We start from the raw sequence: 55,369 nt of genomic DNA on the forward strand, positions 1-55,369 counted from the left end.
ATTGCCACCATTTTAGCGAAACCTTGCAAATCTCAGCAGTGATTTTTGAGCGTTTCGCCTTTAGAATCGGGCGGTATGGGATTATTCAAGGCCGACTATCTACATTGCCCACGATGGCATCCTCGCCTGGTGAGCTGACCGTGTCAGGGTCCTTTCGTTTGGAGGTTTCATCGTTTTGGAAGTAGAAATGATTCGTCAGACCATTGAGCAAATACGGAGGGTTAGTACAGAAAAGGACTCGCGCCTGTATAGGAGCATCCGTAATTTCGCGCCTAAGGAAGCGTGACCTGGCGTTTCAAGTAATTGAAGCTCTAGTTTCGACTGAAAAGCGTCCAGATATACATGGCAAACGAAATCTACGATAGGGCGAAATAAGCTACGGTTGGTCTTGGCCGGACGCGAGCCTGTCAGAATTTTAGTGTGAATCTGGGGTCATGAAATAATACCGAAAGGGATTGTCCATGACCGATGCAATGACCACGAAGAAGCCAAAAACCAAGAAGCAGTACCCGTTTCCCGTTGAACTGATCGACCAGCTGTTAGCCCAGGTCGAGAACAAGGACGCCGAGTCTATTCTCGGGGAGTCAGGGCTGGCTGGCCAGCTCAAAAAGATGCTGGCCGAGCGCATGCTGACAGCCGAGCTGTCCCACCATCTCGTCACCGAAGGCGACTCCAAGAACCACCGTAACGGCAAGAGCCGCAAGACCGTGCTCGCGCCAGGTGGCGAGCTCGAATTGGAGATCCCGCGTGACCGTCTTTCCAGCTTTGAGCCGAAGCTGGTCGCGAAGCACCAGCGCCGTATGCCTGGCTTCGATGACCATGTGATCGGCATGTATGCGCGTGGTATGACCGTGCGCGAGATCCAGGCCCATTTGCTGGAGCTGTACGGCACCGAAGTGTCGCCCGACCTGATCTCGACCATCACCGACGAGGTCATGGATGAAGTGACGCAATGGCAGCAGCGGCCACTGGAGACGATGTACCCGATCGTCTATTTTGATGCGCTGCGCCTGAAAATCCGCGACGAAGGCACCGTCAAGAACAAGGCGGTGTACCTGGCGCTGGGCATCCGCGCTGATGGCCGCAAAGAAGTGCTGGGACTATGGATCGAACAAACTGAAGGCGCCAAGTTCTGGCTGAAGGTTTTCAACGAGCTGCGCAACCGTGGGCTGGAAGACATTCTGATCGCAGTCGTCGATGGCCTGCGCGGCTTCCCTGAAGCGATTGAAGCAGTGTTTCCGCAAGCGCAAATCCAGACCTGCATCGTGCATCTGATCCGCAACTCGATGACGCTGGCATCCTGGAAGGACCGCAAGGAGCTCGCCGCTGCGCTTAAGCCGATCTATCAAGCCGCGAATGCCGATGCAGCAGCGGCGGCGTTAGACGCCTTTGCAGACGGCCCGTGGGGACAGCGCTTCCCGACCGTGCCGGCGATGTGGCGACGTCAATGGGAACAGGTGATTCCGTTCTTCTCGTACCCGCCTGAAGTGCGTTCGATCATCTACACTACGAACGCTATCGAGAGCCTGCATATGCGTTTGCGGAAGATCGTCAAGAACCGTGGTCACTTCCCGAGTGACGAGGCAGCAACCAAATTGCTGTATCTGGCCTTGCGCAATATCGAAAAAGATTGGAAGATGCCGCAGCGGACCTGGAAGATGGCCGCCAACCAGTTTGCCATTCTGTTTGGGGAACGCTTCACCAACGCGATCAATTAACTACGAACCGCGACCCCGGCACACAAAATTCCTGACAGGTCCCCGGACGCTTCCGCGACTGTGTATTGCTTTCATTCTAACTTACAGAAGACGGCAGAAATTCCAATACGCAGACACTCGGCTTCGGCTTGAGCAACCTCGAAATCCAAAAAATATCCAAGATCCCATGTAAGCCTACCCGCATTGTGCTGCACTTCCAACCTAGCAGGCTCAAAGCGCTCGGCGAACGCAAGTACCTTCTTCAGCTTCAGTAGGGATTTGAGGGCATCAATTCCTGGCTGAATCGTAGCAGTGCCGATGAACAGGTGATGCGTCCGCAGCCCTGGTACATCGATGAGATAGTGACAGTGAACTGCAAGCTCATTTCCACACGCTTTGCAGCACCATATCTCCAGCGCGGACTTTTCCACCGGCAAAGCAAAGTCAGAATTACCGCATCTATTGCATTTCATGTGACGCCAATATCGAGTTGATCACCGATCTTTTGCACTGGTATCCGCTAGCAATCTGACTGAATTTTTAACAGTAGCCGCCCAGTTTGGCCCATGCATTTCCGGCAAGTGTAGCAGCCTGAGTTGCTCATGACCTCAAGCTGCGTTGGGCTCAAGTACGAAAAAGGGGCGCCGTTATATCAGCGCCCCAGTCTAGTTGCCCAGCAAATTGTCAAACTTTATTATTTTTTGTCAGACTTTATTATTTTTTGTCAGACTTTATTATTTTCTACAGCTCGCAGCTATATCATCCAGATGAATTACTCAACAGTGACCGACTTCGCCAGATTGCGCGGCTTGTCGACGTCCGTGCCGCGGGCCAGGGCGGTGTGGTAGGCCAGGAGCTGCAGGGCGACCACGTGCAGGATCGGGGACAAGTGGCCGTAGTTTTCCGGCAGGCGGATCACGTGCAGGCCGTCGCCCGATGTGATGCGCGAGTCGACGTCGGCGAAGACGTAAAGTTGACCGCCGCGGGCACGCACTTCCTGCATGTTCGACTTCAGTTTCTCCAACAGCGCGTCGTTCGGGGCGATGGTCACAACGGGCATTTCGTCGGTCACCAGCGCCAGCGGGCCGTGCTTCAGTTCACCGGCTGGATAGGCTTCGGCGTGGATGTAGGAGATCTCTTTCAGCTTCAGCGCGCCTTCCAGGGCGATCGGGTAGTGCATGCCGCGGCCCAGGAACAGGGCGTTTTCCTTGCGTGCGAATTCTTCGGCCCAGGCGATGATCTGCGGTTCCAGCGCCAGCACGGCGGCGATGGCGGAAGGCAGGTGGCGCATGGCTTTCAGGTGCGCGGATTCCTGCTCTTCGGTCAGCAAGCCGTTCACTTGCGCCAGGCTAAGGGTCAGCAGGAACAACGCAGCGAGCTGGGTGGTGAAGGCTTTGGTCGATGCCACGCCCACTTCCACGCCCGCGCGGGTGATGTAGGCCAGTTTGCACTCTCGTACCATGGCGCTGGTCGACACGTTGCAGATGGTCAGGGTGTGCTCCATGCCCAGGCCGCGCGCGTGCTTCAGGGCGGCGATGGTGTCGGCGGTTTCGCCGGACTGGGAGATGGTCACCACCAGGGTCTTTGGATTCGGCACGCTGTCGCGGTAGCGATATTCGGAAGCGATTTCCACGCTGACCGGCACCTTGGCGATCGATTCGATCCAGTACTTGGCGGTCAGGCCGGCGTAATAGCTGGTGCCGCAAGCCAGGATCAGCACGCGGTCGATTTCCTTGAACACTTTGTAGGCCCCGTCGCCGAACAGCTCCGGCATCACGCCGGTTACGCCTTCCAGCGTGTCACCGACCACGCGCGGCTGCTCGAAGATCTCTTTCTGCATGAAGTGGCGGTATGGACCCAGCTCCGCGGCGCCGGTGTGGGCGTGCACGGTCTTCACTTCGCGATTCACTTGCTTGCCGTTGACGTCGACAATCCAGACGCGGCCCAGTTGCAGGTCGACCACGTCGCCTTCTTCCAGGTAGATGATCTGGTCGGTGGTACCGGCCAGCGCCATGGCGTCGGAGGCGACGAAGTTTTCACCCTGGCCGATGCCGACGATCAGCGGGGAACCTTGGCGCGCGGCGACCACGCGGTGCGGCTCTTCGCGGCAGAACACGGCAATGGCGTAGGCGCCATGCAGGCGCTTGACGGCGTGCTGCACGGTGTCGAACAGGTCGCCGTTGTACATATGGTCGACCAGGTGGGCGATCACTTCGGTGTCGGTCTGACTGGTGAAGACATAACCCAGGGCGGTCAGTTCGGCGCGCAGTTCGTCGTGGTTTTCGATGATGCCGTTGTGGACCAGGGCGATGCGGGCGGCCGATTCGCTTGGGGAGAAGTGTGGGTGGGCGTTGTGGGAGGCTGGGGCGCCGTGGGTGGCCCAGCGCGTGTGGGCGATGCCGGTGAAGCCGTTCAGGCCACCTTCATTAATCTGCTTTTCGAGGTCGGCCACGCGGGAGGTGCTGCGGGAACGCTGCAATTTTCCATCCAGGTGCAGGGCGACGCCGCAGGAGTCGTAGCCGCGGTATTCCAGGCGCTTCAGGCCTTCAACCAGGATAGGGGTGATATTGCGCTGGGCTACAGCGCCGACAATACCGCACATACGCGACCTCGTTCTTTAAAAGTTAATGAGTGCATGCTAGAGCAGGTATGAAGAAATTTGCTTTCTCATTTCGATATAGTGTGAAAGAATATTTCTCAGTACATATCATACGAAATATTATTTCAAATTATGGGTTTTGATGAAATTGATCGTCGCATTCTGAACGCTTTGCAGAAGGATGCTTCCCAAACCAACGCCGAACTGGCCGCTGCGGTACACGTTTCGGCGCCTACCTGTTTGCGCCGGGTCAAGCACTTGCGCGATTCCGGCGTGATTGAGCGTGAGGTCGCCTTGGTCGCCCCGGATAAGGTGGGTTCGCACCTGACGGCGGTTGTGGAAATCTCCCTGGATATCCAAGCCTCTGAACGCATGGGGGAATTCGAGGCACTGGTGGCGCCGGAGCCGGCCGTGCTGCAATGCTACCGCGTCTCGCCGGGGCCGGATTTTGTCTTGATCGTGCAAGTGGCGGATATGCCGGCCTATCATGCACTGGCCCACCGCTTGTTCGCTGGCCAAGCCAATGTACGCAATGTCAAAGCTTACTTTTCCACTTTCCGCAGCAAGTTTGAAACCAGCATTCCGGTCTGAGCCAGTTATCCCGGCTTATACCCGGCTAAGCACAGGCTTATACACATCTTTCTCCACAGCGCGGCGCAGGATAAATCCAGTTATCCTGCAATCTGCACCGTATATCCTCATGTTTTCCGCAGGATTTTCCACATCCTTATCCACAGATTTGAGTTATCCCGGGTTGTTAGCTTGTATTCCCCAGGCTTTTCCACAGAACCAGTGGATTGGCGGGCTGTGTGGATAATCCAGGCATTCCGGTTGCCGCTTATCCAATGCTTTTCCTATGGTTTTCAGGCGGAATTGCACTGGCTTTTACACATCTTTATCCACAGCGCTAGAATGGGGCATGAACTACCTCGCACATATCTACCTGGCGCGCCATAGCGAAGCCGCAATGGTCGGCGCGATGCTGGGCGATTTCGTCAAAGCGAACGGCGGCGACCACTACGCGCCGGAGATTGCGAACGAGATTGCGCTGCACCGGTTTATCGATTCGTTCACGGATAGCCACCCGGTCGTGACCGAGGCCAAAAGCTTGTTCACCGAGGGCCGGCGGCGTTATGCGGGCATCGTGCTGGATGTGTTCTACGACCATATCCTGAGCCAGCGCTGGGATGACTATTGCGAGGAGCCGCGCAAGGAGCTGATCGAGCGCTTTTACGGCGCCCTGGCGGCGCATGAGGGGCAGTTGCCGGAGCGGCTGCGCGAAATCCTGCCCAAGCTGATCAAGCAGGACTGGCTGGGTGCATACGGGGAGTTCAGCGGGGTCGAGCTGGCGCTGACCCGCATGTCGGACAGGTTAAGCCGCAACGGCCACCTGCTGCGCGAGGGCATCGGGGAAGTGCAGCAGCACTACGAAGCGATCGCGGATGGATTCGATCGCTTCTTCCCCGAGCTGGTGAAATTTACTTACCAGCGCCGCCGCCAGTTTTCGGTTGCTTGACTGGGCGCTTCCAGCCTTCGACCGTCAACTGCTTGGGGCGCGAGATGGTCAGCTTGCCTGCTGGCGCATCCTTGGTCAGCGTCGTGCCTGCGCCGATCGTGGCGCCCGCGCCCACTGTCACCGGGGCCACCAGCTGGCTGTCGCTGCCGATAAAGGCATCGTCTTCAATCACGGTGCGGAATTTGTTCGCGCCATCGTAGTTGCAGGTTATCGTGCCGGCGCCAATGTTCACGCGCGAACCAACGGTAGCATCCCCAACATAGGCCAGGTGGTTAGCCTTCGAATGCGCGGCAACCTGGCTGTTCTTGATCTCGACGAAGTTACCCACATGGACATCCTCGCCCAGTTCGGTGCCAGGGCGCAGGCGCGCGTATGGACCGATCTGGCTCTTGTTGCCCACCACCGCTTCTTCGATATGGGTGAAGGCCTTGATATTGGCGCCAGCGCCGATGCGCGCATTAATCAGCACGCAGTTCGGGCCGATGGTCGCGCCTTCGCCGATTTCAACCTTGCCTTCGAAGACGCAGCCCACGTCGATGGTCACGTCGCGGCCGCAAGTGAGTTCGCCGCGCACGTCAATGCGGGCCGGGTCGGCCAGTGTCACCCCTTTGTCCAGCAGGCAGTTGGCGACGTTGCGCTGGTAGATGCGTTCCAGTTCGGCCAGTTGCGCCTTGCTGTTCACGCCCAGCACTTCCCATGGTGCGGCAGGGTGGGCGGAGACGACTTGCACGCCTTCTTCCACAGCCATGGCGACGATATCGGTCAGGTAGTACTCGCCTTGCGCGTTTTCGTTTTTCAGCTTGCCCAGCCACTGTTTCAACTTGGCAGTAGGGATCACCATGATGCCGGAATTGATTTCCTTGATCATGCGCTCGGCTTCTGTGGCATCCTTCTCTTCAACGATGCGCTGGATGGCGCCGCCCACGCGGACAATGCGGCCCAGGCCGAACGGGTTGTCCTGCACCACGGTCAGGATGCCCAGTTTGTCCTTGCCAGCAGCTTCGGCCAGGCGTTTCAACGATGCGGCGGAAGTCAGCGGCACATCGCCGTACAGCACCAGGGTCGGCTGGTCATCGTCGAGGTGCTCCAGGCCTTGCTGGACTGCGTGGCCAGTGCCGAGCTGCGGCTCCTGCAGCGCAGCCGAGATCTCGGTGCCGGGAATTGCCTTGTGCTTGTCCAGCGAAGCCAGCACCGCTGCGCCGCCGTGGCCGTAAATGACGCACAATTTAGCCGGAGACAGGCTGCGCGCGGTGTCGATGACGTGAGACAACAGGGACTTGCCAGCTACGGGATGCAACACTTTTGGCAGCGCCGACTGCATGCGCTTACCCATGCCGGCGGCGAGAATGACGACGTTCATAGACCGTAGTTTTCTTGTGTGAGTTAAAAGATGAAAAAGTTTAACACGTGCATCGTGCTGGCTTTTGCCATTCTGCTCGCAGCGTGCAGCTCCCTGCGCCTGGCATATAACAACGGCGACACCCTGCTGTACTGGTGGCTCGACGCCTATGTCGATTTCGACAGTGAGCAAAAGGCGGAGGTCAAGCAGGATATCGGAGAGTTCTTCCGCTGGCACCGCAAGACCCAGCTACAGGACTACGTGCAATTCCTGCAAAAGGCCCAGCACCAGTTGCGCGGCAATCCGACGCAGGCCGACCTGATGGCCGACTATGTGGATATCCGCGACCGCACCGAGGCGCTGCTGCTGCGCTCCGCGCCCGATATCGCAGAACTGGCGCTATCGCTCAAGCCCGATCAACTGGAAAGCATCGAGAAGAAGTTCGCCAAGAACAACGCCAAATTCCGCAAAGAGAATATGAAGGGCGACACGCAGGACCAGAACAAATTCCGCTTCAAGAAATCGATGGAGCAGTTCGAGCTGTGGTTCGGCGGTTTCAGCGACGAGCAGGAAGCCATTATCCGCAAGGCCTCGGACGCGCGGCCACTGAATAATGAGTTGTGGCTTGACGAACGCATGCGGCGCCAGCTCAAGATCATGAACCTGGCGCACAAGATCATGACCGAAAAACCGAGCAAGCAAGTGGCCACGCAATGGATAGAGGAGTTGATCCGCTCGGGCTTTGACCGCTTCGGCTTCCCGGATCGCAAAGCCTTCTTCGACAACTACACGCAATCGACGGTGGAACTTGTCCACACCGTGGTGCGCATCTCCACGCCGGAACAGAAAGCCCACGCGCAAAAGCGCATGGATGGCTGGATCAAGGACTTGAATACCCTTGCGGCGCAAGTGCATTGAGCCTTGCCGCTTGGGCGGCATGAGATAATGCCGGCCATGCAAAAAAAGAAAGTCCCCAACCAGGTCCGCATCATTGGCGGCGACTGGAAGCGCACGCCATTGCCCGTATTGGAAGCACTGGGCCTGCGCCCAACGCCTGACCGCGTGCGCGAAACCGTCTTCAACTGGATCAACCACCTGCACGATGCCGCCTGGAGCGACACCCAGGTACTGGACCTGTTTGCCGGCAGCGGCGCCCTCGGTTTCGAAGCCGCCAGCCGCGGCGCGGCCAAGGTCATCATGGTCGACGCCAACAGCGCGGTAGTGCGCCAGCTTGAAGCCAACCGCGAAAAACTGAAGGCCGCCAACATCGCCATCCAGCGCGGCGATGCCATGGCCACCGCGCAGTCGCTGGCCGGCCGCGGCGCAAAGTTCGACCTGATCTTCCTCGACCCGCCTTATCAGCAAGGCTTGCTGGAGCGCGCGCTGCCATTGTGCCGCGCGCTGCTCAAGGATGGCGGCCTGGTTTATGCCGAGGCGGAAGCGCCGCTGGCTTTTGATGGCTGGGAAGTGGTGCGCGCCGATAAAGCAGGCATGGTGTACTTCCACCTGCTTCAGGCATTGCCTGAAAATGAGGCATAATTCTTCTTTGTTCTAAGCCAAACGCATGGAGTTGCAATGGTTGTAGCAGTTTATCCGGGTACTTTCGACCCGCTGACCCGGGGTCACGAAGACCTGGTGCGCCGCGCATCGGGCCTGTTTGACACGTTGATCGTCGGCGTGGCCGACAGCCAGAACAAGCATCCCTTCTTCACCCTCGAAGAACGGCTGGAAATTGCCAACGAAGTGCTGGGCCATTATCCAAACGTCAAAGTTGAGAGTTTTTCAGGCCTGCTGAAAGACTTCGTGCGCGAACACGATGCGCGCGTGATTGTGCGCGGCCTGCGCGCCGTGTCGGACTTCGAGTTTGAGTTCCAGATGGCGGGCATGAACCGCTACATGCTGCCGGACGTGGAAACGCTGTTCCTGACCCCATCCGACCAGTACCAATTCATCTCGGGCACCATCGTGCGCGAGATTGCCGAGCTTGGCGGTGACGTATCCAAGTTTGTTTTCCCGTCCGTCGACCGCTGGCTTCGCAAGAAGATTGCAGCGCGCAAGGGCGAATAAGAGAGTATTGCCATGGCTTTAATGATTACCGACGACTGCATCAATTGCGATGTGTGCGAGCCCGAGTGTCCGAACGACGCCATCTACATGGGTCCGGAGATCTACGAAATTGATCCCAACAAGTGCACCGAATGCGTCGGACACTTCGACGAACCGCAGTGCCAGCAAGTTTGCCCAGTCTCCTGCATCCCTTTCAACCCCGATTGGAGGGAGAGCAAGGACCAACTGTTGGCAAAATTCGCGAAATTGCAGGCAGATAAGAACTGATGCCTCCCAAAAACGGTAGCCCTGCGTTATATTGCACGAAGATACTGATAATTGGAGACAAAATGAGTGTTACTCGTCGTAAACTTTTACAAACTGCTACAGCTTTCGCCTTTTTAGCCGCCAGCAGCCTGCCTGCATTCGCCGCCGAAGTGGCTGGCGTGAAGTTCCCGGAAGTGGTTTCCGTCGCCGGGCACGACCTCAGGCTGAACGGCGCCGGCGTGCGCACCAAGCTGGTGTTCAAGGTCTACGCCGTGGGCTTCTACCTGCAAGAAAAGAAGACCACCGTGCAGGACGTGCTGGCTGTAGGCGGCCCGCGCCGCATCCGCATCGTCGCCATGCGTGACTTGAGCTCGGACGACTTCGGCATGGCCTTCATGAAGGGCCTGAACGACAACGTCAGCGCGGAAGAACGTACCAAGCTGCTGCCGCAGACCAAGGCTTTCGGTGAGATTTTTGCCCAGTTCCCTGGACTGAAGAAGGGTGACGAGCTGCTCGTCGACTGGACTCCAGGCGCCGGTTCCCAGGCTTACCTGAATGGTAAGAAGGTCGGCGAATCGCTGCCGGACCAGGCGTTCTTCAACGCCATCATGCGTATCTGGATCGGCAACAAGCCGGTGGATACTTCGTTGAAACCGAAACTGCTGTCGGGCGCGGACAAACCGGCTCCGGCCCCGGAAACGAACTGATTGCTGCGCTGCGGAAGGCTTACGCGCGGCAGGCCATCGCTCGCAGTTCTGCGACGTGGCTAGGCGAGCCTTCCATCGAATTCAGCATACGCTTGAACATCATGGTGTCGCGCATCAGGCGGCGCTGCAAGCGTTCCTCTTTGCTCAACTTTGGCTTAACGACAAGCACGGCTGCGCGGGCGATACCACGCAGCAGCGGCTTGAACACGACAGCCAGCGCCAGCGCCAGGATCACCAGCGGCAGGTACTGCGCGAATTCGATGATGTTAATGTAAGTAGACATGGCGGTTTCACTACCTTTAGAATCTATTGGTACTATAGTGCGCCGCAACATATAACGCCAATTCCGTTTCTCCATAACAATCATTATTGGTGTGAATGACCGATGAGCTTTCTGACCCTGGACCTGAATCTGCTGCGCGTTTTCGACGCGGTAATGACTGAGCAGAACCTGACGCGCGCTGCCGGCCACCTGGCCATGACGCAGCCGGCGGTGTCGAACGCCATCAAACGCCTGCGCGAAAGCCTGGGCGACGACTTGCTGATCCGCACGGCCTACGGCGTAAAGCCGACCCCGCGGGCGGAAGCGCTATGGCCGCAGGTGCGCAGCGCGCTGGCCTCGCTGGAGGCTGCGGTAACGCCTGGTACTTTCGACGTCTCCAAGACCCATGCCACCTTCCGCATGGCGATGGCTGACGCGACGGCGGCTTTCTGGCTGCCTTCCCTGATGCGCTCGATCGAACGCGAAGCGCCAGGCGTGAATATTCGTATGGTTCCTTTGACAACGCGCGAACCGCGGCCAATGCTGCTGCGCGGCGATATCGACCTGGCGGTCGGCTTCTTTCCTGGCGTCGCGGCGCAGTTGATGAGTGAACCGAGCTCGCCGATTCGCCATGAACGCCTGTATTCGGGGATTTACGTCGCCGTGATGCGGCGAGGGCACCCGCTGGCCAAGCAAGACCTCACGCTGGACAATTATTGCGGCGCCAACCACCTGCTGGTCAGCTTCTCCGGCCGTGCGCATGGCCTGGTGGACGAAGCGCTGGCCCAAATCCAACGCGAACGGCGCATCCTGTTGACGGTGAACCAATTCTTCACCGCCGGCCGCGTGGTGGCCAATAGCGACCTGATCACGGTGCTGCCGAAGCACCTGATCGCCTCGACCGGCATGACTGACGCGCTGATCTACAAAGAGCTGCCATTCCAGCTGCCAGCCGTGCACCTCGACATGCTCTGGCACGAACGCGACGCCCGCAGCCCAGCCCACAAATGGCTGCGCGGCCACCTCGAGAGCATGAACGCGATCGCCCAGAAAACTGCTCCTGGCACCAATCCCAAGAACGACACCTACTAAGGTTACGGCTGGGCTCGTGTCACACCATGGGGTCACACCCCAAGTGTGACACGGCTTCATCCGTTGTCTGGTCCAAAACGGGCAATCGCCCTGGCAACTGTCCGGATCGACACGCCGAAATGCTTCGCGATTTCCTGGCGCGTATAGGCGCCGGAGTGAAACGCACGCGCCATGGCTTCGTCGTGATTTGGGCAAATCGCAGCGTAGGTGACCAGGGGGTGAGCAGCTTCCGATTGCGGATTGGGACGTTCTCGATGAAATTGCAGGGGATTGGGCAGATCGATACCGTTCGCAACAAATTCCTTGTACGCGGCGATTCTTTGGCTCTGGTCGCCTGATCCAAATTGCGAAAGCAGCCAGCAGGTTTCGAGCCAATTCGGCGCTTCGTCGGGATTGAGGTAGTGCTGATGACTGCTCCAAGGCCAATCGACTGCGTCACTCACAAGCCTGGCTCGTACCGGATTGAGGCAGATATAGCGTGCCACCGCGAGCATCTGCTCGCTCCTTGCCACATTGACTGCGTGAAATCGGCCTTGAATAACGTGACCGGTTAATCCGTGCCGATGGTTGAAATGCTGACAATACGTGGCATTCAGCTGATGCATGGCTTCCGACAAGTTGGCATGAACCGTTTCCATCAACAGGTGGTAGTGGTTCGGCATCAGACAAAAGGCATGTATCTTAAGCTCGTGTTTGTCGACGGTTTCAGCCAAAGTGTCGAGCCAAATCAAGTGATCTCGCCGGTCATGATAAATGGCAGCGCGACGATTCCCACGTGAAGTTACGTGGTAGATCGCTCCAGGGAATACAACGCGGCGCGCTCGGCTCATGCCAGGAACGCTAGCATCGACATGAGCCATGCATGCTGACGAAAATCAAACAGTTGAGCCCGTGTCACACTTGGGGTGTGACCCCAAGGTGTGACACGAGGTGAGCCGTGGTTAGGCGTCGAGGGTCATCAGGCTGGCGTTGCCGCCGGCGGCGGTGGTGTTGACGCACAGGGCGCGTTCGGCCACCAGGCGCCACAATGGGATCTCGCCTTCTTCCGTCGTGTCGATTACCGAGACGATCGCGCCGTCGCGGGCGGCCAGTTCCGGCCGCAACTTGGCGCCGAGGCTCGATTCCACCAGTGCGATCTGGAAGTCGGCCTTGGCCAGGTCGGTTGCAGCTATCGTCTGGATCGCGGCTTTCACTTCGGCTGGCAGGTCTGCCGGCACGCTGCCTTCGACTACCAGCGCGCGGTTGCCGGTCGAGAGGGCGGCTGCAACCTGGTTCAGCAGCACTTCGGCATGCGATGCGAAGCAGGCGATATTGCCGCGTGGGACGTAAGCCAGCGTATTGCGCTCGCCAGTCGGGCCTGGCAGGGCAATCAGGCTACCGACTGGGGTAGTGCGGGCATAGCTTTCGATATGCGCGGCCAGGCGGGCTTTGCCTTGCGCCTTGGCCCATGCGGCCAGCGAGTCGATCGCCGGCACGGCCAGGCGCTCATGGCGTTCCAGGGTGACGGCTGCACGCTGCAGGCGCTTGAGGTACAGCGGGCCGCCTGCTTTCGGGCCCGTGCCGGATTTGCCTTCACCGCCGAACGGCTGTACACCGACCACCGCACCGACGATATTGCGGTTCACGTAGATATTGCCTACGTGCGCGCTGGAAGTGATGTAGTCGATGGTTTCGTCGATACGGGAGTGCACGCCCAGGGTCAGGCCAAAGCCGCTGCCGTTGATCTGTTCGATCACTTTTGGCAGTTCCGAGCGCTTGTAGCGGATCACGTGCATCACCGGGCCAAACACTTCCTTGGTCAGTTCGGACAGGGAGCCGATTTCCAGCACGGTCGGCGGCACGAAGGTGCCGGCATCTGCATCCGGCACTTCCAGCGAGAAGCTGGCCTTGGCGTGTGCTCGCACCTTTTCGATGTGCGACAGCAGGTTTTGCTGCGCTTCCTTGTCGATTACGGGGCCGATGTCGGTCACCAGGCGGTCCGGCGAGCCGACACGCAGCTCCTTCATCGCGCCTTTGAGCATCTTGATGGTCTTGTCGGCGATGTCTTCCTGCAGGAACAGCACGCGCAGGGCGGAGCAGCGCTGGCCGGCGCTGTCGAAGGCGGACGAAATAGCATCGCCCACCACCTGTTCCGGCAGCGAGGAGGAGTCCACGATCATCGCGTTCTGGCCGCCGGTTTCGGCGATCAGCGGAATGTCCACATTTTCAGCGGCGGCGCGCTTAGCCAAAGTGCGGTTGATCAGTTGCGCCACTTCGGTGGAGCCGGTGAAGATCACGCCTTTGACGCGCGAGTCATTGCACAGGCCTGCACCAACCACTTCGCCGCGGCCCGGCAGGAATTGCAGCGCTGCGCGCGGTACGCCGGCTTCGTGCAGCAGTTCCACTGCGCGCTGGGCGATCAGTGGGGTTTGTTCTGCTGGTTTTGCCAGCACCACGTTGCCGGCAGCCAGAGCGGCGGCGGCCTGGCCGGTGAAAATCGCGAGCGGGAAGTTCCATGGGCTGATGCAGGTCACAGGGCCCAGCGCCAGCATATTGGTGGAACCGCGCACCTGCACCGCGTAGTAGCGCAGGAAGTCGACCGCTTCGCGTACTTCGGCAATTGCGTTTGGCAGCGATTTGCCGGCTTCGCGCACGGCCAGCGCCATCAGTTCCAGCTTGTGGGTTTCGAACAGGTCGGCGGCGCGTTCCAGGCAGGCGGCGCGTTGCGACGGTTCGGTGGTTTGCCAGTCCATGGCGAACTGGCTGGCGGCGTTCAGGGCGTTGTTGACGTCTTCTGCGGTCGCTTCGGTCACGGAGCCGACGACGTCGTCCTTGCGGGCCGGGTTGATGACCGGCTGCGCAGCCTGGCCGGCGCTGGCTTCAACGGCCAGCAAAGGGCCGGCAGTCCAGCTACGCGGTTGTGCCAGCGCCAGCGACACTTCGCGCAGCACGTCTTCGTTGGCGAAGTCGATACCGGTGGAGTTTTTGCGTTCGGTGCCGAACATGTCCAGCGGCAGGGCGATGCCGGTGTGCGGCACGCCATTCAATGTGCGCGCAGCTTCGATCGGATTGGTGATCAGGGAGTCAACCGGGATGCTTTCGTCGACAATCTGGTTCACGAACGAGGAGTTGGCGCCGTTTTCGAGCAGGCGGCGTACCAGGTAGGCCAGCAGGGTTTCGTGCGAGCCGACCGGTGCGTAGACGCGGCAAGCCTTGTCCAGGTTTTCGGCGCCGACCACCTGGTCGTACAGGGTTTCGCCCATGCCGTGCAGGCACTGGAATTCGTAACCTTGAATGCCGTCGCGCTTGGCCCAGGTGTAGATCGTGGACAGGGTTTGCGCGTTGTGGGTCGCGAACTGTGGATAAATCACGTCGGTCGCTGCCAGCAGCCGTTGTGCGCAAGCCAGGTAGGACACGTCGGTGTAGACCTTGCGGGTGTAGACCGGATAGCCAGGCATGCCGTCAACCTGGGCGCGCTTGATCTCGGCATCCCAGTAGGCGCCTTTCACCAGGCGAACCATGAACTTGCGGCCGCTGCGCTTTGCCAGGTCTACCAGGTAGTCGATCACGAATGGGCAGCGCTTCTGGTAAGCCTGCACCACGAAGCCAATGCCTTCGAAACCTTCGAGTTCTGGGTTGAAGGCCATTGCTTCCATCAGGTCGAGCGACAATTCCAGGCGGTCGGCTTCTTCTGCGTCGATATTCAGGCCAATGTTGTAGCCTTTGGCCAGCTTGGCCAATGCGTTCAGGCGCGGCAGCAATTCGGACATCACGCGTTCGCGTTGGGCGCGGCTGTAGCGCGGGTGCAGGGCGGACAGCTTGACAGAAATGCCAGGGCCGTTGCGGATGCCGCGTCCATTCGATGCCTTGCCGATGGCGTGGATCGCTTTTTCGTATGCGGCGTAGTAGTTGGCTGCATCGGCTTCGGTTAGCGCTGCTTCGCCCAGCATGTCGTAGGAGTAGCGGTAACCGCGGGCTTCGTTGTCCTTGCCGTTCTTGATCGCTTCGTCGATGGTCTGGCCGGTCACGAACTGGTTGCCAAGCATGCGCATGGCGAGGTCGACGCCTTTACGGATCAGCGGTTCGCCACCTTTGGCGATCAGGCTGGTGATGGCCGAACCAAGGCCTTCTTCACTGGAAGAGCTGACCAGTTTGCCGGTAATCAGCAGGCCCCAGGTCGCTGCATTCACGAACAGGGAAGGCGATTCGCCCAGGTGCTTGCGCCAATCGCCTTTGGAGATCTTGTCGGCGATCAGGCGGTCGGCAGTTGCGGAGTCAGGAATGCGCAACAGAGCTTCAGCCAGGCACATCAAGGCGACGCCTTCTTCGGACGAAAGCGAGAATTGATGCATCAAGGCATCCACACCGGAAGAACGGGTGCGTTTTTCACGAACGGCGGTCACCAGGCGCTTGGCCAGGGACTGCGCTTCTTGCGTAGTTTCCGGCGAACCGACGTTAATTTGCGACAGAAGCCATTGCACAGCAGTTTGTTCGTCGCGGCGATATGCAGCGGTAATGGCGCTGCGCAGCGGAGTCGGATCTCGCAGGATTTCCGCCTGAAGTGCGGCGAACGGAGTGGTGTTTAGATGCATGAACGTCTCTTTCAAATGCATGGTTGTCTCTATTGGCGAGTATGTAAAGAATTGTTTGGTACCTACGAAAACACGCCCGGCAAACCCTGTTTGCGCGGGCGTGTTGTGCAGTGCAACTAATGATTCGATTGTACGGTGGATTCGCTCGGATTAATTCTGGTAATACTTATTACTAGCAATAGATAGTTTTTGGTGAGAGAATTTGACCGAATAAAATTAATAGTGGGGATGTAATGCTGGACAAGATCAGTAAGAAGATTCTGGCCGAGTTGCAGAACGATGGCCGGATCAGCAACGTGGAACTGGCTGCGAGAGTGAACCTGTCGCCTGCCGCTTGCCTGGAGCGAGTGCGAAAACTGCACGAAGCGGGCTATATCATGGGTTATACGGCGCAGCTGAACCCGCAGCTACTGGACGTTTCGTTGCTGGTGTTCATAGAAGTTGTGCTGGATCGCACTACGCCGGAGGTGTTCGATGCCTTCAAGCATAGTGTCCAGCTCATTCCCGAGGTTCTGGAATGCCATATGGTTGCCGGCGGCTTTGACTACCTGGTCAAGGCTCGCGTGAAGGATATGGCAGCTTATCGAGAGTTCCTTGGTAAAACTTTGCTGCAGAAGGGTGTACGCGAGACGCACACTTATGCGGTGATGGAAGAAGTCAAAAACACCACCAAACTGCCGATCAAGTAAGCGATTTGCAGAAATTCTGGATGACGCCATAGGCGTAGCGAGCGGCGACGGTTTGCACGAAGTGCATGAAATCCGTCGCCGCTTCTTCATTGGCGTTGTCCGAAATCGTCCTCATGATTGCAAAGGGTATTCCCAGCTCGTGACAGACCTGGGCTACCGCTGCTCCTTCCATTTCCACTGCCAATAAATCAGGCAGTGCGTCTTTCAGGGTTTCCAGATGGGCCCTATCCTTGATGAATTGATCCCCGCTACCGATCAGGCCGCGGTGTACTTGTGCATTGTTTTGCAGGAATTCCCGGGTTGCCAGGCTCAGTTTCAGGCTCAATTCGCGGTCTGTAGGCATGCGCGAGAGCCCAGTTAGCGGGATTTCGAAGCGAGGGAATAGCGGACTGGCATCAAAATCGTGTTGAGCCAGAGAATCGGCGACGACGACGTCTCCAATTCGAACCCCCAAGTCTGCAGAACCGGCAACGCCGGTAAAAATAATGTGGGTAACGTTGAACTTCTCCACAAGCGTTGCAGCTGTCACTGCAGCAGCAACCTTCCCAATTCGCGATAAAACAGCCACAGAATCGATTTTCCAGAGTTTTCCGGCTGTGTAATCACGCTTACCGTGGATGAGCTTGTAGGGGCTCTCCATGGCTTCCAGTAGACCTTGCTGTTCTTCTGCCAAGGCTGAGATGATCCCGAGACGCATGCGCGAGTTGTCCTCTATTTATTTAAAGTTGTATACGTAAGGATAGTAGTAGATAGTAAACGCGACTCTGTCTGTGGATAAAGCTGTTAACATCCACAGAATCAGAAGTTTACGAATTGTAGAACTGGCTGGACAAGAACTGTGTGTAAACCGGATGAGTTCTGAACAAATTTTGTGCGTGAACTCAAAAACGGTGTTTACGCACATTCGATCCTGTGGATATTCATTGACTTATCAACAGTCGATGCAGTTTTTCAGCAGAAATTGGCTCTCCGAACAGGTATCCCTGCCCAAAATCGCAGCCTGCCGCCATCAAAATGTCCAGTTGGGCTTCGTTTTCCACCTTTTCCGCGATGACTTTGATGTCGAGCTTGTGCGCCATGGTGACAATTGCCTCGCACAGGAGCTGGTTGTCGCTGAAACTGGTGTCGAGCTTGAGGAAATCGATCTTGAAACGCTTCAGGAAGTTCAGGGACGAGTATCCGTGCCCAAAATCGTCCAGGGAAATTTGCAGACCAGCGTCCCTGAGCGATTGCATCCGCTGAACGACCTCCCGGTTGGCTTCCAATAGCAACCCTTCCGTAATTTCGATCACCATCGAACGTGGCGAAAGTGCCTGTTCGCGCAGCAGTTCCAGCCAATGTTCAACTCCTACCGCTTCGTGGCGGAATTGCCAAGCTGACTTGTTCACGCAGACTTTAAAGCCGTTGCCAAAGCTGGCTGCCATGGCTGCTGCTTCCTGGAACACCCATTCGCCTATACCGGCGATGACGCCTGTATTTTCGGCAACGCCTATGAATTCAGCTGGCTTGAGCAAACCGCGCAGAGGGTGCTCCCAGCGAATCAAGGCTTCGGCCATTTCGACTTTGCCTATTGCCAGGTTGCGGATAGGCTGGAATAGCAGGCGTAACTCCTTGTTTTTCAAAGCGCTGCGTAGCTCGTTGGCGAGCTCGATGCGCATTTGGCTGGCTTCCTGCATGAAGGGGGCGAAGTAGTTGAAGCGGTTGCGGCCCTGCTGCTTGGCGAGATACATGGCCTGGTCGGAATTTTTGATTAGTACTTCGGCGTTGTCTCCGTCGTCCGGGAACAGGGAAATGCCTACGCTGCCCGAGATATGGGCGATTTCGTGTTTCAGCTCAAACGGCCTGGCCAGGCTATGCAGGATCTCCTGCACGATTCTGACGACGTCGCCTGGTTCTTTGAGTTCGCTCAGGATAACGGTGAATTCATCGCCTCCAAGACGGGCCACGGTGTCGGTATTGCGCACGCATTGCAGCAAGCGCTCTGCTACTTGCTTAAGCAGGATGTCGCCAAAGTCGTGGCCAAGCGTATCGTTGACGGTTTTGAAGCCATCGAGGTCGATGAAGATCAGTGCCATTGGTAGCTGGTCGCGTGCCGCTTTTTTAATCTCCTGGCGCAGGCGATCGTTAAACATGCGCCGGTTGGGCAGGCTGGTGAGGCCGTCGAAGTTTGCCTGTTTCCAGATCGCTTCCTCGGTCGCCTTTTTCTTCGTAATGTCGGTGAACAGCGCGACGTGGCGCAGCACATTCCCCTTGTTGTCGAAGACGGTGTTGAAGCGCAGAGAGACCAGGTAGTGGTCGCCGTTCTTGTGCTGGTGCCAGATTTCGCCTTCCCAGTAGCCGGTGTGGGTGATGGTCTGGCGCATTCGGCTGTAGAACTTGATGTCCTGGTGGCTGGAAGTCAATTCATAGGCGAGGTGGCCAATGACTTCTTCGGCTGTGTAGCCGCTGATCTGGGAGAAGGCTGGGTTGACCGACAAGATCCTGCCTTCCGCATCGGTCACCATCATGCCTTCGCTGGCGTTCTCGTACATCAGCGTGGCCAGTTTGCTGGACTCTTCGTGGCGCTTTCGTTCGGTGATGTCTTCTGCCATGACGAACAGGCCAACTACTTTTCCATGTTCATCGCGGTCCGGCACGTAAGTAATGGCATCGCAGCATTCCTGGTCTTTGCGTTGCATGCCGCGCTCGAAATGGACTGTTGCGCCGGCAAAGGCACGCTCCAGGTGAGGCTTGGTTTCCGAGTACAGGTCGGCGGGAAGGGCTTGCTGCAGGTTTTCACCGCTGCCGTAGATTTCGGCAAAACGGCGATTTTTGAAGGAGTAATGCTCGTCGCGGTCCATGTAAGCGATCACGATTGGCAGGTTGTCGGCAATCAGGCGTAAGCGCTGTTCGCTGTTGGCCAGTTTCTTTTCGGTTTCGGTCGATATTGCGTAGAGCGCGCGGTCTTCGGCTGCGGCAAAAGAGCGCAAGGCATAAATCATCGCGGCGACGATCAGCGTGAAGATCAGGAATAGGGCGACGCCGGCAATCAGGAACTGCCGCTGCGAGATCAGCGCCAGGCCGACATTTGAACTGCCGACTGTAACCACCAGGGGCAGGTTTGGCAGTTTGCGGTAACTGGCGATACGGGACTTTTTGTCTATAGGGCTGACCGTTTCGATTGTGCCGATCGGATTGTCGCCAAAGGCCTTGTAGACGTTGGAATCGCGAATGTCGCGGTTGAAGGTTTGGTCAAAAAGAGGGGCGCGAGCAACGATATGTCCATTGGTGTGGAACAAGGTGACCGTGACGTCCTCGCTCAGGCGTGAGTTTTCGAAGGTTTCAGCAAGGCGGCTGGCATCCACCGGAGCCACGATCACCCCCAGGAATTTGCCGTTAGCGTCTTCAACCCTGCGGCTAAGGAAGAAAAGCCGCAAATTTGAGATGCGGCCACGGGTTGGTTCACCGACAAACAACTCGTTTCCGGGTTTGAGTTGGGCCTGGAAGTAGTCGCGGTCTGCATAGTTGATCCCTTTGACGGCGATTTCGCGCGAGCTGGCTATAGCAAAGCCGTTTGGGTCCAGGAAGGTTATCCAGAAGCTGTTACCGAAAGAAGCTCCTCGTGAGGAAAGCAGGCGTTCGGCTGTCTGCGGAGTGGAAGGGGTGACTCTGATTGCATTGGCAAAACCAAGCAAAGCGATGTCCGAAAGCTGGATGGAACTCTGGACCTGGGCTTCTATCGCGCGCGCATAGTGTTGGGTCTGCTGGCGAATTGCCTGTTCCCGGTCGCGAGCGGAAGAAGCGAGCTGCCAGGCTACGACTGCCGTGGCGAGCAAGGCGAGCATGAGCATTGTGACGAGCAATCGCCTGCGAAAGCGTCGATAGGCGTCGGTAGTCGACAAGAGCCCCTCCAGGCGAATTGCATGGAACAACTTGCTTGTTCAGTATAGGTGGAGAGTTTTGTTTACGTTAGATTAGTGTGTATACAAAGTAGTAATGGTTGTTAACAACCCCGGTTTTCTGTGGATAAGTGCACCTTGCGGAGAAAAATCAGGGGTTTACGAGCTGTATAAGCGGGCGCGTAAACCTTGCGTGAGCTGCGAACTGTTTTTGGACAATTTTGGGCGGTTTTCGGGAAGTCTTGTTTACTCACAAACGGTGCCTGTGGATATTCATAGCGTTATCCACAGCTTCGAACCAGGAGAAAGCTTGGAATCTGCGGGCCAGTTTGACTACATCATCGTGGGCGGAGGAACGGCAGGCTGCGTCCTCGCAAACCGCCTGACGCTAAATCAAAAAAACCAGGTTCTATTGATCGAAGCGGGAGGTAAGGACGATTACGTCTGGATCCACATCCCGGTCGGTTACCTCCATTGCATCAATAATCCGCGCACGGACTGGCTGTTTCGCACCGAACCGGACGCCGGGCTGGGCGGCCGTAGTCTGATTTATCCGCGCGGGAAGGTCCTTGGCGGCAGTTCTTCGATCAACGGCATGATCTATATGCGGGGACAGGCCAGTGATTACGACCAATGGGCTGAGATGTGCGGCGATCCACGCTGGCGCTGGTCGGAAGTGCTGCCGCTGTTTCGCAAGAGCGAAGATCATCATGGCGGTGCTTCGGATTTCCACGGTGCCGGCGGTGAATGGCGAGTAGAAAAGCAGCGTTTGCGGTGGGATATTCTCGACGCGTTCCGCGATGCGGCGGAGCAGACCGGCATCCCGAAGATTGAGGATTTCAACCGCGGCGACAATTTCGGCTGCTCCTATTTCGAGGTGAACCAGAAGCGTGGCATCCGCTGGAATACGGCGAAGGCATTCCTGCGTGCCGCCACCGGGCGCCCTAACCTGACTCTGATGACGGGCTGCCACGTGGAAAAGCTAGTGCTGGAGGAGGGGGGGTGCAAAGGCGTCATATTTACCGGCGGCGGTACGCGTTGGAACGCAGGGGCGCGCGAAACCTTGCTGGCGGCTGGGGCGGTCGGTACGCCGCAAATTCTCCAGTTATCGGGCATCGGGCCTGCGGATGTGCTGGCGCAGGCGGGTGTCCAGCCCGTGCACGATTTGCCGGGCGTTGGCGCCAACCTGCAGGATCACCTGCAGCTGCGCATGGTGTTCAAAGTCGAAGGTGCGCGGACCCTGAACACGCTGGCGGCGAGCTGGCTTGGCAAAGCGCGCATCGGCCTTGAATATGCGCTGTTCCAGAGCGGGCCGATGTCGATGGCGCCTTCGCAAATGGGTGCGTTTGCGCGTTCCGGTCCTGAGCAGCTCACACCGAACCTGGAATATCACGTGCAGCCCTTGTCTCTCGAACGTTTTGGCGAACCGCTGCACGACTTCCCTGCTTTCACGGCCAGCGTCTGCAACCTGCGGCCAAGCTCGCGCGGCCATGTTCGGATAGCTTCCGCCGACTCCTACGCGCCCCCGAAAATCACACCGATGTACCTGAGTACCGATGAAGACCGGCGCGTCGCTGCGGCTGCGCTGAACCTCACGCGCAAGATCGTTTCGGCGCCGGCGTTGGCGAAATACAGGCCGGAAGAATGCAGACCCGGTGTGCATTTTCGCACCGACGAGGAGTTGGCCGAGGCGGCGGGGTCCATTGGCACCACGATTTTCCACCCGGTCGGCACCTGCAAAATGGGCCGCGTGGATGACGTTTCGGCCGTGGTTGACAGCGAATTGCGGGTGCGCGGCGTGCGCGGTTTGCGCATCGCCGATGCTTCGGTGATGCCGACCATTACTTCCGGTAACACGAATTCCCCGGTAATCATGATTGCGGAAAAGGCAGCGCTTTTGTGTATGATCTAGCAAAACCGGGGAGACGCAATGTCCGACTTCATCTTGGAAACAAAGAGTTTGACCAAGGAGTTCAAGGGATTCACCGCTGTCGCCAACGTGGACCTGCAAGTCCAGCGTGGGCATATCCATGCCTTGATCGGCCCGAACGGCGCCGGCAAGACGACCTGCTTTAACCTGCTGACCAAATTCCTGGTGCCGACCTCGGGCCAGATCCTCTTTAACGGCAATGACATCACCTCGCACAAGCCTGCACAGATTGCACGGATGGGGGTGATTCGTTCGTTCCAGATTTCCGCTGTCTTCCCTCACCTGACCGTGCTTGAAAATGTGCGCATCGGCTTGCAACGCAAGCTCGGTACGACCTTTCATTTCTGGCGCAGCGAACGCTCATTGGAGCAGTTGAATGGCCGCGCGATGGAGCTGTTGGCGGAGGTCGACCTGGCTTCGTTCGCCGATACGCTGACGGTCGATATGCCTTACGGCCGCAAGCGCGCCCTTGAAATCGCCACGACGCTGGCGATGGAGCCTGAACTGATGCTGCTGGACGAACCCACGCAGGGCATGGGACACGAGGACGTGCATCGCGTGACGGAGCTGATCAAGAAGGTTTCTGCCGGCCGCACCATCCTGATGGTGGAGCACAATATGAGCGTCGTGTCCGGCATTTGCGATCGCATCTCGGTGCTGCAGCGCGGCGCCGTGCTTGCCGAAGGACCGTATGAACAAGTATCGAAGAACCCGCAGGTGATGGAAGCCTATATGGGAACCGAAGCCGGGGTGGGCGCATGACGGCCGCGCTGGAGATCAGCCAGCTCCAGGCCTGGTACGGCGAGTCGCACATCCTGCATGACGTTAACCTGAACGTGAACCACGGCGAAGTGGTGACGCTCCTTGGTCGCAATGGCGCGGGGCGGACCACCACGCTGCGCGCCATCATGGGCCTGACGGGAACGCGCAAGGGCTCGATCCGCATCAACGGACAGGAAGCAATCGGCCTGTCCACGCACAAGATTGCCCACCTGGGAGTCGGTTATTGTCCCGAAGAGCGCGGCATTTTTTCCTCACTGACCACCGAAGAGAACCTGCTATTGCCTCCAGCGCTGAAAACCGGGCAGGGCATGTCGGTCGAAGAAATCTACGAGATGTTCCCGAACCTGAAGGAGCGCCGCACCAGCCAGGGCACGCGCCTGTCGGGCGGCGAGCAGCAGATGCTGGCGGTAGCGCGCATCCTGCGAACCGGCGCGCGCTTGCTGCTGCTGGATGAAATCTCGGAAGGGCTGGCGCCCGTCATTGTGCAAGGCCTGGCGCGCATGATCCGCACGCTGAAAGCCAAGGGGTATACGGTTGTGATGGTCGAACAGAATTTCCGGTTCGCGGCGCCGCTGGCGGATCGGTTTTATGTCATGGAACACGGTCGGATTGTCGAGAGTTTTGCGTCATCGGAATTGGATGCCCGCATGCCGGTATTGACCGAGCTGCTGGGCGTTTGAATATCAAAACTGAAAACGGAGACACTATGAAACGCAACGCCATTGCCTTTGCTGCAGCCCTTTGCACCTTCAGCTGCGCACATGCCCAGATTTCCGGCGACACCATCAAGATTGGCTTCATCACCGATATGTCAGGCGTCTACTCAGACATTGATGGGCAGGGCGGAGCGGAAGCGATCAAGATGGCGATTGCCGATGCCGGCGGCGCGATCAACGGCAAGAAGATCGAATTCGTTTTTGCCGACCACCAGAACAAGGCTGACATTGCCGCGTCCAAAGCGCGCGAATGGTTCGACCAGCAGGGCGTGGACATGCTGGTAGGCGGCACCAATTCCGGCGCCAACCTAGCGATGGCGAAAGTAGCTGCAGACAAGAAGAAGGTCTTCATGGTCATTGGCGCCGGCTCCTCGCGCCTGACCAACGAAGAGTGCACGCCTTATACGGTGCATTACGCCTACGACACCGTGGCATTGGCGCGCGGTACCGGCGCCACCATGGTCAAGCAGGGCGGCAAGAACTGGTACTTCCTGACCGCCGATTACGCCTTTGGCCATTCGCTGGAGAAGGACACGACCGAGGTGGTCAACAAGTCCGGCGGCAAGGTGATCGGCAATGTGCGCCACCCCTTCCCTGGCACTGATTTTTCGTCCTTCCTGATGCAGGCTTCTTCTTCCGGCGCACAGGTGCTCGGCCTGGCGAATGCAGGCGGCGATTTTATCAACTCGGTCAAGGCGGCCAATGAATTCGGTGTGGCGAAGAAGATGAAGATGGCGGGCCTGCTGGTGTTCATCAACGACATCCACTCGCTGGGCCTGAATGCTACCGCCGGCATGTACCTGACCGACGGCTGGTATTGGGACATGAATGACACCACGCGTGCCTGGTCCAAGCGCTACTTCGCGAAGATGAAAAAGGAGCCGTCGATGCTGCAGGCGGGCGATTATTCCGCTGCTACGCAATACCTGGCAGCCGTGAAGGCCGTGGGCAGCGACGATGCCGACAAGGTGATGGCGAAGCTGAAGTCCACCACCATCAAGGACGTGTTCACCAACAACGGCGTGATCCGCCCGGACGGCCGCATGGTGCACGATATGTACCTGATGGAGGTGAAGAAGCAATCCGAATCCAAGTACCCATGGGATTACTACAAGGTCGCGGCAACGATCCCGGGCGACCAGGCCTATATGTCCAAGGCCGAATCCAAGTGCGCCCTGTGGAAGTAAGCTAGATGGAGATTTTCGGCCGCCCGCTCCCGATGATGATGTCCCAGCTTTTACTGGGACTCGTCAACGGCTCTTTTTACGCCATGCTGTCGCTCGGCCTCGCCGTGATTTTCGGGCTGCTGAACGTGATCAACTTCGCGCACGGCGCCATGTACATGATGGGCGCCTTCCTCGCCTGGATCGGCATGACTTACTTCGGCATGAGCTATTGGAGCATGCTGTTACTGGCGCCGTTGATCGTTGGCGTGCTGGGTGTGGTGATCGAAAGGACCATGCTGCGCCGCCTGTACAAGCTTGATCATCTTTACGGCTTGCTGCTGACGTTCGGACTGACCCTGCTGGTAGAAGGTGGTTTCCGCTCGTTTTACGGGGTCTCTGGGCAGCCGTTTGAAACTCCCGAGGCCTTGCAGGAGGCGACCGACCTTGGCTTCATGGTCATGCCGAATTATCGCGCCTGGGTGGTGTTGGCTTCCCTGGTGGTTTGCCTGGCGACCTGGTTCGTGATCGAGAAAACCAAATTGGGTGCTTACCTGCGTGCCGGCACCGAGAATCCGAAGCTGGTGGAAGCCTTCGGGATCAACGTGCCGTTGATGGTGACCCTGACCTATGGCTTCGGCGTCGCTTTGGCGGGCTTTGCAGGCGTCCTGGCGGCTCCAATCCAGCAAGTGACACCCTTGATGGGGTCTAACCTGATTATCGTCGTATTCGCCGTTGTGGTGATTGGGGGTATGGGTTCGATCCTGGGCTCGATCGTGACCGGGCTGGCACTCGGCGTGATCGAAGGGCTGACAAAAGTGTTCTATCCCGAGTTTGCCAACACCGTTGTGTTTTTGGTGATGGTCATCATCTTATTGCTGCGCCCCGCCGGCCTGTTTGGCAAGGAACGTTAAATGAACAAGAAGCTGGGCTACTCCATCGCATTCGCGCTGGCGCTGGGCGCGCCGTTCGTCGGCTACCCCGTGCTGCTGATGAAGCTTCTCTGCTTCGCGCTGTTTGCCTGCGCGTTCAACCTGCTGATTGGCTTCACTGGCTTGCTGTCGTTTGGCCACGCGGCTTTCTTCGGTGCGGCAGGTTATTTCGCCGGCAACGCCTTGAAGAATTGGGGACTGCCTTTTGAATTGAGCTTGCTGGTTGGGGTGCTGGCCGGAGCGGCGATTGGCTTGGTGATGGGTAGTTTGGCGATTCGCCGCCAGGGGATCTACTTCTCGATGATTACGCTGGCGCTGGCGCAGATGGTGTATTTCGCGGCGCTGCGCTTTACCGATTTCACCGGTGGCGAAGATGGCTTGCAGGGTGTTCCGCGGGGCAAGCTGCTCGGCGTGCTGGACTTGGGCAGCGACCTGACAATGTACTACGTGGTGCTGGGGATCTTTATTGCCGGCTTTGCCCTGATCATGCGCACGGTGCATTCGCCGTTCGGCCAGGTACTGAAAGCGATCAAGGAGAACGAACCGCGGGCGATCTCGCTGGGCTATGACGTGGACAAGTACAAGCTGGCGGCATTCGTACTTTCCGGCTCGCTGGCTGCTCTTGCGGGCGCTACCAAGTCGATTGTGTTGGGCTTTGAAACGCTGACCGACGTGCACTGGGCGATGTCCGGGCTGGTGATCCTGATGACCCTGGTGGGCGGGATGGGGACGCTGGTGGGGCCGATCATCGGCGCGATCCTGATCATCGCTCTGGAGAACAAGCTTGGTGATTTTGGCAGCATGATGGCCAACGCCACTGGCATTGAGTGGTTCTCGACGCTTGGTGAAGCGGTCAGCCTGGTAATCGGCTTTATCTTCGTTGCCTGCGTCCTGCTGTTCCGCAAAGGAATCGTCGGCGAGATCCTGTACCTGCTAGGGAAGAAGCGTAAGCAGGCTTAGCGGGTTGGCTTGAGGCGCACGCTATCGACCCATCCGACGGCGATTTTCCCGGTCCTGGGATGCTGGTAGACCACAAGGGAATAGCGGCCATTTACGCTCGAAACATCCAGGTGGTCGCCGGGAACGACGAAGGTGCCTGCGATCGGACAGCTTTCGTCCGGCCCCGAATAGAATTGCAGTCGACTTTCGCCTGCAGCGGTGACGGGGCCGGCTTGCGGCGATTTGATACGACCGCCCTTTTCCATGCCTTGCTCGTGCTTTGTGAAGCACGCTTCGGACACTGGCGGCAATTCAATGACCCTGCCGTCTTTCCAGATCAGCTGTTCGACTTTAGCCCCTGCCGCCTGACGCAAATGAATGATTGGGTTTGAGCCGGCAAGGCTGACTCCTGCGAGATCGGTGCAGTTGCCCAGTTCGGGCGATGCCTGGACCGTTCCGTTCGGCTGGATACTGATGAGGCGGTAGCTGTTGTGGCAACTGAGTCCCGGTTTCCAGGATTTGATGACCACATAATCTTGAGAGGCCGCCGGAACCACATGAAAGATCGCCGCTTCGTCTGCCTCGTTTACGGTGAGTACATTGCGCCCTTGGTGGAAGACGGCTGGCTTGCCCGCAAGATAACGAATTTCTGTGCGCCCGTAGCGGCCATCGATTCCATCTCCGGCCTGGGCCGGAGCGGCCGTAAGGAAGGCGAGGAAAATGGAGACGATAGGGCGCAACACCATATGAGCGTTTTCGCTTGGTTAGGGAAGCGCGGATTATAGCTTTGCCGGCGGGATGAATCAGAGCGCGAGTTTGTACAGTGCGTAAGCGTCTTCGCGAGTAAGCGGGCGCGGGTTGTTGCCGAGCAGGCGGGTTTGCTTCATCGCGTCGTCTGCGAGCAGGTCGAGGTCCGATTCGACGATGCCGACCTGGCGAAGGGTACGCGGCAGGCCGGTGATGGTGGCGAATTGTTGCATTGCAACAGCGAGTGCTTCAGCCCGGATATGCGCGTTACCTTCAGCGTGAGGGACGACAATGGTCGCCAATTCGGCATACTGCTCGGCACATGCCTCGGCGTTGAAGCGCAGGACGTGGGGCAGTACCAAGGAGTTGGACAGCCCGTGCGGGACATGGAAAGTGCCGCCAATGGGATAGGCCAGCGCGTGCACGGCGCCGACTGGTGCATTGGTGAAAGCTTGGCCGGCCAGCATCGCGCCGAGGAGCATGGCTTGGCGAGCGGCCAGGTCGTGTCCGTTTTCGCAGGCGCGGATAAGGTGACGGGATAGCAGGCCTAAGGCCTGGCGCGCGAGTCCGTCCGATAGTGGGTTCTTCTTGTGCTTGCTGGTGTATGCCTCGATGGCGTGAACCATGGCGTCGATGCCGGTCGCGGCGGTCACTGCGGGCGGCAGTCCGATGGTGAGTTCGGCGTCGAGGATGGCCAGGTCGGCGAATAGCTGGGATGCCACGATACCCATCTTGCTTGTGGCACCGGTCGTCACGATCGAGATGTTGGTGACTTCGGAGCCGGTGCCGGCGGTGGTGGGGATCTGGACAAGGGGCAGGCGCTCGCCACGGACGTTGCCGACGCCGTAGATTTCTGCCAGCGATTGGGGGCTGGCGGTAAGCACGGCGACCAGCTTGGCGACGTCCATTGAGCTTCCACCGCCGAGGCCAATGACGAGTTCGGTCTCATGCCGCCTGGCGACAGCGAGTGCCTCTTCGATGACGTGTTCTGGCGGATCAGCTAGCACGTCGGCAAATTGTTCCACGTGAAACATTGCCGCGCGCAAGCTGGCGAGTGGTGCGTCGGCCAAACCAGTTCGCAGGAAACCCCGGTCGGTGACCAGCAGCACCCGCCGGGCATCCGGGAATCGGGTGCGCAATTCCCGCCCCAGTTCTTTTGTAGCGCCGGGAGCGGAGAGGATGGTAGGAACGGTCGAGAAGCTGAAAGAGGTCATCGGATTCATCGGGAAAGCTTACACCAGCCTCCAGCGTCTTGCTCAGTTCCGACTTACAATATGTCGTTTGCGAATAGGGCTGGGGCGGTGAGATGGTCGAATATGGTTTGTTGGCGGGGGCAGCATTAGCGGCCGGTTTTGTAGATGCGGTAGTGGGCGGCGGTGGACTGATCCAGATTCCAGCACTGTTCTCGGCAATGAGCGGCACGCCGCCAGCGACCTTGTTGGGCACCAATAAGGTGGCCAGCGTGTTTGGCACCAGTGCGGCTGCAGTGAACTACGCGCGCCGCACGCGGATTGCCTGGTCGACCGTCGCCCCGGCGGCGATCGCCGCGTTCCTGTTTGCCTTCCTCGGCGCCTATACCGTTACCAGGATCCCGCCCGATTTCCTGCGCGGCTTGCTGCCATTCGTGTTGCTGGCAGTCGCGGCCTATACCTTCTATCGCAAAGACTTGGGCAGTGTCCACGCTCCGCTGCACACCGGCACCAAGGAAAGGGTGTTGGCGGTGTTAGTCGGTGCGGGTATTGGGTTCTACGACGGGTTCTTCGGTCCAGGCACCGGCAGTTTCCTGGTTTTCCTTTTTGTTCGAAGCTTTGGCTTTGACTTCCTGGGTGCTTCGGCGGCGGCCAAGGTAGTGAACGTTGCGTGTAATGTCGCGGCGATCCTGTTGTTCGGATTCACCGGACATATCATCTGGCAGCTGGGGCTGATGATGGCCGTATGCCAGGTGGTCGGCTCCGTGCTCGGAACTCGGCTGGCGCTGAAGCATGGAAGTGAGTTCGTGCGGCGGCTGTTCCTGGTTGTGGTGGTGCTGTTAATCATCAAAACCGGCTATGACGCATGGTTGAAGTGATAGTGTTTCACGTGGAACAATGTTGAAGAGGGCGCCAAACGGCGCCCTTTTTGTTTCACGTGAAACATTGCGTGCAAAAAAATCCTGCCCAAAAAATTCGCACGGTCGAAAAAACTTTATAATTCAGTTCGATCCCCAGCTTTCCCCCATTTTTACCATGTTATTTCCTACTGAATTCGACGTTATCGTTGTCGGCGGTGGTCACGCCGGTACCGAAGCGGCCCTCGCTTCTGCCCGCATGGGCCAGAAGACTCTCCTGTTGACCCACAACATTGAGACGCTGGGACAGATGTCGTGCAACCCATCCATTGGCGGCATTGGCAAAGGCCACCTCGTGAAAGAGGTCGACGCAATGGGCGGTGCCATGGCCATCGCTACCGATGAGTCGGGCATCCAGTTCCGTATCCTGAATTCGTCCAAAGGACCTGCCGTGCGTGCGACCCGCGCCCAGGCCGACCGCATCTTGTACAAGGCCGCCATCCGTCATCGCCTTGAAAACCAGCCGAACCTTTGGCTGTTCCAGCAGGCAGTGGACGACCTGATGGTGGAGGGCGACCGCGTGGTCGGCGCCGTCACCCAGATTGGCTTGAAGTTCCTCGGCCGTGCCGTGGTGCTGACCGCCGGCACTTTCCTGGACGGTAAGATCCACGTCGGCCTGCAGAATTTTTCGGCCGGCCGCGCCGGCGATCCGCCAGCCATTTCGCTGTCCGCGCGCCTGAAAGAATTGAAGCTGCCGCAGGGCCGCCTGAAGACCGGCACCCCGCCGCGCATCGACGGCCGCAGCATCGACTTCTCGCAAATGACCGAGCAGCCGGGCGACCTGGACCCGGTGCCGGTGTTTTCGGTGATGGGCAATGCCTCCATGCACCCGCAGCAATTGCCGTGCTGGATTACCCACACCAACCAGAAGACCCACGACATCATTCGTGGCGGTCTGGATCGCAGCCCGATGTACACCGGCGTGATCGAGGGTGTCGGCCCGCGCTATTGCCCGTCGATCGAAGACAAGATTCACCGCTTCTCGGCCAAGGAATCGCACCAGATCTTCCTGGAACCGGAAGGCCTGACCACCCACGAGTTCTACCCGAACGGCATCTCGACCAGCCTGCCATTTGACGTACAGATCGAACTCGTGCGCTCGATGAAGGGCCTGGAAAATGCGCACATCCTGCGTCCGGGCTACGCCATCGAGTACGACTATTTCGACCCGCGCGGCCTGAAAGCTTCGCTGGAAACCAAGGCCATCAACGGTCTGTTCTTCGCCGGCCAGATCAACGGCACCACCGGTTACGAAGAAGCGGCAGCCCAGGGCATGCTGGCGGGTATCAACGCCGCGCTGCAGACCAAGGGTGAGGAGGCCTGGACGCCAGCGCGTTCCGAAGCCTATCTCGGCGTACTGGTCGACGACCTGGTCACCCAAGGTGTGCAGGAACCATACCGCATGTTCACCAGCCGCGCGGAATACCGCCTGAGCCTGCGTGAAGACAACGCTGACATGCGCCTGACAGAAATCGGGCGTAAGCTCGGTGTGGTCGGCGACGCGCAGTGGGAAGCGTTCGACCGCAAACGCGAAGCCGTGGCGCAGGAGCTGGAACGCCTGAAATCGGTCTGGGTCAACCCGCGCATCCTGGCGGCAGCCGAATCTGAGCGTGTGATTGGCCAGGCCATCGAACGCGAATATTCGCTGGCCGACCTGCTGCGTCGTCCGGGCGTTGGTTACGAAAAGTTGATGACCATGACGGGCAACGACGGCCAGCCGCTGGCTGGCCCGGGCGTCACCGATGAGGCAGTCATGGAGCAGATAGAAATCACCCTGAAGTATTCGGGCTATATCGATCGCCAGTTGCGCGAAGTCGAGCGTCACGAGCATTACGAAAACCTGAAGCTGCCGGAAGGCTTCAACTACGCCGAGATCACGGCGTTGTCGATGGAAGTGCGCCAGAAACTGCAGAAGCACCGTCCGGAAACCCTGGGCCAGGCTTCGCGTATTTCGGGCGTGACGCCAGCGGCGATTTCGCTGCTGCTGGTGCACCTGAAGAAAGCCGGCTACGGCGGTTTCGTTACGCTGAAAGATGAGGCGGCCTAATGGCGTTGTTTGATCGCGCCGCATTGGCGCACGTACTGAAGAACGGTGTCGACAAGCTGGACCTGGGCCTGGGCGAGGCGCAGCAGGAAAAGCTGCTGGACTACCTGGCCCTGCTGAACAAGTGGAACAAGGTGTACAACCTGACGGCCGTGCGCGACCCGATGGAAATGATGACCCTGCATGTCCTGGATTCGCTGGCAGCAGTGCCGGCCTTCAAGGATGCGCAGAATGTGCTGGATGTTGGGGCAGGGGGTGGATTGCCGGGCGTGGTCCTGGCAATCGCCAGGCCGGACATGAAGGTGTCAATGATCGATATCGTGCACAAGAAGACTGCTTTCCTGAACCAGGTGAAAGCAGAGCTGGAGCTGGGCAACGTAACGGTGTACACGAAGAAGGTGCAGGAACTGCAGGTCAAGACGCCTTACGACGTCATCACCTCGCGGGCTTTTGCGGACCTCAGCGATTTTGTGAACTGGTCCGGGCACCTGCTGGCAGAGGGCGGGCGATTCATCGCCCTGAAAGGCACGGCGCCGGCAGAGGAGCGCGAGCGACTGCCAGACCCATGGAAAGTGAACGAGCTACAGCCTTTGCAAGTACCAGGACTGGACGCACAGCGTCACCTGGTTTTCATCGGCAGGGCTTAACTGGCTAAACAGTATAAATAATTTTAATCGTTTATACGAAATAAATAGTATAAACGGTTTATACCGAATAAACGATTTAGACCATATAAGAAAACTCGATGGCCAAAATTTTCTGTGTAGCAAATCAAAAAGGCGGCGTAGGTAAGACTACCACGACTGTTAACCTGGCCGCCGGCCTGGCCAAACTAAATCAACGAGTGTTGCTTGTTGACCTCGACCCCCAGGGTAACGCGACAATGGGCGCCGGGATCAACAAGGCGACCCTCCAAGCTTCTACTTATGAAGTCTTGCTCGGCACTTCCGACGTGGCCACAGCGCGCGTGCGTTCGGAAGCAGGCGGCTTTGACGTGCTGCCTGCCAACCGCGAACTGGCCGGTGCTGAAGTCGAGATGGTTCAGCTCGAAAACCGCGAGCGCCGCTTGCGCGATGCGCTGGGTCTGGCAGCCAAAGACTATGACTTCATGCTGATCGATTGCCCTCCTGCGCTGTCGATGTTGACACTGAACGGTTTGTGCGCGGCGCATGGCGTGATCATTCCCATGCAGTGCGAGTACTACGCGCTGGAAGGTTTGTCCGACCTGGTCAACACCATCAAGAAGGTGCACGCCAACCTGAACCCGGACCTGAAGATCATCGGCCTGCTGCGCGTGATGTTCGATCCGCGCATGACGCTGTCGCAGCAAGTCTCGGCCCAGCTCGAGCAGCACTTCGGCGACAAAGTATTCAAGACCATCATCCCGCGCAATGTTCGTCTGGCCGAGGCACCGTCCTACGGCATGCCGGGCGTGACTTTCGACCCGACGTCGAAGGGCGCCCAGGCGTACATCGCCTTCGGCGCCGAGATGGTCAAACGTATCAAGAAAATGTAAGCGGACTTATCCACAATGGCTACCAAAAAAATGAAAGGCCTCGGCCGCGGTCTCGACGCGCTGCTCGGCGGCGACGAAGATCCGTCCAATCCAACTTCGCACCCGACGCCGTCGGAGATGGCAGTGCAATTCCTGCAAGCCGGCAAATACCAGCCACGGACCCAGATGGACGAGGGTGGCTTGGCTGAGCTCGCCTCGTCGATCAAGACCCAGGGCATCATCCAGCCGCTGCTGGTCCGTCCGGTTGGCATCGACAAGTCGACCGGTCATGTCAAATATGAAATCATCGCCGGTGAGCGGCGATTCCGTGCGGCACAACTTGCCGGTTTGGAAACTGTGCCGGTCCTGGTGAAGGATGTGGATGACACGACTGCGGCCGCAATGGCCCTGATCGAGAACATCCAGCGCGAAGATCTGAACCCGCTTGAAGAAGCGCAGGGTATTCATCGGCTGATTACCGATTTTTCGTTTACCCATGAGCAGGCAGCCCAAGCAGTTGGTCGTTCGCGCTCGGCAGTTTCCAATTTGCTGCGTTTGCTGAACCTGGCGGAACCGGTGCAGACCATGCTGATGGCCGGCGATATCGATATGGGTCACGCGCGCGCGCTGTTGGCTGTCGATGCAGCATCACAAATTGCCTTGGCGAATGTTGTTGTAGCGAAACGACTGTCGGTGCGTGAGACGGAGAAACTTGTCCACAACCATATGGAAGAGGCGAAGGCGAAGCCGACAGCTCGGGCCAAGGAAAAGTCGGGGGATATCAAGCGGCTGGAAGAAGAGCTGTCGGATACCTTGGCAACTTCCGTCGTGTTCAAGATGGGGGCCAAGGGACGTGGCCAGATGATCATCGATTTCGCGGATCTCGATATCCTGGATGGGGTTATCGCCCGCCTGCGCGGCTAAAACCGGTAAGGCGGTGTCTGACCCGCAGGGTCAGACACCGGGTCAGCGACGGCCGCGTGACGCCGGTTTGCCGGTTTTGATTACCCCGGAAGTAATCGCCAAATGCCTACCTTTTCAGCAGAATAAGTTGTTGTTAGAGCGACTTTTAGCGATGCACCACGTTTGACCTTGGTGATGTAAACAAACTATAATCCCGTGTCTTTGGGTCTAAAGGAATGGTGGCAAGTGAGTGATCCTTCGAGAAGTATCGCCTGGCCAGTTTTCCGCGTAGTTGCCCTGCAATTAACAATCGCCGTCCTGTTTTCTGCCACCGTGGCGCTTTTCGCCGGGGTGGAAAAAGGCTGGTCCGCAGCCATGGGCGGCGGTATGGCAGTGATCGGTAGCCTGGTCTACGCGCTGATGGTGGCGCGCGGCTCCGATGATGCAAAGAAAGCATTTCGAGCGCATTTCCGCGCCGAAATGCTGAAGGTATTTGTAACGGCAGTGCTGTTTATTTGCGCACTGGTGCTGTTTAAGTCAGCTGCCTGGTTGTGGCTGATCCTAGGATTCGTAGTGGCAACCCTGGCTTATTGGCTGTCGCTGCTCAAGATTTAATCATTAAAAATTCGGACCTATGACTACTGAACACGCTACGGGCGGTCACGCCGGCCCGGCTAACGCCACTGAATATATCCAGCACCACCTGTCACACCTGAACAGCGCTGGTGAAGTTGTTACTCCTGGCTCCATCAACCTGGACACCTTCTGGATCTCCCTGATCCTGGGCTTCGTATTCCTGGGCATGTTCTACATGGCCTCCCGCCGCGCCACTGCCGGCGTGCCAGGCAAGCTGCAGAACTTCGTTGAATGGGTCATGGAGATGGTCAACGAGACCGTCAACTCCGCATTCCACGCCAAATCCGCTGTCATCGCTCCACTGGCCATCACCATCTTCGTATGGGTTTGGCTGATGAACGCAATGGACTTCCTGCCTGTCGACCTGCTGCCTAAAGTGCTGAGCTGGTTCGGCGTGCACAAGCTGCGCGTAGTTCCTACCGCCGACGTGAACCACACCTTCGGCATGTCGATCGGCGTCCTGCTGTGCATTATCGGCTTCTCGATCAAGGCAAAAGGCGCTGGCGGCTGGACCAAAGAACTGTTCACCGCACCGTTCCACGCACACGGCACCGTTGCCACCATCATCCTGGCACCGATCAACTTCATCTTCCAGATGCTGGAACTGTTCGCCAAGCCGATTTCCCTGTCGCTGCGACTGTTCGGCAATATGTACGCCGGCGAACTGATCTTCATTCTGATCGCGCTGCTGCCATGGTGGGCACAGTGGCTGCTGGGCGGTCCATGGGCAATCTTCCACATTCTGATTGTTACCCTGCAAGCGTTTGTGTTTATGGCGTTGACGGTTGTGTACCTGGCCCTCGCGGTTGAGAAGCACTAATCAGCAACTTATTCGTAGTATTTGGTTTTAGTTTTTTGGTATTTTCGTTTTTTTTAAATTAGGAGAAATCTAATGCAAGCTCTGATCGCACAAGTACAAAGCATGACCGTTCTGGCCGTAGCAATCATCGTTGGCCTGGGCGCCATCGGTACCGCACTCGGCTTCGCTATCCTGGGCGGCAAGTTCCTGGAAGCTTCGGCACGTCAACCAGAACTGATGCCACAACTGCAAACCAAACTGTTCGTTATCGCTGGTCTGCTGGACGCGATCTCCATGATCGGCGTTGGTGTTGCTCTGCTGTTCACCTTCAACAACCCATTCCTGACCGCCGTTCTGTCCGCTGCTGCTCAGTAATCTTTCTCCTGAACCTGGAGAAAACTTTTAGGAGCAAGGTATGAACATCAATATGTCTCTCATCGGTCAGATGATCACCTTCGCGGTGCTCGTCTGGTTCTCGATGAAGTTCGTATTCCCAGCGCTGAATAATGCGCTGGATGAGCGTGCCAAGCGAATTGCAGATGGTCTGGCTGCCGCCGACCAAGGTCAGGCTTCGATGCAGAAAGCTGAAAAAGCTGCTGCAGAAGCCATGACCGCTGCCCGTAACGATGCCTCGTCGCTCGTTGCGGACGCTGAAAAGCGTGCTCAACTGGTCGCAGAAGAAATCAAAGCAAACGCACAAGCCGAAGCTGCCCGCATCGTGGCACAAGCTAAAGCTGAAGCTGAGCAGCAAGTAACCCAGGCCCGTGAAGCTCTGCGTGGCCAAGTGGCTGACCTGGCTGTGAAGGGCGCCGAGCAAATCCTGAAGCGCGAAGTCAACGCGTCGGCTCACGCTGACCTGCTGTCTCGCCTGGCTACCGAGCTCTGATTATGGCAGAGCTCGCAACCGTCGCCCGTCCTTACGCGGAAGCCCTCTTCCGCGTAGCCCAGGCTGGCAACCTCGCGCAGTGGTCCGATCTGGTGTCCGAGATGGCCCAGATCGGTTCGCATGAAGAGGTGCTGGCATATGCCCGCAATCCAAAAGTTCTGGATAGCGATGTCATCGCAGCCATCAAGGCCTTGCTGAAATCGCCGCTCAACGCGGAAGCGAACAACTTCCTCTCGATGCTGATCGAAAACGGTCGTATCGCATTGCTGCCGGAAATCGGCGCCCAGTTCGCGCTGCTGAAGAACGCAGCCGAAGGTGCGGCAGACGCCGAAATCACGAGCGCATTCGACATGAGCGAAGCCCAAGTGGCCGAGCTGATCAAGACGCTGGAAAAGAAATTCAGCCGCAAGCTCAAACCCGTCGTGTCCGTCGATCCTTCGCTGATCGGTGGTGTGCGCGTCGTGGTTGGCGACGAAGTGCTGGACACTTCGGTCAACGCCAAGCTGCAGCAGCTGCGTTCCGCGCTGGTCGCCTAATCAGGCCGCCTTTCGCGACAGCTAGAGAGAAAACATTTAGGAGTTAGTATGCAACTCAACCCATCCGAAATCAGCGAGCTGATCAAGAGCCGGATCCAAGGCATTGACGGCGGCGCTGAAGTGCGCAATCAAGGCACCGTAATTTCCGTAGCAGACGGTATCTGCCGCATCCACGGCCTGTCGGACGTGATGCAAGGTGAGATGCTGGAATTCCCAGGCAACACCTTTGGCCTGGCAATGAACCTGGAGCGTGACTCCGTTGGTGCCGTTATTCTGGGCGCCTACGAGCACATCTCCGAAGGCGACACCGTCAAGTGCACCGGCCGTATTCTGGAAGTTCCAATCGGTCCTGAACTGTGCGGCCGCGTGGTTAACGCCCTGGGCCAGCCGATCGACGGCAAAGGTCCGGTTAACACCAGCCTGACCTCCCCAATCGAAAAGATCGCTCCAGGCGTTATCGCCCGTGAGTCCGTCGGCCAGCCTATGCAGACCGGCCTGAAGTCGATCGACGCGATGGTACCAATCGGCCGTGGCCAGCGTGAGCTGATCATTGGCGACCGCCAGACCGGCAAGTCCGCCGTTGCAGTTGATGCCATCATCAACCAAAAAGGCCAGGGCGTTACCTGTATCTACGTTGCTATTGGCCAGAAAGCATCGACCATCAAGAACATCGTGCGTTCCCTGGAACAGCACGGCGCGATGGAGTACACCATTGTTGTCGCCGCTTCCGCTTCGGAATCCGCAGCAATGCAGTACATCTCGGCTTACTCCGGTTGCACCATGGGCGAATACTTCCGCGACCGCGGTGAAGACGCCCTGATCGTGTACGATGACCTGTCCAAGCAAGCAGTTGCTTACCGTCAGATCTCCCTGCTGCTGCGCCGCCCACCAGGCCGCGAAGCGTACCCAGGCGACGTGTTCTACCTGCACAGCCGTCTGCTGGAACGCGCAGCTCGCGTGAACGCCGACTACGTCGAAGCCTTCACCAAGGGCGCTGTCAAAGGCAAGACCGGTTCCCTGACCGCACTGCCAATCATCGAAACCCAGGCTGGCGACGTTTCCGCGTTCGTTCCAACCAACGTGATTTCGATTACCGACGGCCAGATCTTCCTGGAAACCTCGCTGTTCAACTCCGGCATCCGTCCTGCGATTAACGCAGGTATCTCGGTGTCGCGCGTTGGTGGTGCTGCTCAGACCAAAGTCATCAAGAACCTGTCCGGCGGTATCCGTACCGACCTGGCACAGTACCGTGAACTGGCTGCGTTCGCGCAGTTCGCTTCCGACCTGGACGAATCGACCCGTAAGCAGCTGGACCGCGGTGCCCGCGTGACCGAACTGCTGAAGCAGGCTCAGTACTCGCCGCTGTCGATCTCCCTGATGGGCGCTTCCCTGTTCGCAGTGAACAAGGGCTTCCTGGACGACGTCGCTGTCAAGCGCGTGCTGGCTTTCGAATCCGAACTGCACTCGTTCCTGAAGACCAAGCACTCCGCACTGCTGGCCAAGATCGAAGAAACCAAGCAACTGGACAAAGACGGCGAAGCTGCGCTGTCGGCCGCCATTGCTGATTTCAAGAAATCCTTCGCAAACTAATACCTGGTGGCCCGGCAACGGGCCACCCCGCAAAGGAGAAGGATCATGGCAGCAGGCAAAGAGATACGTGGCAAGATCAAGAGCGTAGAGAATACGAAGAAGATCACCAAGGCGATGGAAATGGTCGCCGCATCGAAAATGCGCAAGGCGCAGGACCGTATGCGCGCCGCCCGTCCCTACAGTGACAAGATTCGTAATATCGCTGCAAACTTGGCGAATGCCAACCCCGAGTACACGCACCCGTTCCTGGCTGAAGCCGGGTCGGAAGCCAAGGCTGTGGGCTTTATCATCGTCACGACCGACAAGGGTCTGTGCGGTGGTATGAACACCAACGTTCTGCGTATGGTGACCAACAAGACCCGCGAGCTGGAAGCAGCAGGCAACAAGATTGAAGCAGTCGCAATTGGTAACAAAGGTTTGGGCTTCCTGAACCGCGTCGGTGTACCAGTGGTCGCACAAGCTACCCAGATCGGCGATACGCCGCACCTGGAAAAGCTGATCGGCCCAGTACAAGTGATGCTGGAGAAATTCCAGGAAGGCAAACTGGACGCCGTTTACCTGTGCTACACCAAGTTCATCAACACGATGAAGCAAGAACCGTTGGTCGAGCAGCTGTTGCCGCTGACCGCGGACAAGATGAAGGCCGATGACAAGTCCCACAACTGGGATTACATCTACGAGCCGGACGCTGCTTCCGTGATCGACGAACTGCTCGAGCGCTACATTGAAGCGCTGGTGTACCAGGCCGTTGCAGAAAACCTGGCGTCCGAGCAATCGGCGCGTATGGTGGCGATGAAGTCCGCATCGGACAACGCCGGCAACGTGATCGGTGAGCTGAAGCTGGTCTACAACAAGACCCGCCAGGCTGCAATTACCAAAGAACTGTCTGAAATCGTCGCCGGTGCGGCAGCGGTTTAAACGAATTTAACTATATTTGAAGGAACGAACATGGCTGATGGCAAAATCGTTCAGTGTATCGGCGCAGTGGTGGACGTTGAGTTCCCACGCAACGCGATGCCTAAGGTTTTTGACGCGCTGAAAATGGAAGGCTCCGAGCTGACCCTGGAAGTGCAACAGCAGTTGGGTGACGGCATTGTCCGTACCATTGCTCTGGGCTCCTCCGACGGTCTGCGTCGCGGCATGACCATCCAGAACACCGGCAAACCAATCATGGTTCCAGTGGGTAAAGCTACCCTGGGCCGTATTATGGACGTGCTGGGCAACCCGATCGACGAATGTGGTCCTGTCTCCCACGAGCAGACTGCTTCGATCCACCGCGTGGCTCCTGCTTACGACGAACTGTCCCCATCCCAAGACCTGCTGGAAACCGGCATCAAGGTGATTGACCTGGTCTGCCCATTCGCTAAGGGTGGTAAGGTTGGTCTGTTCGGCGGTGCAGGTGTGGGCAAGACCGTGAACATGATGGAACTGATCAACAACATCGCTAAGGCGCACTCGGGTCTGTCCGTGTTCGCCGGTGTTGGTGAGCGTACCCGTGAAGGTAACGACTTCTACCACGAAATGGCTGACGCCAAAGTGGTTGACCTGGAAAACCCAGCCAACTCCAAAGTGGCCATGGTTTACGGTCAGATGAACGAACCGCCTGGTAACCGTCTGCGCGTTGCGCTGACCGGCCTGACCATCGCTGAATCGTTCCGTGACGAAGGCCGTGACGTTCTGTTCTTCGTGGACAACATCTACCGCTTCACCCTGGCCGGTACCGAAGTTTCCGCACTGCTGGGCCGTATGCCTTCCGCAGTGGGTTACCAGCCTACCCTGGCTGAAGAGATGGGCCGTCTGCAGGAGCGTATTACCTCCACCAAGACCGGTTCGATCACCTCGATCCAGGCCGTGTACGTTCCAGCGGATGACTTGACCGACCCGTCGCCAGCGACCACCTTCGGTCACTTGGATTCCACCGTCGTTCTGTCCCGTGACATCGCTGCCCTGGGTATCTACCCTGCAGTTGACCCACTGGATTCGACCTCCCGCCAGCTGGACCCGCTGGTCGTGGGCGAAGAGCACTACGCTACCGCACGCGCCGTACAGGGCACCCTGCAGCGCTACAAGGAACTGCGCGACATTATCGCGATTCTGGGTATGGACGAACTGGCTCCGGAAGACAAGCTGGTCGTTGCACGCGCTCGTAAGATGCAGCGTTTCCTGTCCCAGCCGTTCCACGTTGCTGAAGTGTTTACCGGTTCCCCAGGTAAGTACGTTTCGCTGAAAGACACGATCAAGGGCTTCAAGATGATCGCTTCCGGCGAACTGGACCACCTGCCAGAACAGGCCTTCTACATGGTTGGTACCATCGAAGAAGCCATCGAAAAAGCCAAGAAACTGGGCTAATTCGATTGTCGTAGCGGCCTCGTCACCGGGGCCGCTATAGCTACAGAGGATAAACATGGCAAACACTATTCACGTTGATGTGGTTTCGGCCGAAGAGCAGATCTTCTCGGGCGAAGCGACTTTCGTGGCGTTGCCGGGCGAGCAGGGCGAGCTGGGTATCTACCCTAAGCACACCCCGCTGATCACCCGTATCCGTCCAGGCGCGGTGCGCATCCAGATTCCTGGCCAGGCTGAAGAAGAGTTCGTCTTCGTCGCCGGCGGCCTGCTGGAAGTGCAGCCTAACGCTGTGACGGTCCTGGCTGACACCGCGATCCGTGGTCACGACCTGGATGAAGCCAAAGCTGAAGCTGCCAAGAAACTGGCGGAAGAAAGCCTGGCCAACAAGCAGACCGGCATCGACTACGCGAAAGCACAAGCGGAACTGGCAGCGGCTATCGGCCAGCTGGCGGCAATCGCAAAACTGCGCAAGATCAAGGGCTGATCCCTTCTTCCCGTCGCATGGAAAGGCAGCTTCGGCTGCCTTTTTTCTTTTTGCGCGGGGCTGTGCTAGTATTTTCGTTTTTGCAATATTCCGTCATGCGCCGACTCCTGCTCGCAGTCCTGATTTCCTGTTCTGCTGCTGTCCATGCAGCGGCCCCGGTCAGCAATATTGCCGGCGACTTCGCTAGCACCTGGGATGCCACACGTGAATTGCCGATGGCCGAGCGGGTCGCTGCGTTCCGCAAGAACGTAGCCGCGAAATATCCGGACTTCTATTCCGCCAAACGCCTAAAGGTGAGCGAAGAAGTCTATGACCGGCATATCGCCAAGTTCATCGAGCGCTTCGAAGCGATCCGTACCCCTTACCTGGATAAGGTGCGTGCCTTCGATAATGAATTGCCGCGCAATCTGGCGACCTTCAGCAAGACCTTTCCTGAATTTCGCCTGAACACGCCAACCTGGCTGGTGCATTCGCTGGGTGAAATGGACGGCGGCACGCGCGAGTTCAACAGCCGGGTGGATCTCATTTTCGGTGCGGACATGATGGCCATCCTGCACGCCAATGATGACCTGGCACCGCTTTTCCACCATGAGCTGTTCCACGTCTATCATCACCAGCACTTTGCTTGCGACAAGGGTGAAGTATGGGAGAGCCTGTGGGAAGAAGGGTTGGCGACTTATGTGTCGCACGCAATGAACCCTGGTGCCAGCGATAGCGAATTGATGCTGGATTTCCCTCAAGGGATGCGCGCCGCCACCGAGGCCAATTTGGCTGCATCCTGGATCCAGCTTGGCCAGGTACTGGATAAGTCCGACACGGCCTTGTACCTGGAACTGTTCAGTACGAAGACAGGCAACTCCGCGTTGCCTGCGCGGCGCGGTTACTATCTGGGTTACCTGGTCGCACGCGAGGCGGCCAAAACGCGCGATCTCGCTTCGCTTGCAAAGATGGGATGCAAAGAGACGCGTACCTTGATCGAAAGCACAGTCCGGAAACTGTCGAAGGAAGGCATGCAATGACCACGATCTTCATTACCGGGGCAGCGGGCGCGCTAGGCAGCGCAGTGGCCCGGGCTTTTGATGCGGCCGGAGCAAACACCGTGCTGCTTGGCCGCGATATCGGCCGGCTGGAGGCCGCATGCGGGCCGGCCAGCGAGCGTCGCATGCTGGCCGTTGCCGACCTGCGTGATGCCGCATCGATCGCCGCAGCCGTGCAGGCAGCGGCTGCGCGTTTCGGGCGCATCGATGCGCTATGCAATATCGCTGGCGGCTTCGCAATGGGCACGCCGGTGCATGCAACCACCGATGCGCAATGGGATGAACTGTTCGAACTGAATGTGCGCAGCCTGCGCAATACCGTCGCCGCAGTGGTGCCCGGCATGCTGGACGGGCAGGGCGGCAAGATCGTGAACATTGCCTCGGGCTCCGCGCGGCAAGGCTTGGCGAATATGGGTGCCTATTGCGCCAGCAAGGATGTAGTGATTCGCCTGACCGAAGCGATGTCCGCCGAATTGCGCGAGCAAGGTGTTAACGTCAATTGCGTGCTGCCCGGTACCATCGACACCCCTGACAACCGCGCTGCAATGCCGAACGCTAACCGCAGCAAATGGGTCTCGCCTGAAGCGCTCGCCGACGTCATCCTCTATCTTTGCAGCCAGGCTGCCCGTGCCATCCATGGCGCGGCGATCCCCTGCACTTGATCAGTGGCACATGCCGTAGGCTTGCTTGTCCTCGAACCAGCGGTAAGTGAAGGTGCGGGAGACGTAGCGCTTCTCGCCGATGATGACATCGGGCGGCGTCAGGTCGAAGCGCTTCGGCATTTTGCCCTTGATGATCAGGCGGTAGCGGAACTGGGTATCGTCGCTGGTGCCGACGGCAAACAGCACCAGCGGCACGCCATTGACGATTTCGACCATCTCGGGCTTGCCGTTGGTCGGACGCTGGTAGACGCTCAACACCGTCGCATTCTCGAGCAGCCGACCCTTCGGTTCGCTGACCTGGAAGTGAGCGGTGGCAAAATGGACCTGCGTCGTGCGGGGCAGCATGTAGTTGACCCCGATTTCCATTCCGCCTTCGACAGCTTGCGGCAAGACCGTTGTGGCGGCCACCGTAATCCCGCGCGGGAACTCAAAAGTATCGGCGTCGACAGGCGTGCCGCAATCCGGCGAAGTCGCCTGGTACAGCGGCGCAGGCGTATAAGTATCGCCGCAGCCGGCAAGGGCAAGCAGCAGGGCAAATGGCGCGGCTTTGCGCATGGTTGGAACCTCTTGTTTTTAGTCCCGACAGTTTACCTGACCGGCTAGCTGAGTGGTGCGCCGCCTGCCCAGACGCAGTGTTAGTCTTGAACTAAAAGTAGCGCTGGGAGGTACTCATGATCCACCATCTTGGTATCGTCGTTTCCGATTTCATGCGCAGTGCTGCGCTCTACGATGCCTGTCTGGCGCCGCTTGGAATCCGCCGCTCAGTGACCGACCTCGACTGGGCCATTTATGCCGCAGGTACCGGCCATCCTTTCTTGTGGGTGGGCGCCGAGATCCCCAGCTTTTGGGAAAGCGGTCACGAGCCATCACGCAGTCCCATCCATTTGGCATTTGCTGCGCCGAATCGGGACGCGGTGAATGCTTTCTACCACGCCGCGATGGAGCTGGGTGCCGAAGACAACGGCCCGCCAGGTCCACGCGTCAGCGATGCAAATTTCTACAGCGCCTTCATTATTGACCTCGACGGCAACAACATCGAGGCCACCGTACAGGAAACCTAGCTCCACTTCAGCCGGTTGCGCGCAGCGACCGACTTCATCAGGGACTTCCACTTCTGCCGTTCAGCGATCCGTTCCAGCGCGGTTTGCTGGTTGCGCCGTACTTCGCGTTGCAGCTTGTGGAAATTGCGCAAGCGGTCGGGGTCCACATGGCCGACTACCGCGCAACCGGGTTCGGCTTCGTGCCGGCAATCCCGGAACTGGCAGCCCGCCGCCAGGGATTCGATATCGTCGAAAGCCGACGACAGCGATTCGGGGCTCAGGCTGCGCAGGCCCGGCGTATCGATGATGCACGCTCCGGACGGACACAAATGCATCGACCGGGCGGTTGTCGTGTGGCGGCCACGATGATCGGTGCGCCGCACGCCGCCGGTTTCCTGGTCCGAACCGGCAAGCGCATTGGTCAAGGTCGACTTGCCGGCGCCGGAAGAGCCCAGCAGGCAGATGGTTTGCCCGGCACCCAGCCAGGGTTCCAGTTGTGCGACGGATTCCGGATCGGTGCCATTTACCAGCAAGAACTCCGTGCGCGGCGGCAGGCGTTCCGTCAACGCGAGCAGACGGCTATCGATGTCGGTGCAGAGGTCCGGTTTGCTGAGGACGATCAGGGGTGTGACTTCGGCCGCACAGGCAAGCGCCAGGTAGCGTTCTATCCGGCGCAGGTTGAAATCGCCATCCAGTCCCATGACCAGCAAGGCGGTATCGATATTGCTCGCGATGGGTGGTGCGTCGGCGCGGGTAAATTGATTCATTGGGGATAAGCGATGATTTATCCACACCTCATTTAAAGAATTGGCCTCGGCAATGACCCAGTCGCCTACGCAAAGCGCCGTTTCGGCGAGCAGGCGGGGCAGGGCACGCGCGTGAATTTCTGCCGCGCCGTCGTGCAGGGTGATGCGCTCGCGCTGGTATTCGGTGATGCGGTACAGCCGGCCCGCAGGTGCTGCGGCCAGGCGCGAAATGATGGTGTTGTTAAGTCCGATGCTGCGTAATGCTTCGTAGTCGAAGTCGATCATGATGATGAGCGTTTTCCATAGGTGAACACAGCCAGCCACGCGCGGCGTGGCAAGCAGGGATAGTCTGGAAATGTCGGCGCCCGGCCGGGCGCTCTAGCTCAAACGCTGAAGGTCAGGCAGCCGACAGGAGGGCAAGATCAAACGAACGCATGGCAATTCTCCTGTGGGTTGGTGGGTAAGCCGCCAGTGTCGCACCGGTGGCAGGGCAAGTCAATGTGGCGGCTCGCGGTCGACGGTACGGACTTCGGAGCACTCGGGTTGCAGCGCTTCCTCGATCACTTCCAGCGCCAGGTGAGGCTGGGCGGCGCCGCACATGAAGATGTCGGCGGCCGCGAAGCCGTTTTCCGGCCAGGTGTGGATCGAGATATGGGACTCCGCCAGCAGCACTACGCCGGTTACGCCCAGTCCGGTGCCGAAGCTGTGGAAGTGGCTGTGAAGCACCTGCGCACCGGCTGCCGCCGCCGCACCGCGCAGCAATTGCTCGATCTTTATGCAGTCCGCCAGAAGGCCCGGCTCAATGCCGGACATGTCGGCCAGCAGGTGCGTGCCGCTTGGTTGGTGAATACTCACTTATGGCCTCCGCCGCCACCGCCGCTGCCCCAACTGCCGGAATTGGAAGACCAACTGCTGCCGCGATAGCCTCCGCCGCTGCTTGAAGAAGGCTCGCTGATGAATTTGATCCAGCTCGAGCCGACGCTGAACATGCTCACCACCAGGGCGTAGCCGAAGAATTTATTCATTTTTTGTTTTGATCGTCGAGTGCATCCAGCACCACGGCTGGCAGGTAAAGCGCCAGGACAGCCATAAGGGTCGGGCCGATGGTGCCGCCAAAATTGAACAGCAACGGAATCGCATTCAGCGCCAGGATCCCGATCATCCAGTTCTTGGCCGAGCGTTTGTAGCTGTCCTTGCTGAAATCTTGTGCAGCCGTGGCACCGGTTTTATCTTCGCCTTTGACCGCGTCGCCGAACCAGGCCTTGAGCTGGTCCCAGGCCACGGGCGTGGAACGTGACCAGCCAAGTTCAGTGGTCGTGAGTTCGGCCGCCAGCGTCACCTGCTGGCGTTTGTATTCGTAGACGTGGGTATGGTCGCCTGCTTGCACGCGCCAGTTGAAGGCGCCGGCCGCATAAGTGACGACCGAGTTGTAGTCATACAGCTTGGAGTAGTCCGCCTTGTCGAACGTGACGGCCTGGGAATCCAGCACTTTCGCCTCCGGCCACTGGTCCATCACGTTGGCGCGCGACCAGCCGTCTTCGGTTTCCACCAGCCAGGTGAAGCCATTTCGGCTGCCGTACAGCAGGTACTCGGTCCAACCGTTGCCTTCGTCGTCGGCACGGCGCATCACGCCGATCACTGTGAAGTCCTGATTCCCCAGCTTGCCGCTGGAGCCCAAAGGCAGCGTGAAGTACTCCTTTTCCTGCCGTTCGCCGATCGCGATGACTTCCGCTTTCGGGCTGGCTGCGTCGATCTGGGTCTGGCAGGACTGGCAAACCAGGCTTGCCGTCAGGCCGGGCAGGTATTTGATCTGGGTGCCGCAGTTGGGGCAGTCCAGCGCATCGAGCTTGCCGCGGTAACGGCCGCTGGTGCGTTTGATTTCCTCCACATCGCGCAGCAACTGGGCCTGCATGCCTTCCAGCGTGACCGAGACGCCGGTGTACATCAGCGGCAGGCCTTCGTCGGAATAATCGAGCGTGATGAAATGGTCGGCACGCCTGAAATCGGCGACTTTTGCTTCCCAGCCGTCGCCTACCTTGAACGGCAGCTCGCCCTGGCCGCCGATGCATTGCGCGGTCCGGACGTCGGCCGACATATAGCGTGCGCCAACCAGTTGGTAGGGCTTGCCGGGAACAATGTCTTCGAAAGCCGGTAGCTGCGCATCGGGTTTACGCAGCGTGGTCACCGTGTACTGGCCGGAGGCGTCGCCCAGCCAGCCGCTGGTGGCGTCGTCAAAGACGATGAACCACTCGTTCCACATGCCCGCGTCGTAACGAAGCTGGATGCGGCCCACGACATTGAAATTGCGGCCGCCCAGCACGCCGCTGGTGCCGACCTGGATCGGGGAATAGTCCTCCAGCACGGAGGAAATCTTGCCCAGGTCTTTGACCGCGCCGGCTTCCTTCAGTACACGCGTGTTGCAGTACTCGCACACCGCCATGACGGAGGCGTGCGAGCGGAAGTTAACCTCTGCGCCGCAGCTAGGGCAGGAAACGGTTTGCATGCGGCCTGGCTTATCCGATCAGTTTCTTGAGCAGTTCGGCCTTGGTGGCGTCGTAATCGGCAGGCGAGATCAGGCCCTTGTCCAGCAGGGCTTTCAGCTTGCCGAGGCGGTCCTCGATCGATTCCTGTGCCGGCGCGGCGGGTGCGGCCGGAGCTGCTGCCGCCGGCGCCGGGGCTGGCGCTGGCGCCGCGCCCGGATTCAGGGCCTGGCCCATCGCCTGTCCCATCACCTGGCCGACGGTCAGCCCGGCGCCAAGGCCGGCGCCCATGCCTGCCAGGCCGCCTTCGTTGCCGGCTGCCAGGGGGATCGATTGCGCCACCTGGTATTTGGTGAAACCGGCCATCTTGGCGTCGCTCATGCCGCCCTTCATGCCGGCGGAGATACGCTCGTCCAGCGCGGCTTGCAGTTCTTCCGGCAGGCTGACGCTGGCCACATTGAATTCATCCAGGCCGATGCCGTAGCGCGCGAACGCGTCGGCCAGGCCGCCTTTGACTTCCTGCGCCATCAGGGCCTGGTTGGCAGCCATGTCGAGGAAGGCGATCTGCGATGCGCCCAGCGAGTTGGCCATGGAGGCCAGCAGGATGCCGCGCAGCTGGTCTTCCACGTCGTCGCGGGTGTAGGTGCTGCGGGTGCCGCTCAATTCGGTAAAGAACTTGCGCGGATCGGTCACGCGATAGGAATACATGCCGAAGGCGCGCACGCGGATCATGTCGAAATCCTTGTCGCGGATCGTGATCGGCTGCGGGGTGCCCCACTTGCGGCCGGTCTGCACGCGGGTGCTGAAGAAATACACATCCGATTTGAACGGGGAGTCGAACAGCTTGTCCCAGTTTTTCAGGTTGGTCAGCAGCGGCAGGGTTTGCGTGGTGAGCTTGTGGGTGCCCGGGCCGAACACGTCGGCGATCTGGCCTTCGTTGACGAATACAGCGATCTGCGACTCACGCACGATCAGCACACCGCCGTTCTGGATTTCGAAGTCCTGCATCGGGTAACGCCAGGACAGCACGCCTTCCGTTTCTTCGTTCCACTGCAGTACGTCGATAAACTGCTTCTTGATAAAGCTGCCGATACCCATGATGTGACCTCTTAGGAAATGCAGGCGGCGTTGATGCCGCCAATGGAAAGCGAAATAGTGCCGAGCAGGCCGCCAAAGGCGCTGTTGTCGGCCTCAATCTGGTCTTGCGCCATTTTCAGGCAGCGCGTTGTGATCGCGTAGCCGAGTGCTTGCACCACCATGGCGCCCAGGGCCCAGGCCAGGAACTGCTGCCAATCGTTGGTATGCAGGATGCTCGATGCGATGGTCATCGAAAAGCCCAGCATGGCGCCGCCCAGCGACAGGGCTGCCGCGTGGTTGCCCTGCCGGATCAGTTTTACTTCGTCATAGGGCGTCATCCATGTATAGGCTTTGAAGAAGACTACCAACAACAATGCGGCCAGTGCCAGGTGGACCAGATAATTTAGGATGGCGTTCACGTCGATCCCCGGTTAAAGTGACAAGCTTGTACCAAAGGAAACATATTAGAACAAAAGCACGCAAATGACCAAAAAGATTCTCATTGTTTCAGTCTTCGTCGTCGCATCCTGCGGACTTGCCTACGAATTAATCGCCGGCGCACTTTCCAGCTACCTGCTGGGCGATTCGGTGCTGCAGTTCTCCACCATTATCGGCTGCTACCTGTTCGCGATGGGCGTGGGGGCGCATTTTTCCAAGTATGTGAAGGACGAAGACGTGCTGGCACGCTTCGTCGACATCGAAATGGCGGTGGGCTTGATTGGCGGCCTGTCGGCTGCCGTGCTGTTCATGACCTTCGCGTGGGCCTCCGCGCCGTTCCGCACCTTGCTGTACACAATGGTATTCCTGGTAGGGGCCATGGTGGGCATGGAGATTCCACTGGTGATGCGTGCCCTGAACTCGCGCCAGACGGAATTCAGTGAGCTGGTCAGCCGGGTGCTGACTTTCGATTACCTCGGCGCGCTGGCGGTGTCGCTGTTGTTCCCGCTGGTGCTGGCGCCGCAGCTTGGCCTGGTGCGCACCGGTTTCCTGTTCGGGATGCTGAATATCGCGGTCGCCCTGTGGACAATTTACGTTTTTCGCACAGAGCTGGCGAACGTGGCGGGCCGTCTGCTGCGCGCCAGCGCGGTAATGCTGGCGCTGGTGGTCGGTTTCAGCGGCGCGGACCGGCTGACCGGCTGGGGCGAGCACGGCCTGTTCGGCGATGAAATCGTGTATTCGACCAGCACGCCCTACCAGCGCCTGGTGATCACCAAGTGGAAGGACGACCTGCGCCTGTACATCAACGGCAACCTGCAGTTTTCCTCGCGCGATGAGTACCGTTATCACGAGGCCCTGGTGCATCCAGTGATGGGCGCGCTGCCCTGGGCCAAGCGGGTTTTGATCCTGGGCGGCGGCGACGGGCTGGCGCTGCGCGAAGTCCTGCGTTATCCACAGGTGGAACACGTGACGCTGGTGGACCTGGACCCTGCCATGACGGCGGCCTTTACCACCCGTGATGAACTGGTGGCGCTGAACAAGGGTTCCTTCCGCGATAAACGCGTGACCGTGGTGAATGCCGATGCAGCGATCTGGCTGCAGCAGAACCAGGAGATGTTCGACGCGGCGATCGTCGATTTCCCCGATCCTTCCAGCTTCGCACTGGGCAAGCTGTATTCGGTGCCGTTCTACGGCATGCTGAAGAAGCATATTGCGGCCAACGGCCTGGTCGTAGTGCAGGCGACTTCGCCTTTCTTTGCACCGCATGCTTATTGGACCGTGGATGCCACGCTGCGCGAGGTGGGCATGCGCACCTGGCCATATCACCTGTACGTGCCCTCGTTTGGCGAATGGGGTTTCATCATGGCCTCGCCGCAGCTCGACTACCGGCCGCCTGAGTCTTACAGTTTGCCGATGCGCTTCCTGAATGCGGATACCACGCGTGCCATGTTCGCCTTCCCGCCGGACATGAAACCATTGCCGATGGCGCCGAACCGCCTCAACACCCAATCGCTGGTGCATGAATTCGAGCAGGACTGGCGCAGGGTGATTCGCTGATGCTGCGTCGTTCCTTCCTGGCCTGGGCCGCCGTCGGCGGCGCCACCGCTGCGGCCAGCGTGGCGGGTTACCTGCGCTGGCAGGAGATTACGCCGACTGTCAGTGCGCCGGGCCGCGAGGAAGGGCACTTCCTGCGTGACGGCAAACCCTTGCCCGCTCCTTTGCAGTCGCTGTCGACGGACGTGCTGATTCTCGGCTCCGGCGTCGCGGCGCTGACAGCGGCATGGCAGTTGCGCAAGCAGGGCCACGATGATTTCCTGATGCTCGATGGGCCGGAACCTTATGGAAATGCGGCTGGCGGGCGCTTTGGATCGTTGGCATATCCAACGGGGGCGCATTATTTGCCGCTGCCGACGGAAGAATGCGCCCACGTGCGTGAATTGCTGGCCGACCTGGGCGTGATCCAGCGCGGGGCGACTTCGCGCAAGCCATATTACGATGAGCGGTATTTGCTGCATGCGCCGGAGGATAGGCTTCTCTTTAACGGCGCCTGGCAGGAGGGGGTTCTGCCGCACGAGGGAGTGCCAGATGCCGAACTGGCCGAACATAAACGCTTCTTTGCGCAAGTGGAGGCGCTGCGCGGCGCGGTCGGGGCGGATGGACGGCGCAGGTTTACTTTTCCCAGCGAGCATTCGTCGTCGGATGCCGAGGCGATGCAGCTCGATGGGATGAGCTTTGGCGCCTGGCTTGCGCAGCAAGGATATCGGGCGCCTTCCCTGCTTTGGTACATGGATTACTGCTGCCGCGACGATTATGGCGCGGGCCTCGATGCGATCTCCGCTTGGGCGGGGCTGCATTACTTCTGTGGGCGCGGCGGCGAGGCCGAAAACGCGGAGCAGGGCGCCTGGCTCACTTGGCCGGAAGGGCTGCAGGCGCTGGCGAGCGGCATGGAACGGCTGGCGCAGCCCAAGCGGCTTGCCGGCAGTGCGGTGCGCGTCCGCGTGGACAACGGCAGCGGCTGGACCAGTCGCGGGCGAGGCGTGGAAGTGCTTTGCTTCGCGCTGGAACGCGGTGTGGCGCGCACCTTCACGATCCGTGCGCGGCGCGTGATTTCGGCGATGCCGTTGCATGTCGCGGCGAGGGTTGTGGAAAACATGCAGGATGTCCACAAGCAGATTCACGCGCCCTGGATGGTGGCGAATTTCCTGATGAAGCGTTTTCCACAGGAGCTGCCGGCGGTGCCGCTATCCTGGGATAACGTGGTGCATGGCACCAACGGCCTTGGTTACGTGGTGTCGACGCACCAGGACATCCGTGTGGCGCCACCGGAGAAAACGGTGTTCACCAGCTACGTGGCGCTGGCCGACCGCGACCCCCGCGAAGCCCGCAAATGGATGACGGCGGCGAGCGGTGAAGAACTGCTGGCGCTGGCGAGCATCGACCTCAAGGCGGCCTATGGTGCGCAATTCGAGCGCTGCGTGGAGCGTGTGGATATCACCTTGCGTGGCCACGCGATGGCGGTTCCGGTGCCGGGTTTCCGCAGCGATGCCGGCTTGAAGGCCTTGCGGGAGATGGATGGCCCGGTGCTGTTCGCCCACTCCGACCTGAGCGGCTTTTCGGTGTTCGAAGAAGCGTCCTGGTGGGGATACCGCGCAGCGCAGCGGGCGTTGCGCGGTTAGCGGCCGCGCTCAGGCGGCCGGCGGCAGGGTGTTGGAGTAGACGGACACGCCCTCGAGATCCCGGAGGTCGATTGTGAATGCTTTCGTCTGCGGGTCAATATTCACTTCCCCGAAGAACTGGAAGCCGGCGAAGGGCGACAGGTTGGTCTGTCCGGTGGGAGGGGCTTTCTGGAATTTGAGCTGTGGGCCGAACGTGGCATCCAGGGCGTTAGGGCCGAACGTACCGGCATTCAACGGGCCGGCCACGAACTCCCAGAATGGCGAGAAGTCGGTGAATTGGGCCTGCGCCGAATCGTAGTAGTGAGCGGCGCAGTAGTGAACGTCGGCAGTTATCCACACCACGTTCTTGATCGACTTGATGTCGCGCAGCAGGCCGGCTATTTCTATCTCGCGGCCCAGCGGCACACCGTCGTTTCCGTTGGCGATTGCTTCCCAGCGCGCGGTGCCGTTGGCATCCTTGCCGTCGGGGACGTGCAGGCCGATCGGCATGTCGGCAGCAATCACTTTCCAGGTTGCGGTTGACTGCGAGAGCGAGTCCTTGAGCCATTTGACTTGTGTTGCACCCAGGAAGGCGCTTGCATCGCTCTCAACGGCTTGCAGGTTGGTGCTGTTCGGGCCGCGGTAAGAGCGCATGTCGAGGACGAACACGTCAAGCAAGGGGCCGTAGGGAATGCGGCGATAGACGCGCTGCGATTCGGGCTGGTCGCCCCAGCGCATCGGCGCGTACTCGAGGAAGGCTTGTTTGCCGCGCGCGATCAGCGTCTGGATGTTCTTTTCTGTGTAGCGGGTGTCTGCGCTCAGGTCTTTGGAGGCCGACCAGTTGTTGGTGACTTCGTGATCGTCCCATTGCCAGATCTGCGGGACTTCGGCGTTAAAGCGGCAGATATTCTCGTCCATCATGTTGTAACGGTAGCGGCCGCGGAATTCGTTGAGCGTTTCGGCAACTTTCGATACTTCCGGAGTGACGATGTTCTTCCAGATACGGTTGTTTTCCGCCTTGACCTCAGCGCTGATCGGGCCGTCGGCATAGATATTGTCGCCGCTGTGGACAAAGAAATCCGGCTGGCGCTTGCGCATCGCCTCGTAGATCTTCATGCCGCCAAACCCGGTATTGATGCCCCAGCCCTGGCCTGCCGTGTCGCCGCTCCATACGAAACGCACCGGACGTTTGCCGTCCGGCGATGGCAATGTGCGGAAGCTGCCTGTCGCCAGCTCGCTGCCGATCTTCAGGTCGGTGGCGCTGTCATAGGCCACGCGCAGGAATATCTTTTCTCCGGAGGGCAGGCCGGTCAGCTCAATTCGGCTGGTGAAATCGCTTGCTTCCGTAGCCGTCGGGCCAATGACCTGGCGTGGATTGAGGAAGCTCTCGGTGGTATCGAACTCCACCCGCATTCGCGCCGGGCGGTCGGAGCGCGCCCATACCACTGCGCGGCCGTCGGCAATGTCGCCAATCTGAAAACCATACGGCAGCTTGGGGCGTTCGGATTCGGAGGCGATGATGGTTGGCGCTGCAGTACTGCTGCCGGAACCGCCGCAGCCGGCCAGCCCGAAGGCGGCGGTACCGACGGTGAATGCCCCGGTGTGGGTCAGGAAGCGCCTGCGGGTATAGCCTGGATGCGTCATATTGGAACCTCATTGATGTTGGGCGGTACATCAATGTATTTTCGGAATATGACGGGCAATTGACGAAAGGCCTCTTCGTGCTCGAAGAGGCCTTTCGGGGAGAGGCGGGATTACTTGGCGGCAGGGGCTGCAGCCGGTGCAGGCGCCGCGGCCGTGGTCGGGGCCGGGCTCGCCTTCACTTCGGACTTGGTTTCAGCAGGCTTTTCAGCCTTCTTGTGGGTGCTCTTGTGAGCGGCCTTCTTTTCGACTTTGGCTTCGGTCTTGGTTTCTGCTTTTGCTTCAACCTTGGCTTCCGCCGCAGGAGCTGCTGCTGGCGCTGGAGTAGCCGGAGCAACTGGGGTGGTGGCGAAAGCAGCGGTAGCGAACAGGCCGGCGATCAGGGTAGCGATGGTCTTTTTCATGGTGTGTGTCCTTTAGTAGTCGAATCAGTGGGCTGCGTGTTTGGCGAAATTACTTGGCTGCTGGGGCTGCGGCTGGCGCAGGGGCTGCAGCCGGTGCACCAGCCGCGGCCGTGGTCGCAGCCGGGCTCGCCTTCACTTCAGACTTGGTTTCAACAGGCTTTTCGGCCTTCTTGTGTGCCGCCTTGTGCACGGACTTCTTTTCGACTTTGGCTTCGGTCTTCGCTTCCGTTTTAGCTTCCACCTTGGCTTCAGCCGCAGGCGCCGCTGCCGGTGCCGGGGTGGTTGGAGCAACTGGGGTGGTAGCGAAAGCAGCGGTAGCGAACAGGCCGGCGATCAGGGTAGCGATAGTCTTTTTCATGGTGTGTGTCCTTTTAATGAGTAGTCTTCAAGTCGGTTTAGCGAGCGTTATTTGGCTGCTGGAGCGGCGGCTGGCGCAGGTGCCGCGGTGTGGGCGGCCTTGTGCGTGCCTTTGTGTTCGGTTTTCTTCTCGGCTTTCGCTTCGGTCTTGGCTTCGACCTTCGCTTCCACCTTGGCTTCAGCTTTGGCGCTGGTGGCCGCAACGGCTGCGGCAGGAGCGGCGGCTGGCGCTGGAGTGGCCGGAGCGGCTGGGGTGGTAGCGAAAGCAGCGGTAGCAAACAGGCCGGCGATCAGGGTGGCGATGGTCTTTTTCATGGTGCGTGTCCTTGGGAAGAAAATTATATAAATCGTTTAGCTTTTATTCGATTACTTCTTTTCAGCGGCAGGCTTCTGAACCTCCTGCTTGACTTCTTGTTTGACTTCGGCTTTGACTTCAGCCTTCACTTCAGCCTTCACTTCCGGGACAGCTGGGGTAGCTGGAGCAGGAGTTTGTTGTGCGAATGCGGCGCTTGCGAACAGACCGGCGATCATGGTTGCGATGACTTTTTTCATTTTTAAATCCTCACTATTAGTTGATCTTGTGTAGCGCACTGTTTCCTGTGTCACTGAGCTGAAAACGGGCTCACTCAGCAG

The 55,369-nt window shown here is 58.8% G+C and carries 57 protein-coding genes; 35 read left to right on the forward strand and 22 right to left on the reverse strand.

All coding sequences use genetic code 11. The annotated features are described in order from the left end of the window. The first annotated feature begins 473 nt into the window (after positions 1 to 473). Positions 474 to 1,718 (forward strand): IS256 family transposase, encoded by a 1,245-nt coding sequence (locus tag ASD58_RS16195; RefSeq protein ID WP_156401318.1) that lies wholly within the window; start codon positions 474 to 476, stop codon positions 1,716 to 1,718. A 71-nt stretch (positions 1,719 to 1,789) separates the two neighbouring features. Here ASD58_RS16195 and ASD58_RS16200 read toward each other — a convergent pair whose 3' ends face one another. Further along, entirely contained in the window at positions 1,790 to 2,170 is a 381-nt protein-coding gene (locus tag ASD58_RS16200; RefSeq protein ID WP_156401312.1) for a hypothetical protein, read from the reverse strand. A 299-nt stretch (positions 2,171 to 2,469) separates the two neighbouring features. Further along, entirely contained in the window at positions 2,470 to 4,299 is a 1,830-nt protein-coding gene (gene glmS, locus ASD58_RS16205; protein ID WP_057262213.1) for a glutamine--fructose-6-phosphate transaminase (isomerizing), read from the reverse strand. A gap of 129 nt (positions 4,300 to 4,428) precedes the next feature. Here glmS and ASD58_RS16210 point away from each other — a divergent pair, with 129 nt between their 5' ends. Beyond that, positions 4,429 to 4,887, forward strand: coding sequence for an Lrp/AsnC family transcriptional regulator (locus ASD58_RS16210; protein ID WP_057262214.1), 459 nt, complete (start codon positions 4,429 to 4,431; stop codon positions 4,885 to 4,887). Positions 4,888 to 5,215: 328 nt separating this feature from the next. Then, positions 5,216 to 5,812, forward strand: coding sequence for an ACP phosphodiesterase (locus ASD58_RS16215; RefSeq protein WP_057262215.1), 597 nt, complete (start codon positions 5,216 to 5,218; stop codon positions 5,810 to 5,812). Here ASD58_RS16215 and glmU read toward each other — a convergent pair. Further along, complete coding sequence (glmU, locus tag ASD58_RS16220) at positions 5,775 to 7,172, reverse strand: bifunctional UDP-N-acetylglucosamine diphosphorylase/glucosamine-1-phosphate N-acetyltransferase GlmU (protein WP_057262216.1); 1,398 nt, start codon at positions 7,170 to 7,172, stop codon at positions 5,775 to 5,777. The two genes, ASD58_RS16215 and glmU, sit on opposite strands and share 38 nt — an antisense overlap. Positions 7,173 to 7,202: 30 nt before the next feature. On the opposite strand from glmU, the gene ASD58_RS16225 reads away from it, so the two are divergent. The 5 genes from ASD58_RS16225 to ASD58_RS16245 all read left to right on the forward strand — a co-directional run bounded on the left by ASD58_RS16225 (position 7,203) and on the right by ASD58_RS16245 (position 10,171). Beyond that, the gene (locus tag ASD58_RS16225; RefSeq protein WP_057262217.1) at positions 7,203 to 8,069 is read left to right on the forward strand and encodes a DUF6279 family lipoprotein; all 867 of its coding nucleotides are present in this window, start codon (positions 7,203 to 7,205) and stop codon (positions 8,067 to 8,069) included. Positions 8,070 to 8,105: 36 nt separating this feature from the next. After that, positions 8,106 to 8,690: a 16S rRNA (guanine(966)-N(2))-methyltransferase RsmD gene (rsmD, locus tag ASD58_RS16230; RefSeq protein ID WP_082565462.1), complete on the forward strand. Its 585-nt coding sequence runs from the start codon at positions 8,106 to 8,108 to the stop codon at positions 8,688 to 8,690. 36 nt (positions 8,691 to 8,726) lie between these two features. After that, a complete protein-coding gene (gene coaD, locus ASD58_RS16235; RefSeq protein ID WP_057262219.1) occupies positions 8,727 to 9,218 on the forward strand; it encodes a pantetheine-phosphate adenylyltransferase in 492 nt (163 codons plus the stop codon). 12 nt (positions 9,219 to 9,230) lie between these two features. Continuing rightward, the gene (locus ASD58_RS16240; protein WP_057262220.1) at positions 9,231 to 9,485 is read left to right on the forward strand and encodes a YfhL family 4Fe-4S dicluster ferredoxin; all 255 of its coding nucleotides are present in this window, start codon (positions 9,231 to 9,233) and stop codon (positions 9,483 to 9,485) included. Between the two features lie 62 nt (positions 9,486 to 9,547). Continuing rightward, positions 9,548 to 10,171, forward strand: coding sequence for a chalcone isomerase family protein (locus ASD58_RS16245; protein WP_057262221.1), 624 nt, complete (start codon positions 9,548 to 9,550; stop codon positions 10,169 to 10,171). A 19-nt stretch (positions 10,172 to 10,190) separates the two neighbouring features. Here the strand turns inward: ASD58_RS16245 and ASD58_RS16250 are convergent, their stop codons facing one another. Next, a complete protein-coding gene (locus tag ASD58_RS16250) occupies positions 10,191 to 10,454 on the reverse strand; it encodes a hypothetical protein (RefSeq protein ID WP_229207329.1) in 264 nt (87 codons plus the stop codon). A gap of 102 nt (positions 10,455 to 10,556) precedes the next feature. Here ASD58_RS16250 and ASD58_RS16255 point away from each other — a divergent pair, with 102 nt between their 5' ends. Continuing rightward, entirely contained in the window at positions 10,557 to 11,525 is a 969-nt protein-coding gene (locus ASD58_RS16255) for a LysR family transcriptional regulator (protein WP_057262223.1), read from the forward strand. Positions 11,526 to 11,581: 56 nt separating this feature from the next. Here ASD58_RS16255 and ASD58_RS30575 read toward each other — a convergent pair whose 3' ends face one another. Further along, positions 11,582 to 12,385 (reverse strand): transposase, encoded by an 804-nt coding sequence (locus tag ASD58_RS30575; RefSeq protein WP_082565454.1) that lies wholly within the window; start codon positions 12,383 to 12,385, stop codon positions 11,582 to 11,584. A gap of 81 nt (positions 12,386 to 12,466) precedes the next feature. After that, positions 12,467 to 16,096 (reverse strand): trifunctional transcriptional regulator/proline dehydrogenase/L-glutamate gamma-semialdehyde dehydrogenase, encoded by a 3,630-nt coding sequence (putA, locus tag ASD58_RS16270; RefSeq protein WP_156401313.1) that lies wholly within the window; start codon positions 16,094 to 16,096, stop codon positions 12,467 to 12,469. Between the two features lie 233 nt (positions 16,097 to 16,329). Here putA and ASD58_RS16275 point away from each other — a divergent pair, with 233 nt between their 5' ends. Further along, the gene (locus ASD58_RS16275) at positions 16,330 to 16,785 is read left to right on the forward strand and encodes an Lrp/AsnC ligand binding domain-containing protein (RefSeq protein WP_028103394.1); all 456 of its coding nucleotides are present in this window, start codon (positions 16,330 to 16,332) and stop codon (positions 16,783 to 16,785) included. On the opposite strand, the gene ASD58_RS16280 is transcribed toward ASD58_RS16275, so the two are convergent. Beyond that, complete coding sequence (locus tag ASD58_RS16280) at positions 16,778 to 17,482, reverse strand: 5'-methylthioadenosine/adenosylhomocysteine nucleosidase (protein WP_057262227.1); 705 nt, start codon at positions 17,480 to 17,482, stop codon at positions 16,778 to 16,780. The genes ASD58_RS16275 and ASD58_RS16280 overlap by 8 nt on opposite strands. Before the next feature lie 223 nt (positions 17,483 to 17,705). Next, positions 17,706 to 20,666 (reverse strand): EAL domain-containing protein, encoded by a 2,961-nt coding sequence (locus ASD58_RS16285; protein ID WP_156401314.1) that lies wholly within the window; start codon positions 20,664 to 20,666, stop codon positions 17,706 to 17,708. 307 nt (positions 20,667 to 20,973) lie between these two features. Here ASD58_RS16285 and ASD58_RS16290 point away from each other — a divergent pair, with 307 nt between their 5' ends. The 6 genes from ASD58_RS16290 to ASD58_RS16315 are packed head-to-tail and all read left to right on the forward strand — an operon-like array spanning position 20,974 to position 27,147. After that, a complete protein-coding gene (locus ASD58_RS16290) occupies positions 20,974 to 22,575 on the forward strand; it encodes a GMC family oxidoreductase (protein WP_057262229.1) in 1,602 nt (533 codons plus the stop codon). 18 nt (positions 22,576 to 22,593) lie between these two features. Next, positions 22,594 to 23,355: an ABC transporter ATP-binding protein gene (locus ASD58_RS16295; RefSeq protein ID WP_057262230.1), complete on the forward strand. Its 762-nt coding sequence runs from the start codon at positions 22,594 to 22,596 to the stop codon at positions 23,353 to 23,355. Beyond that, the gene (locus ASD58_RS16300) at positions 23,352 to 24,056 is read left to right on the forward strand and encodes an ABC transporter ATP-binding protein (RefSeq protein ID WP_057262231.1); all 705 of its coding nucleotides are present in this window, start codon (positions 23,352 to 23,354) and stop codon (positions 24,054 to 24,056) included. The genes ASD58_RS16295 and ASD58_RS16300 overlap by 4 nt, the downstream gene beginning before the upstream one ends. Before the next feature lie 26 nt (positions 24,057 to 24,082). Beyond that, on the forward strand, positions 24,083 to 25,279 hold the full coding sequence (locus ASD58_RS16305) for an ABC transporter substrate-binding protein (protein ID WP_057262232.1): 1,197 nt from the start codon (positions 24,083 to 24,085) through the stop codon (positions 25,277 to 25,279). 5 nt (positions 25,280 to 25,284) lie between these two features. Next, a complete protein-coding gene (locus ASD58_RS16310; protein WP_057262233.1) occupies positions 25,285 to 26,169 on the forward strand; it encodes a branched-chain amino acid ABC transporter permease in 885 nt (294 codons plus the stop codon). Further along, positions 26,170 to 27,147, forward strand: a complete 978-nt coding sequence (locus ASD58_RS16315; RefSeq protein ID WP_057262234.1) for a branched-chain amino acid ABC transporter permease — start codon at positions 26,170 to 26,172, stop codon at positions 27,145 to 27,147. Here ASD58_RS16315 and ASD58_RS16320 read toward each other — a convergent pair. Together ASD58_RS16320 and ASD58_RS16330 are read right to left on the reverse strand one after the other, a co-directional pair. Next, the gene (locus ASD58_RS16320; RefSeq protein ID WP_156401315.1) at positions 27,144 to 27,872 is read right to left on the reverse strand and encodes a hypothetical protein; all 729 of its coding nucleotides are present in this window, start codon (positions 27,870 to 27,872) and stop codon (positions 27,144 to 27,146) included. The two genes, ASD58_RS16315 and ASD58_RS16320, sit on opposite strands and share 4 nt — an antisense overlap. A gap of 57 nt (positions 27,873 to 27,929) precedes the next feature. Continuing rightward, a complete protein-coding gene (locus ASD58_RS16330; protein WP_057262282.1) occupies positions 27,930 to 29,087 on the reverse strand; it encodes an iron-containing alcohol dehydrogenase in 1,158 nt (385 codons plus the stop codon). Positions 29,088 to 29,179: 92 nt separating this feature from the next. Here ASD58_RS16330 and ASD58_RS16335 point away from each other — a divergent pair, with 92 nt between their 5' ends. The 16 genes from ASD58_RS16335 (at position 29,180) to ASD58_RS16410 (ending at position 43,398) form a co-directional block, all read left to right on the forward strand. Continuing rightward, positions 29,180 to 29,941: a TSUP family transporter gene (locus tag ASD58_RS16335; RefSeq protein ID WP_057262237.1), complete on the forward strand. Its 762-nt coding sequence runs from the start codon at positions 29,180 to 29,182 to the stop codon at positions 29,939 to 29,941. A gap of 157 nt (positions 29,942 to 30,098) precedes the next feature. Then, positions 30,099 to 32,027, forward strand: a complete 1,929-nt coding sequence (mnmG, locus tag ASD58_RS16340; RefSeq protein ID WP_057262238.1) for a tRNA uridine-5-carboxymethylaminomethyl(34) synthesis enzyme MnmG — start codon at positions 30,099 to 30,101, stop codon at positions 32,025 to 32,027. After that, on the forward strand, positions 32,027 to 32,671 hold the full coding sequence (rsmG, locus tag ASD58_RS16345; protein WP_057262239.1) for a 16S rRNA (guanine(527)-N(7))-methyltransferase RsmG: 645 nt from the start codon (positions 32,027 to 32,029) through the stop codon (positions 32,669 to 32,671). The genes mnmG and rsmG overlap by 1 nt, the downstream gene beginning before the upstream one ends. A 98-nt stretch (positions 32,672 to 32,769) precedes the next feature. Next, positions 32,770 to 33,540 (forward strand): ParA family protein, encoded by a 771-nt coding sequence (locus tag ASD58_RS16350; RefSeq protein WP_057262240.1) that lies wholly within the window; start codon positions 32,770 to 32,772, stop codon positions 33,538 to 33,540. Between the two features lie 15 nt (positions 33,541 to 33,555). Then, positions 33,556 to 34,443 carry a ParB/RepB/Spo0J family partition protein gene (locus ASD58_RS16355; protein ID WP_057262241.1) on the forward strand — a complete coding sequence of 296 codons (888 nt, stop codon included), beginning with the start codon at positions 33,556 to 33,558 and terminating at the stop codon, positions 34,441 to 34,443. A 225-nt stretch (positions 34,444 to 34,668) separates the two neighbouring features. Beyond that, positions 34,669 to 35,037 carry an ATP synthase subunit I gene (locus ASD58_RS16360; protein ID WP_057262242.1) on the forward strand — a complete coding sequence of 123 codons (369 nt, stop codon included), beginning with the start codon at positions 34,669 to 34,671 and terminating at the stop codon, positions 35,035 to 35,037. 19 nt (positions 35,038 to 35,056) lie between these two features. Then, entirely contained in the window at positions 35,057 to 35,878 is an 822-nt protein-coding gene (atpB, locus tag ASD58_RS16365) for a F0F1 ATP synthase subunit A (protein WP_057262243.1), read from the forward strand. Between the two features lie 72 nt (positions 35,879 to 35,950). After that, a complete protein-coding gene (gene atpE, locus ASD58_RS16370) occupies positions 35,951 to 36,232 on the forward strand; it encodes a F0F1 ATP synthase subunit C (protein ID WP_057262244.1) in 282 nt (93 codons plus the stop codon). Positions 36,233 to 36,272: 40 nt separating this feature from the next. After that, on the forward strand, positions 36,273 to 36,743 hold the full coding sequence (locus ASD58_RS16375) for a F0F1 ATP synthase subunit B (RefSeq protein ID WP_057262245.1): 471 nt from the start codon (positions 36,273 to 36,275) through the stop codon (positions 36,741 to 36,743). A gap of 2 nt (positions 36,744 to 36,745) precedes the next feature. Then, positions 36,746 to 37,279, forward strand: coding sequence for a F0F1 ATP synthase subunit delta (locus ASD58_RS16380; RefSeq protein WP_057262246.1), 534 nt, complete (start codon positions 36,746 to 36,748; stop codon positions 37,277 to 37,279). 48 nt (positions 37,280 to 37,327) lie between these two features. Then, positions 37,328 to 38,869, forward strand: coding sequence for a F0F1 ATP synthase subunit alpha (gene atpA / locus ASD58_RS16385; protein WP_057262247.1), 1,542 nt, complete (start codon positions 37,328 to 37,330; stop codon positions 38,867 to 38,869). A 45-nt stretch (positions 38,870 to 38,914) separates the two neighbouring features. After that, positions 38,915 to 39,787 carry a F0F1 ATP synthase subunit gamma gene (gene atpG / locus ASD58_RS16390; protein ID WP_028103374.1) on the forward strand — a complete coding sequence of 291 codons (873 nt, stop codon included), beginning with the start codon at positions 38,915 to 38,917 and terminating at the stop codon, positions 39,785 to 39,787. 30 nt (positions 39,788 to 39,817) lie between these two features. Beyond that, positions 39,818 to 41,218, forward strand: coding sequence for a F0F1 ATP synthase subunit beta (gene atpD, locus ASD58_RS16395; RefSeq protein WP_057262248.1), 1,401 nt, complete (start codon positions 39,818 to 39,820; stop codon positions 41,216 to 41,218). Between the two features lie 55 nt (positions 41,219 to 41,273). Next, positions 41,274 to 41,699, forward strand: coding sequence for a F0F1 ATP synthase subunit epsilon (locus ASD58_RS16400; RefSeq protein WP_055939532.1), 426 nt, complete (start codon positions 41,274 to 41,276; stop codon positions 41,697 to 41,699). Between the two features lie 17 nt (positions 41,700 to 41,716). After that, complete coding sequence (locus ASD58_RS16405; protein WP_156401316.1) at positions 41,717 to 42,718, forward strand: hypothetical protein; 1,002 nt, start codon at positions 41,717 to 41,719, stop codon at positions 42,716 to 42,718. Then, a complete protein-coding gene (locus ASD58_RS16410) occupies positions 42,715 to 43,398 on the forward strand; it encodes an SDR family NAD(P)-dependent oxidoreductase (RefSeq protein ID WP_057262250.1) in 684 nt (227 codons plus the stop codon). Before ASD58_RS16405 ends, ASD58_RS16410 begins: the two co-directional genes overlap by 4 nt. Here ASD58_RS16410 and ASD58_RS16415 read toward each other — a convergent pair whose 3' ends face one another. Further along, entirely contained in the window at positions 43,399 to 43,953 is a 555-nt protein-coding gene (locus ASD58_RS16415) for a hypothetical protein (protein WP_057262251.1), read from the reverse strand. Between the two features lie 116 nt (positions 43,954 to 44,069). On the opposite strand from ASD58_RS16415, the gene ASD58_RS16420 reads away from it, so the two are divergent. Then, positions 44,070 to 44,459, forward strand: a complete 390-nt coding sequence (locus ASD58_RS16420) for a VOC family protein (RefSeq protein ID WP_057262252.1) — start codon at positions 44,070 to 44,072, stop codon at positions 44,457 to 44,459. Here ASD58_RS16420 and rsgA read toward each other — a convergent pair. From rsgA to ASD58_RS16445, 6 genes are all read right to left on the reverse strand, one after another. Next, entirely contained in the window at positions 44,456 to 45,469 is a 1,014-nt protein-coding gene (gene rsgA / locus ASD58_RS16425; RefSeq protein WP_057262253.1) for a ribosome small subunit-dependent GTPase A, read from the reverse strand. The genes ASD58_RS16420 and rsgA overlap by 4 nt on opposite strands. Positions 45,470 to 45,679: 210 nt before the next feature. Next, the gene (speD, locus tag ASD58_RS16430; protein ID WP_057262254.1) at positions 45,680 to 46,039 is read right to left on the reverse strand and encodes an adenosylmethionine decarboxylase; all 360 of its coding nucleotides are present in this window, start codon (positions 46,037 to 46,039) and stop codon (positions 45,680 to 45,682) included. After that, positions 46,036 to 46,209: a hypothetical protein gene (locus tag ASD58_RS31845; RefSeq protein WP_200951616.1), complete on the reverse strand. Its 174-nt coding sequence runs from the start codon at positions 46,207 to 46,209 to the stop codon at positions 46,036 to 46,038. The genes speD and ASD58_RS31845 overlap by 4 nt, the downstream gene beginning before the upstream one ends. After that, on the reverse strand, positions 46,206 to 47,687 hold the full coding sequence (locus ASD58_RS16435) for a DUF4178 domain-containing protein (RefSeq protein WP_057262255.1): 1,482 nt from the start codon (positions 47,685 to 47,687) through the stop codon (positions 46,206 to 46,208). Before ASD58_RS16435 ends, ASD58_RS31845 begins: the two co-directional genes overlap by 4 nt. Positions 47,688 to 47,697: 10 nt before the next feature. Then, complete coding sequence (locus ASD58_RS16440; protein WP_057262256.1) at positions 47,698 to 48,762, reverse strand: SPFH domain-containing protein; 1,065 nt, start codon at positions 48,760 to 48,762, stop codon at positions 47,698 to 47,700. Between the two features lie 11 nt (positions 48,763 to 48,773). Beyond that, entirely contained in the window at positions 48,774 to 49,160 is a 387-nt protein-coding gene (locus tag ASD58_RS16445; RefSeq protein ID WP_057262257.1) for a DUF350 domain-containing protein, read from the reverse strand. Between the two features lie 64 nt (positions 49,161 to 49,224). Between ASD58_RS16445 and ASD58_RS16450 the strand changes: the two genes are divergently transcribed. After that, the gene (locus tag ASD58_RS16450; protein ID WP_057262258.1) at positions 49,225 to 50,736 is read left to right on the forward strand and encodes a polyamine aminopropyltransferase; all 1,512 of its coding nucleotides are present in this window, start codon (positions 49,225 to 49,227) and stop codon (positions 50,734 to 50,736) included. Further along, positions 50,736 to 52,355 (forward strand): NAD(P)-binding protein, encoded by a 1,620-nt coding sequence (locus ASD58_RS16455; protein ID WP_057262259.1) that lies wholly within the window; start codon positions 50,736 to 50,738, stop codon positions 52,353 to 52,355. The genes ASD58_RS16450 and ASD58_RS16455 overlap by 1 nt, the downstream gene beginning before the upstream one ends. Before the next feature lie 9 nt (positions 52,356 to 52,364). On the opposite strand, the gene ASD58_RS16460 is transcribed toward ASD58_RS16455, so the two are convergent. The 5 genes from ASD58_RS16460 to ASD58_RS16480 form a co-directional block, all read right to left on the reverse strand. Then, positions 52,365 to 53,978, reverse strand: coding sequence for an alkaline phosphatase (locus tag ASD58_RS16460; protein WP_057262260.1), 1,614 nt, complete (start codon positions 53,976 to 53,978; stop codon positions 52,365 to 52,367). Positions 53,979 to 54,088: 110 nt separating this feature from the next. After that, positions 54,089 to 54,379 carry a hypothetical protein gene (locus ASD58_RS16465; RefSeq protein WP_057262261.1) on the reverse strand — a complete coding sequence of 97 codons (291 nt, stop codon included), beginning with the start codon at positions 54,377 to 54,379 and terminating at the stop codon, positions 54,089 to 54,091. Positions 54,380 to 54,428: 49 nt separating this feature from the next. Continuing rightward, positions 54,429 to 54,737, reverse strand: coding sequence for a hypothetical protein (locus ASD58_RS16470; RefSeq protein WP_057262262.1), 309 nt, complete (start codon positions 54,735 to 54,737; stop codon positions 54,429 to 54,431). 47 nt (positions 54,738 to 54,784) lie between these two features. After that, positions 54,785 to 55,051, reverse strand: coding sequence for a hypothetical protein (locus tag ASD58_RS16475; protein WP_057262263.1), 267 nt, complete (start codon positions 55,049 to 55,051; stop codon positions 54,785 to 54,787). A 51-nt stretch (positions 55,052 to 55,102) separates the two neighbouring features. Next, positions 55,103 to 55,288: a hypothetical protein gene (locus ASD58_RS16480; RefSeq protein ID WP_057262264.1), complete on the reverse strand. Its 186-nt coding sequence runs from the start codon at positions 55,286 to 55,288 to the stop codon at positions 55,103 to 55,105. Positions 55,289 to 55,369 lie beyond the last annotated feature (81 nt).

Origin of the sequence: Duganella sp. Root1480D1 (assembly GCF_001427305.1) — a bacterium.
Taxonomy (GTDB): domain Bacteria; phylum Pseudomonadota; class Gammaproteobacteria; order Burkholderiales; family Burkholderiaceae_D; genus Rugamonas.

Excerpts from the sequence above, each read along its gene's own strand:
- ASD58_RS16195 (WP_156401318.1), top strand. The coding sequence starts at position 474 with ATGACCACGAAGAAGCCAAAAACCAAGAAGCAGTACCCGTTTCCCGTT.
- ASD58_RS16200 (WP_156401312.1), bottom strand. The coding sequence starts at position 2,170 with ATGAAATGCAATAGATGCGGTAATTCTGACTTTGCTTTGCCGGTGGAA.
- glmS (WP_057262213.1), bottom strand. The coding sequence starts at position 4,299 with ATGTGCGGTATTGTCGGCGCTGTAGCCCAGCGCAATATCACCCCTATC.
- ASD58_RS16210 (WP_057262214.1), top strand. The coding sequence starts at position 4,429 with ATGGGTTTTGATGAAATTGATCGTCGCATTCTGAACGCTTTGCAGAAG.
- ASD58_RS16215 (WP_057262215.1), top strand. The coding sequence starts at position 5,216 with ATGAACTACCTCGCACATATCTACCTGGCGCGCCATAGCGAAGCCGCA.
- glmU (WP_057262216.1), bottom strand. The coding sequence starts at position 7,172 with ATGAACGTCGTCATTCTCGCCGCCGGCATGGGTAAGCGCATGCAGTCG.
- ASD58_RS16225 (WP_057262217.1), top strand. The coding sequence starts at position 7,203 with ATGAAAAAGTTTAACACGTGCATCGTGCTGGCTTTTGCCATTCTGCTC.
- rsmD (WP_082565462.1), top strand. The coding sequence starts at position 8,106 with ATGCAAAAAAAGAAAGTCCCCAACCAGGTCCGCATCATTGGCGGCGAC.
- coaD (WP_057262219.1), top strand. The coding sequence starts at position 8,727 with ATGGTTGTAGCAGTTTATCCGGGTACTTTCGACCCGCTGACCCGGGGT.
- ASD58_RS16240 (WP_057262220.1), top strand. The coding sequence starts at position 9,231 with ATGGCTTTAATGATTACCGACGACTGCATCAATTGCGATGTGTGCGAG.
- ASD58_RS16245 (WP_057262221.1), top strand. The coding sequence starts at position 9,548 with ATGAGTGTTACTCGTCGTAAACTTTTACAAACTGCTACAGCTTTCGCC.
- ASD58_RS16250 (WP_229207329.1), bottom strand. The coding sequence starts at position 10,454 with ATGTCTACTTACATTAACATCATCGAATTCGCGCAGTACCTGCCGCTG.
- ASD58_RS16255 (WP_057262223.1), top strand. The coding sequence starts at position 10,557 with ATGAGCTTTCTGACCCTGGACCTGAATCTGCTGCGCGTTTTCGACGCG.
- ASD58_RS30575 (WP_082565454.1), bottom strand. The coding sequence starts at position 12,385 with ATGGCTCATGTCGATGCTAGCGTTCCTGGCATGAGCCGAGCGCGCCGC.
- putA (WP_156401313.1), bottom strand. The coding sequence starts at position 16,096 with ATGCATCTAAACACCACTCCGTTCGCCGCACTTCAGGCGGAAATCCTG.
- ASD58_RS16275 (WP_028103394.1), top strand. The coding sequence starts at position 16,330 with ATGCTGGACAAGATCAGTAAGAAGATTCTGGCCGAGTTGCAGAACGAT.
- ASD58_RS16280 (WP_057262227.1), bottom strand. The coding sequence starts at position 17,482 with ATGCGTCTCGGGATCATCTCAGCCTTGGCAGAAGAACAGCAAGGTCTA.
- ASD58_RS16295 (WP_057262230.1), top strand. The coding sequence starts at position 22,594 with ATGTCCGACTTCATCTTGGAAACAAAGAGTTTGACCAAGGAGTTCAAG.
- ASD58_RS16300 (WP_057262231.1), top strand. The coding sequence starts at position 23,352 with ATGACGGCCGCGCTGGAGATCAGCCAGCTCCAGGCCTGGTACGGCGAG.
- ASD58_RS16305 (WP_057262232.1), top strand. The coding sequence starts at position 24,083 with ATGAAACGCAACGCCATTGCCTTTGCTGCAGCCCTTTGCACCTTCAGC.
- ASD58_RS16310 (WP_057262233.1), top strand. The coding sequence starts at position 25,285 with ATGGAGATTTTCGGCCGCCCGCTCCCGATGATGATGTCCCAGCTTTTA.
- ASD58_RS16315 (WP_057262234.1), top strand. The coding sequence starts at position 26,170 with ATGAACAAGAAGCTGGGCTACTCCATCGCATTCGCGCTGGCGCTGGGC.
- ASD58_RS16320 (WP_156401315.1), bottom strand. The coding sequence starts at position 27,872 with ATGGTGTTGCGCCCTATCGTCTCCATTTTCCTCGCCTTCCTTACGGCC.
- ASD58_RS16330 (WP_057262282.1), bottom strand. The coding sequence starts at position 29,087 with ATGACCTCTTTCAGCTTCTCGACCGTTCCTACCATCCTCTCCGCTCCC.
- ASD58_RS16335 (WP_057262237.1), top strand. The coding sequence starts at position 29,180 with ATGGTCGAATATGGTTTGTTGGCGGGGGCAGCATTAGCGGCCGGTTTT.
- mnmG (WP_057262238.1), top strand. The coding sequence starts at position 30,099 with ATGTTATTTCCTACTGAATTCGACGTTATCGTTGTCGGCGGTGGTCAC.
- rsmG (WP_057262239.1), top strand. The coding sequence starts at position 32,027 with ATGGCGTTGTTTGATCGCGCCGCATTGGCGCACGTACTGAAGAACGGT.
- ASD58_RS16350 (WP_057262240.1), top strand. The coding sequence starts at position 32,770 with ATGGCCAAAATTTTCTGTGTAGCAAATCAAAAAGGCGGCGTAGGTAAG.
- ASD58_RS16355 (WP_057262241.1), top strand. The coding sequence starts at position 33,556 with ATGGCTACCAAAAAAATGAAAGGCCTCGGCCGCGGTCTCGACGCGCTG.
- atpB (WP_057262243.1), top strand. The coding sequence starts at position 35,057 with ATGACTACTGAACACGCTACGGGCGGTCACGCCGGCCCGGCTAACGCC.
- atpE (WP_057262244.1), top strand. The coding sequence starts at position 35,951 with ATGCAAGCTCTGATCGCACAAGTACAAAGCATGACCGTTCTGGCCGTA.
- ASD58_RS16375 (WP_057262245.1), top strand. The coding sequence starts at position 36,273 with ATGAACATCAATATGTCTCTCATCGGTCAGATGATCACCTTCGCGGTG.
- ASD58_RS16380 (WP_057262246.1), top strand. The coding sequence starts at position 36,746 with ATGGCAGAGCTCGCAACCGTCGCCCGTCCTTACGCGGAAGCCCTCTTC.
- atpA (WP_057262247.1), top strand. The coding sequence starts at position 37,328 with ATGCAACTCAACCCATCCGAAATCAGCGAGCTGATCAAGAGCCGGATC.
- atpG (WP_028103374.1), top strand. The coding sequence starts at position 38,915 with ATGGCAGCAGGCAAAGAGATACGTGGCAAGATCAAGAGCGTAGAGAAT.
- atpD (WP_057262248.1), top strand. The coding sequence starts at position 39,818 with ATGGCTGATGGCAAAATCGTTCAGTGTATCGGCGCAGTGGTGGACGTT.
- ASD58_RS16400 (WP_055939532.1), top strand. The coding sequence starts at position 41,274 with ATGGCAAACACTATTCACGTTGATGTGGTTTCGGCCGAAGAGCAGATC.
- ASD58_RS16405 (WP_156401316.1), top strand. The coding sequence starts at position 41,717 with ATGGAAAGGCAGCTTCGGCTGCCTTTTTTCTTTTTGCGCGGGGCTGTG.
- ASD58_RS16410 (WP_057262250.1), top strand. The coding sequence starts at position 42,715 with ATGACCACGATCTTCATTACCGGGGCAGCGGGCGCGCTAGGCAGCGCA.
- ASD58_RS16415 (WP_057262251.1), bottom strand. The coding sequence starts at position 43,953 with ATGCGCAAAGCCGCGCCATTTGCCCTGCTGCTTGCCCTTGCCGGCTGC.
- ASD58_RS16420 (WP_057262252.1), top strand. The coding sequence starts at position 44,070 with ATGATCCACCATCTTGGTATCGTCGTTTCCGATTTCATGCGCAGTGCT.
- rsgA (WP_057262253.1), bottom strand. The coding sequence starts at position 45,469 with ATGATCGACTTCGACTACGAAGCATTACGCAGCATCGGACTTAACAAC.
- ASD58_RS31845 (WP_200951616.1), bottom strand. The coding sequence starts at position 46,209 with ATGAATAAATTCTTCGGCTACGCCCTGGTGGTGAGCATGTTCAGCGTC.
- ASD58_RS16435 (WP_057262255.1), bottom strand. The coding sequence starts at position 47,687 with ATGCAAACCGTTTCCTGCCCTAGCTGCGGCGCAGAGGTTAACTTCCGC.
- ASD58_RS16440 (WP_057262256.1), bottom strand. The coding sequence starts at position 48,762 with ATGGGTATCGGCAGCTTTATCAAGAAGCAGTTTATCGACGTACTGCAG.
- ASD58_RS16450 (WP_057262258.1), top strand. The coding sequence starts at position 49,225 with ATGACCAAAAAGATTCTCATTGTTTCAGTCTTCGTCGTCGCATCCTGC.
- ASD58_RS16455 (WP_057262259.1), top strand. The coding sequence starts at position 50,736 with ATGCTGCGTCGTTCCTTCCTGGCCTGGGCCGCCGTCGGCGGCGCCACC.
- ASD58_RS16460 (WP_057262260.1), bottom strand. The coding sequence starts at position 53,978 with ATGACGCATCCAGGCTATACCCGCAGGCGCTTCCTGACCCACACCGGG.
- ASD58_RS16465 (WP_057262261.1), bottom strand. The coding sequence starts at position 54,379 with ATGAAAAAGACCATCGCTACCCTGATCGCCGGCCTGTTCGCTACCGCT.
- ASD58_RS16470 (WP_057262262.1), bottom strand. The coding sequence starts at position 54,737 with ATGAAAAAGACTATCGCTACCCTGATCGCCGGCCTGTTCGCTACCGCT.
- ASD58_RS16475 (WP_057262263.1), bottom strand. The coding sequence starts at position 55,051 with ATGAAAAAGACCATCGCCACCCTGATCGCCGGCCTGTTTGCTACCGCT.
- ASD58_RS16480 (WP_057262264.1), bottom strand. The coding sequence starts at position 55,288 with ATGAAAAAAGTCATCGCAACCATGATCGCCGGTCTGTTCGCAAGCGCC.